Source organism: Rahnella sp. BIGb0236 (assembly GCF_004364755.1).
In the GTDB taxonomy this organism is placed as follows: domain Bacteria; phylum Pseudomonadota; class Gammaproteobacteria; order Enterobacterales; family Enterobacteriaceae; genus Rahnella; species Rahnella victoriana.
The window spans coordinates 1-57,671 of sequence record NZ_SOAO01000016.1; the positions used below are offsets into that span (position 1 = coordinate 1).

Consider the following 57,671-nt stretch of genomic DNA (forward strand, 5'->3'; position numbering starts at 1 on the left):
GCCACACCCTGAGCTGGGGCGACGGCCACAGCACCCGCCACGGCCATTACCTGTATGACCCCCTGGGCAGGCGCGTCGGCAAGCGCACCCTGCGCATCAGCCCGCACGGCCAGGAACTGGAGCCGGAATGCCTGACGTGGTACGGCTGGGAGGGCGACAACCTGGTGGTGTCAGAGCGCGACGGCCAGCGCATCCACACGCTGTATCAGCCGGGCAGCTTCGTGCCGCTGCTGCGCATGGCGGGCGGCATCCGCCAGCCGGTGCCGACGCTGGTGGCGCGGCTTGAGCAGGACGCGGACATCGTCTTCCCGCCGGAGGTCGCCGTGCGGATACACCGTCTGGAGCAGGACCTGCGCGCGGGCGAGCTGTGCGAACAAAGCCGGCAGTTGCTGGCGGCCTCGCAGCTGACGCCGGCGCGCCTGCTGCCGTTGCTGCAACCGGTGCCTGAAACCGCGCCGCCGGTGGTGCATCTGTACTGCTGCGACCACCTGGGCACGCCGCTGGCCCTGATAAACCCGCAGGGCCACGTCGACTGGCGGGCAGAGTTCGACCCGTGGGGCAATCAGGTGGACGGCAGCAACCCGCTGCGCATGTACCAGCCCATCCGCATGCAGGGTCAGCATTATGATGAGGAGTCGGGGCTGCACTACAACCGCCACCGGTATTACGATCCGACGCTGGGCAGGTATATCACGCAGGACCCGATTGGGTTATTGGGGGGATGGAATTTGTATCGTTACACCTCAAATCCGGCACAAGAAGTAGATCCATTAGGATTAGCGGGATTAGGACTTGGCAGCGTGGGTGGTGATAAGTATTGCCAAGGTATTGGCTCCGCAGAGAATTACCTATCACCTGAAGATGCTAAAAAAGTGATAAAAAACAATGAAAAAATGCATAACGTATATAACCCATTGGGGCAATATGTCCATGGAATTGCAGTCGGTTCAGCAGTTATTGGTATGGCCGGTATCAGTGCTGCGACCACCTTTAAAGCGGTAGCTGCAAAAGGTGCTGCGTGTATTGAGGATGTCGCTAAAGATATGATTGTTGAAGATGAAAGGGATACTAAGAAGTTAGCTCTCACTTGTAGTAAAAGTTTTATAAATCATGGTTCCTCGGACTTACAAGGCCAATGGTCTGATTATCTGATAGACAGTTTGGTTTCTTATAGTCAACGAGAATGATATTTATAAATTAATAGGATTAAATAATGAGTAATAAAATTATTCGTGGTGTCGTTGCTGTGGTTTTAGCGTCAGGATTATTGCTTTCGGCCTGTTTGTTGGAGTGGATCCCAAACAAAACTATGAAAGAATTTTTTATCACGCACATAAAAGAGAGAAATGCTAGCGATAATAATATAAATGAATTGATTCTTAAAGCTAAGCAAGGTGATATGAAATCGCAGTCTGAACTTGGTTTTCTTTACGAAAATGGCAAAGGTGTGGAAAAAAATTACTCACAAGCAGTTTATTGGTATAAGAAAGCTTCAGACCAAGGATATGCAATAGCTCAATATAATCTTGGAGCTTCATATGAAAATGGTAGAGGAGTTGACAAAAATGATCAACAAGCCAGGGAATGGTATAGGCAAGCTGCGGAGAATGGGGTGATTGAAGCACAGGTTAATCTAGGAATGATGTATTTGAATGGTGCAGGAGGAGTTCAAGATTATACCAAGTCGCTTTATTGGTTGATGAAAGCAGCAAAAAAAAATAACACAATTGCAATGAACAACTTAGGTTATATTTACAGCTCTGGCATAGGTACACAACCAAACCACGATGAAGCGATAAAATGGTATGCAAAATCAGCACAAATTGGATCGATGAAAGCACGGAACATGCTGGCATTATATTATTTACAGGAAATAGGGAATTTACCCCTTGATAAAAACAAAGCCATTAAGCTGTTAAATGAATCAGCTTGTCAGGGGTATCCTGTGGCACAAAATAACTTAGGTATTCTGTATTCAAATGCCAACTCCGGCCTGCCATTAAATTACTTATATGCTTACGCATGGTTTTCAGTAGCATTTTATAATGGGAGCAAAGATGCAAATAATTCGAAAAAGGAAATAGAAAAGAACCTAACATCTAAAGAACTTGAACAGGGCGAGTTGTTAGCCAGGGAATATATTAAGAAGTATCCAACGCCTGCTGATGAAAATGACACTTCAAAAGGGGGGACGGAGTGTACGAATATGATGCCTGAGTGGAAATAGGACATCATGTTAGCCAATCATTTTATATGTATCAGGGGATTAGGTCGAGTTAGTAAACCAGCGTAACGCCGGTAGGAATGTTCAGTACCAGGGTTTCTCCTTTGCTCAAGTTATCGAGATATTTCACCGGTGCCGACGCTGGTGGCGCGGCTTGAGCAGGACGCGGACATCGTCTTCCCGCCGGAGGTCGCCGTGCGGATACACCGTCTGGAGCAGGACCTGCGCGCGGGCGAGCTGTGCGAACAAAGCCGGCAGCTGCTGGCGGCCTCGCAGCTGACGCCGGCGCGCCTGCTGCCGTTGCTGCAACCGGTGCCTGAAACCGCGCCGCCGGTGGTGCATCTGTACTGCTGCGACCACCTGGGCACACCGCTGGCCCTGATAAATCAGCAGGGCCAGCATTATGATGAGGAGTCAGGGCTGTACTACAACCGCCACCGGTATTACGATCCGACGCTGGGAAGCGTATGTTCCTGATAAAAACAATTAAGAAATCTCTCAGCTTGTATAAGCATTCTATGATTTTGTGTTCTGCATTACTGAACGCCCATCCAGCGCATCAGCGCCGTGACAGCCGCCGCCGCGATAATAATCGTAATCAGCGGGGCTTTGCGCCACGCTAAAAACAACGCCACACCGACGCCAGTTATCCGCGCATAACCGGCGAAATGCTGGCCTTCAAACAGCGCCGACGTGGCCGCGACCGCCAGCAATAAGGTGGTTGCCGAATCCGACAGCATCGTCTGCATGGCGGGTGAAAAGTTGAGCCGCGAACCGAGCCGGTAACCAGCCACGCGCATCAGAAACGTTCCCGCTGCGAGAACGGCGATACCGGCAATAATCAGGCTGTGTGAGGTCATTTTCGGTTCCTCCAGGCCAGCAATCCGAGCAGTGAAAACAGCACCGGCATTCCGGCGGGCACAAAGGGCACCGTGGCGACAGAAATCAGCGCGCCGCAGGAGGCCGGGATCCGCGTCCGGCGGTTTCGCAGCGCCGGGAAAATCAACCCGAGCAGGATCGCCGGAAATACCGCGTCGAGGCCAATTGCTTTGATATCGGGAATGAACTGCCCGATGTATGCCCCGATAATCACGCTGACCGGCCAGAATAATGCGATACCCGCGCCGCACAGCCAGTAGGCGGTTTTGCGTTTTTCATACGTCGGTTGTGAAATCCCGAACACCACACTTTCGTCATTCATGATGTGACAACCGAGCCAGCTCATGGCCTTGCTGCCCACCAGATCCTTGACAGCAATCCCGAAGGGTAAATGGCGCGCATTGACGAGTAATCCCGCCGCTGCCGCAGCAAAGGGACTGCCGCCCCCGCCGACAATGGCAATAAATAAAAACTCCGACGCGCCGGCCAGCACCAGCAACGATAACGCCAGCGGCACCCAAAGTGGAAAGCCGCCTGCCACCGCCAGCGAGCCATACGAAATCCCGACCAGACCGTCGGCCAGACACACCAGAAAAATGGCTTTCACCACATCATTTCCCAGCGGTGAAAAGAAACGCGCACGCATAATTTCATCCCATATCGAACAAGTCTCCATTATAATGAACGCTTCCGAATCGTTCTTCAAGTCGAACGATCGTTCGTTATATTGATCAGGGCACGATTATGTCTCAACCTATCAGCGTGATTTCAAAGGGTCTGGTGCGCGAACGCCAGCGGGCTGGCCTGTCACTGGCGGAAGTGGCGCGCCGAGCGGGCATTGCGAAATCCACGCTTTCCCAGCTGGAAGCAGGTAATGGCAATCCGAGTCTGGAAACCTTATGGGCGCTGTGTGTGGCGCTGAATATTCCTTTCGCGCGACTGATGGAGCCGGAAGTGAACAAAATGCAGGTGATCCGCCGGGGCGAAGGCCCGACAGTCGTGGCGGAACTGGCAGATTATAAAGCGGTGCTGCTCGCCACCTGTCCGCCTGCCGCCCGCCGGGATATTTACCTGCTGACCACCCAGCCGGGTGCCGACCGCATCTCCAGCCCGCATCCGCAGGGGTCAGTGGAACACATCATCATCACGCAGGGGCGCGCCCTCGTCGGGCTGGTGGATTCACCGGTGGAACTGAATGCCGGTGATTACATCTCCTATCCCGCCGACGTGGAACACATCTTCCGGGCGCTGGAACCGGACACCATGGCGGTGCTGGTATCGGAGCAGAGTTAAAACGTAATCAGCTTCTTCGTTATTTTATTCTTCAGCAGCAACATGGAAGACAGCACTGAAAGCAGGAAGGTCAGCAGGATGACGAACAGTTTGGCGGTCAGGGAATTGATCGGGATCCACTGGATCAATAAATTGAACACGGTGTAGTGCAGGATATACACACCGGTCATGGTTTTACCCAGTGAGCTGACCATCTCGCCGACCGGCAAACGCGTGGCATCCTGTTTGACGCCGTTGGCCGCGATAATGATCAATACCACCAGAATATAAACCTGCGAGCCGGTCAGGATAAAGCTGTTGCGCTCGACGTTGAAGATGGAAAAGAAGAAATACTTTTCATAATACCAGGTGAAAACATACACAAAGGGGATGGCGATGGCGGCGATTTTTGCCACCCGCGGGCGGCCATACAGCGCGGAAACCACCGGGTCATACAGCAACTGACCGGTCAGGTAAAACAGGATCCATGTCCAGATACGGAACTGCGCGGGGGTCGAAAAGCTTTTATTCTCCGTGTAATAGATCGCCAGCAGATCGTAGGCATACGAGAAAATCAGCAGCCCGGCGATCAGCACCGCCAGAACAATGCGCCTTTTGGCCAGCCAGTCGACCACCGGATGAAAGGTGTAAATGATCACCAGTGAAAACATAAACCACGGCTGGATCAGATAGCCTTTCTGATAGGGACTCCATAAGTAATAAATGGAGAACCAGAAAATGAAGATGGTCAGGATGCCGCGTATTTTCTTCAGTTGCCATTCTGATGTGTGCTGCGAACCGGCATCCATATAGCCGGTCACCACGAAAAACAGCGGCGTGGCGATGGTGGAAATAAAGGTCAGAAACGCCAGAATACTGTCGTGATTGTAATTGTAATTATCGTAGGTGTTATAAACGGTAAAAAAGGTCACGGCGGTCAGGCAGCCGAGCGTTTTAATAATGTTCAGTCCCGTGGTGTTCATTGTGTGCGTCGTTGTCCTTCACGATGGAAACAGTTGTAAATCACAGGCAGAACCAGAAGCGTCAGCACTGTGGCAAATCCCAGCCCGAACATAATAACCACGGCCATGCTCTGGAAAAAGACATCCAGCAACAATGGCGCAAGTCCCAGCACCGTGGTGAAGGCGGTCAGCAGGATCGGCCGCAGGCGCGAGGTGGCGGCGTAGATAATGGCTTCGGTCTGGTTTTTCTCTTTTTTCTGCTGGCCGATCTCCTCGACCAGCACGATGCCGTTGCGGATTAACATCCCGCTCAGACTGAGCAGACCAATCAGCGCCATAAATCCAAACGGGATCCCGGTCAGCAGGAAACCAAAAGTGACGCCGATCAGTGCCAGCGGCACGGTCAGCCAGATGGCGATGGCATTTTTCACCGAACTGAACATCAGGACGGTGATGATAAACATCATCAGGAAGCCGATCGGCAGCGTGGTGAACAAGCCCTGCTGCGCCTCGGCGGAATTCTCCGCGTCGCCGCCCCATTCAATGCTGTAGCCGTGCGGCAGGGTCAGCGCCTCAATCTGCGGCCGGATACGCGCCAGCATATCGCCGGACGTCTCGCCGCTGGCCGGATCCGGATCGGTCTGCACGGTGAGCATCCGCATGCGGTCACGGCGCATGATCAGCGGATCTTCCCATTCGACTTTAAAATCACTGACCACGTTACTCAGCGGGATAAACTGCTGGCGCGTCTGGCTCCACACCATGATGTTCGCCATGTGATCGACATCCAGCCGTTCCGCCGCCGGAGGACGCAGGACCACCGGCATCAGCGTCGAGCCGTCACGGAAAATCCCGACGGTGCTGCCGCTGAAATTCATCTGTAAGGCGCTGTCGACATCACCCCGGTCAACGCCCAGTTCGCGTCCGAGGTAAGGCGAGAACACCGGACGCACCATTTTGCTGCGATCCTGCCAGTCGTTGCGCACGCCGTCTGCCGACTCGTCATCAAGAATAATTTTATCCACCTGACTGGCGATCCGGCGCAGAGTATCCGGATCCGATCCTTTGATGCGCACTTCAATCGCGCTGTCGCCGGACGGGCCAAACATGATGCGTTTAAGCCGCGCATTCACTTCGGGATAATGCTGCGCAATATCCTGTTCGGTGCGTTCAATCAGGCCGGCGATTTTCCGCTGATCGTCCATACGCACCATGATCTGCGCGTAGTTGGAATACTGGCGCTGGCCGTTATAAGTGAGGATAAAGCGCATTCCGCCCTGACCGACGGTGGTGACGGTGTTTTCCACGCCGTCCTGATGGTTGATCTTTTTCTCGATTTCCCCGGCAATGCGCGCGGTGTAATTGATGTCGGTGCCGTAGGGCATCCACAAATCGACGAAGAAAATCGGTGTATTGGACGAAGGGAAAAAGTTCTGACGCACGAAGCCGAATCCCCAGACGGAGGCCACCAGCAACGCCGCCAGCACGGTCAGTGTCACAGTCTGTCGCACCAGCAACGCGGACAGAACACGCCGGTAGACGCGAAATATCCAGCCGCCGTAAGGGTCGGCCTGTTCGTCGGGTTTTTTCTCCGCCACTTTCATATTGGCGAACGCCCATTTTACCAGCACCGGCGTCAGCGTCAGTGCGGTCACCCAGCTGAGCATCAGCGAAATCAGCAGCACCTGGAACAGCGATTTACAGTATTCGCCGGTGGAATCCTGCGAAAGACCAATCGGCGCAAACGCCAGAATGGCGATCACCGTCGCGCCCAGTAACGGCAGGGCGGAACGTTTAATGATGTGCGAGATGGCGTTCATCAGCGGGTTACCCTGCTGGCGGGAAATCAGCACGCCTTCCACCACCACGATCGCGTTATCCACCAGCATACTGAGCGCAATGATCAGCGCACCGAGGGAGATCCGCTGAAGTTCGATACCGAACAAAGACATGATCAGCAAGGTGCCGAGCACGTTCAGCGCCAGCGACACGGCAATGATAATGCCGCTGCGCAGCCCCATGAAGATCAGCAATACGCCGACCACAATCGCCAGCGCCATCAGGAAGTTAATGATAAAGCCGTCGACGGATTTCTTCACTTCAGCGGCCTGATCATAGAAGACTTTCAGCTGGATCCCCGCCGGTTTATCGGCTGAAAGTTGCTGCATCCGCGCTTCGATCGCGTGGCCGATATTCATGACATTGACGCCGGGAATATACGAGACGCCGAGGGTCAGCGCGTCGCGGCCATTGGCGTGGTAAATATTGCCCGGATGATCGCTCACGCCCTGCGATACGGTGGCGATATCGCGCAGATAAATGCTGTGGGTGGATCCGGCGGGACTGATCAGCACATTATTCAGCTCATCAATGTTTTGAAATCCGCCGCTCGGATGCAGACGGATCGACTCGCTGCCGACCGTCATGCTGCCCGCGTCGGACACCAGATTCTGCCGGTTCAGGACGTCGGCAAGGCGCGGCAGGGTGACGCCGTAGGCCGCCATTTTGGCGCGGGAAATCTCGATATTCACCTGTTCAGGAATGATGCCGCCGATGGCGACTTTCCCCACGCCGGGCACCAGCACCAGTTCCCTGCGCAACTGTTCGGCGTATTTACGCAGTTCCGGGTTGGTAAAATTGTCGCCGTAGATCGAGAAAAAATAACCGTACACATCCCCGAAATCGTCATTCACAAACGGCGGGCTGACACCGGGCGGAAACTGCAAGGTGGCGTCGTTGACGCGGCGGCGCAGTTCATCCCAGATTTGTGGCAGTTCAGACGAGTGATAGCGGGAATCAATATTGACGGTGATTTGCGATAAGCCGACAGCGGAAATAGACGAAATATTATCGACGTAGGGCAGGCGTTGCAGGGCATTTTCCAGCGGCAGCGTGACTTCTTCCTCGACCTGCTGGGAAGAGGCACCGGGATATTGCACCGACACTACGGCAGTTTTGATGGTAAATGCCGGATCTTCCAGCCTGCCGATATTGAATAACGCAATCAGCCCGCCCACCCCGAGCAGCAGGATCACCAGCCAGACGCGCGTCGGGTTATTGATAAAACTGTCATTAATGCTCATTACAGTCCCCGTTCCCTGACCCAGATGCGAACCGGCTGCTGAGCGTGCAGTTCGCCCACGCCTGCGGCAACCACTCTGTCGCCTTTTTGCAGTCCGGCGGTGATTTCAATGCCTTGCGAGGTCAGCTCGCCGACGGTGACTTTGCGGTCTTCGACGTGCAGGGTGTCGCCCTCACCGGCGACCAGCCAGACGTGCGCGTTGTTGCGCTGACTGCTGTCCGGGTTAAACACCGCTTCAACCGGGATCACCAGCGTCTCTGCCGGTGTTGCCGTGGCGAGATTGGCCGGATTGACCGTCACGGTGCCGCTTAACCCGGCCACGGCCGGGAAGTTTTCCGGACGCGGCATGGTCAGCGTCACCTGCCAGGTCAGCGAATTGGCTTCACTGCTGGCGGTGTGTTCTTTATAGGTGGCGGTGAATTCGCGGTCGGGCAGGTTATTGATGCGCACCCGTGGCTGATAACCGGCATTACGCATATCAAGGCTGGTAAACAGGTTTTCCGGCACGCTGAATATTACATCCAGCACATCGGCACGGCTGATAGTCGCCACCGGCTGACCGGCGGCCACCACCTGATGATTGCGCACGGAAAGCCGGGCAATCACTCCGCTGAACGGCGCGGTCAGGTTCAGGTCATTGAGTTCTTCCTGCGCGATTTTCAGCGCGGCGGCGGCGGAATCCCGGCTGGCTTTGTGCACTTCCAGTTCCGCCTGCGACACCACGTTGCGCCGTGCCAGCGTCTGATAACGTTCGAACTGGCGCTGCGCCAGCGTGGCGGCGCTCTGGCGATCGTTAAGTCGCTGACGGGCATCATTATTGGTCAGGCGGGCGAGGATTTGCCCTTGTTTTACCGCTTCGCCTTCACGCACATCCAGCGTCTGTAACTGGCCTGCGCGCTTGAAAGCGATGTCGGTATTATCCCCCGCCAGAATACGGGCCGGAAAAACGCGGGTGCTGAGCGGACTGGCCGCTTCGGCGGTGGCGATTTTAACCTGACGTGGCGGAACAGGGGCGTCTGCGGTTTTCTGATCGCAGGCACTTAACAGGAACAGAAGGAACAAAAGTAACAGAGCGGGAGAAAAACGGATGTTCAACATACTTCCCTCATGCAAACCACGCGCGAAATAATAAATACCGGCAGAATACTCAGGGGCTTTAGTGTCAGGCACCGCTATATTCTGCTTTGACGTATTTTCAGTGAGACTATTAAGCGACTTCTTGTTTTTGTTTATCTAATTGTTTTTTTAAAGCAGGGAATTAACACTATTTAACACGGTATATTATAGTTTATACAGCTTTAAGCATCTTGCCAGAAAACATCATGACAATTCATTCATTACCCGCTTCATTTATGAACCATTTCAGGGGTCAAGGAGTCAGGCATCATGAATAACCCAGCGCCACATTCTGTGAATAAATTAACAACAGAAAAACTGTGGTATCAGCAAAGTGTAGAAGAAAGTCTGGCAGGGTTGCAGTCCGGGCCAGACGGGCTATCTCCCGAAGACGCACAAAACAAATTAAAACATTACGGTCCGAATGTCCTGCCGCAAAAAGAAGGTAAATCTCTATTTATTAAGTTTATTTCCCACTTTAAAGATATCCTGATTTATATATTGCTTGCCGCTGCCGTGATCACCGCGATTATGGGGCACTGGGTTGATACGCTGGTGATATTAGGCGTGGCGGTAATCAATGCCCTGATTGGCTTCATTCAGGAGAATAATGCTGAAAAATCATTGAAGAGCATCCAGAATATGCTTTCCAGTGAGGCGCTGGTATTACGCGGCGGCCAGCAGGTTACCGTGGCTACCGACGAGATCGTACCGGGGGATATTGTGCTGTTGCGCCCCGGCGATAAAATCCCTGCCGATTTACGGCTGATCGATGTGCATAACCTGCGGGTCGAAGAGGCCATTCTCACCGGTGAATCCACCGTCGTATCGAAAAAAACCGACTCGCTGGAAGGCGAAAAATCCATCGGTGATCGCAAAAATCTGGCGTTTTCAGGTACCACCGTCAGTTCCGGTACGGCCAGCGGCGTGGTGTTTGCGACCGGCGGTCAGACGGAACTCGGTCACATCAATGAAATGCTTTCTTCTATAGAAGACAACAAAACGCCGCTGCTGGTGCAGATCGACAAACTCGGCAAATCCATTTTCATCATTATTCTGTTCATGATGGTGGCGTTGCTGATTTTCGGCTATCTGCTGCGCGATATTCCGTTTGGCGAACTGTTGCTGTCGGTTATCAGTCTGGCGGTGGCGGCGGTGCCGGAAGGGTTACCGGCGATCATTTCTATTATTCTCTCCCTCGGCGTGCAGGCCATGGCGCGCTCGAAAGCCATTATCCGCAAACTGCCGACTGTGGAAACGCTGGGCGCGATGTCAGTGATTTGTTCGGATAAGACCGGTACGCTGACCATGAATGAGATGACCGTGAAAGCGGTCATTCTGGCGGATAATGTCTGGACGGTGGAAGGCAACAGCTACGAACCGATGGGCAGCTTTACCCCCGCCGGTGCGGCGACACCGCAGCCTGCGGATTCGTCACCGCTGCTGACTCAGTTTCTGCGTACCGTGGATATCTGTAACGACAGTACGCTGAAGCAGGATGCGCAGGGGCACTGGGGCATTACCGGCGGTCCGACCGAAGGGGCGCTGAAAGTGCTGGCCGCCAAGGCGCATCTGCCGGAACTGGCATTCAGCCTCAGCAGTAAAATCCCGTTCGATTCGCTCTACAAATATATGGCGGTGGCCGGCGAGAAAAACGGCGAGTCGCAGATCATGCTGACCGGCGCGCCGGATGTGCTGCTCAAACTCTGTCAGTTCCAGCAGACACCGGAAGGCGCGGTGCCACTGGATCATGCCTACTGGGAATCGGCGATCACACAATATGCCAGCGAAGGGCTGCGCATGGTGGCGGCGGCCTGGAAGCCGGTCGGTCAGCCAGTTACCGCGCTGGACCATCCGGAACTCAGTCACGGCATGGTGCTGATTGGTATTGCGGGCATGATGGATCCGCCGCGTCCCGAAGCGATTGTGGCGATTGGCGAATGCCAGCAGGCCGGGATCCGCGTCAAGATGATCACCGGTGACCATCAGGAAACCGCGATGGCCATCGGTAAAATGCTTGGCATCGGCAACAGCGGGAACTCCATCACCGGCTATGAGCTGGAACATATGGATGACGCGCAACTGAGAACGGCGGCTACACAGTTCGATATTTTCGCCCGTACCAGTCCGGAACATAAATTGCGTCTGGTGAAAGCGTTGCAGGATACCGGAGAGATTGTCGGGATGACCGGCGACGGGGTGAACGATGCACCGGCGCTGAAACAGGCTAACGTCGGCATTGCGATGGGTATCAAAGGGACGGAAGTGACCAAAGAATCCGCCGACATGATCCTGGTAGACGACAACTTTGCCACCATAGCCAATGCGGTCAGGGAAGGACGACGGGTTTACGATAACCTGAAAAAAACCATCCTCTTTATTATGCCGACCAACCTGGCGCAGGGGCTGCTGATTATTATCGCCATTCTGATGGGTAATTTTCTGCCGCTTACGCCGGTGCAAATCCTCTGGATGAACATGGCGACGTCCGCAACGCTCTCCTTCGGTCTGGCATTTGAAAAGGCCGAAAGCCGTGTGATGCGTCGTCCGCCGCGTAACGTCAGCGCGCACGTGATGGATAGATACGCTATCTGGCGCGTGGCGTTTGTCGGGTTGCTGATTTCCATCAGCGCCTTCATGCTCGAAGCCTGGCTACAGCCACGCGGCTATGAGCCGGAATTCATCCGCACCGTGCTGCTGCAGACACTGGTTACCGCGCAATGGGTATACATGATCAACTGCCGTGACTCGGATAACTTCTCACTCAGTCGCGGTCTGCTGCAAAACAAAGGTATCTGGATTGTCACCGTGGTGCTGTTTGCGCTGCAGGCGATCATTATCTACGTTCCGCTGATGAACACGCTGTTCGGCACGCGTCCGCTGCCGTTCATCTACTGGATTATCGGTTTGCTGATCGGTGTTGCGCTGTTTGTGATTGTCGAGATAGAGAAAGTACTGACCCGCAGCTGGCGTAAAGCGAGCTAAGGCTAACCCCTGAGCAAGTAGCATGCTGCCTGCTCAGGGGGATGTAAGGCTACAACGTAAACACGGTCACCGTCTGTCGTAACTGGTTCGCCTGCTGATCCAGTGAAGCCGCGGCAGCGGCGGCCTGTTCCACCAACGCGGCGTTTTGCTGCGTCACGCCATCCATCTGTGTGACCGCCAGGTTTACCTGCCCGATACCGATACTTTGCTCTGACGAGGCGGAGGCGATCTCATCCATAATGTCATTCACCTGACGGATTGACTGCACAATTTCATTCATGCGCTCACCGACCAGCGTCACCTGACTGGAACCGTCAGTGATCCGCGTGACTGATTCACCAATCAGATTCTTGATGTCTTTCGCCGCCGTCGCACTGCGCTGAGCGAGCGTCCGTACCTCACTGGCGACCACCGCGAAACCGCGCCCGGCTTCTCCTGCCCGTGCCGCTTCCACCGCCGCGTTCAGCGCCAGAATGTTGGTCTGGAACGCGATGCCTTCAATCACACTGACGATCTGCACGATGTCCTGAGACTCTGAAGAAATCCGCTGCATGGTCTGCGTTAGCTGGCTCATGGCTTCTCCGCCGTGCTGCGTGGCGGAAGAGGCTTTCACCGCCAACTGGCTGGCCTGCCGGGCGTTATCGGCATTCAGGGTGACGGTGGCGGTGATCTCTTCCATGCTGGCTGCGGTTTCCTGCAGCGATGACGCCTGTTCTTCCGTGCGCTGTGACAAATCCGTATTCCCCATGGAAATCTCGCTCGCACCGGTGGCGATAGCATCGCTCGACAACTGGATTTCCTGCACCAGTTCGCGCAGCTTTTGCTTCATTTCATTGAGTGTGTACATCAGACTTGAGCGGTCATTTGGCGCCAGCTTCACGGTAACGCCTAAATTGCCGGAAGCAATCTGCGCGGCGATATTGGCAGCAATATCCGGTTCGCCGCCCAATGTCCGGCGGATACTGCGAGTCATGACACCTGCAATCACGCTCACTATCACGAAAATCCCCAGTGAGATGGCCAACAATTCCCATGCCATTTTCCAGAAGCTGGCATTAATGTCGTCATAGAAGAACCCGGTGCCGAGCATCCAGTTCCATTCAGGAATTAGCACCACGCCCTGCAACTTCGGCTGCAACGGCTCGTCTTTGCTGCGTTTAACCAGTACATCAACCAGCCCGAAGTGATCCTGCTTCACCGCTTGCTTATAGGCTTCATTATCGACGATGCCTGATGGAGTATGGTTGCCACCGGAGCGTTTGCCGATCAGATCAGGATTGGGGTGCACGACCGTCAAATCTTTGTCATCGTTAGCCCAGTAATAACTTTTGGATCCGCTGTTCAGTTCGGAAAGCATTTTCTTTGCGCCTTCCTGTGCGGCGGCCTGGCTCAATTTTCCGGCTGTCTGCTGTTGCACGTAATACCGCGAGATATGCTCGGCTTTGGTCAGCAAATTAACGATTTCAGCCTTTCTGCCTTCAATCAGAGAGTCATTCAATGAATACAATGCGGAACCCACGACACAGGCCACGCCGAGCAGGGCAGAACCAACAAGGACGAATAATCTTGTGGAGATTTTCATAGCTTACCTTTTATTTTATGAGCCATAACATAAGGAAAGCATCGGCCATGATTTGTTATTACTTTAATAATGATTTGTAAACTGAAGGTTGTGTTGTGGGGTTGAGTGGAACGAGCACTCACATTTGCAGCGGGTAAAGGGAGTGCCCCCTCAAATCAGTTATGCCATATAGAGCCGGAAAGACGACTTCGCTTAGCCAGATGTCAGCCAATGTTCATGACGTCCCTCCACGAGCCTGACTTACCGGTAAACACAAGAAATGCGACCGGGATAATTCTAAGCGGCATGGTGGGATAAGAGTAAACAGGCTCTGCTGCAATCACCTGTCAGCCGTTAAAACATGCAATCAGCCGCCAGGCTGGTCTTTTACTGGCCAGTTAACGCGTTTATTTTCTGCAACTTTCCTAAATTGTAAAACTTGCTTTTTTTTATATTTCCACGAGTTATCTGATAGCTAAAGACTCATCAAAGGGAATGTCTCACTTTTTATACAGAGATTTAACGAGAAATGGGAATTAATTTAAGAATACTCTTGATATTTGCTGTGAGTAAAAATCAGATAATTACCCATATTTGTCTGAAATAGCAGCCATTAGGCGGCTTTTCTTACTTATTAGGAATCCTCTTGGTGAGCTTATGGTTAAATAACAAGGTTAATGGCTATGCATAACTATGTATATAAAAGCAATAGATTAGATTTTTTAAGCAGTTTTTCGGAAAAGCACTCAGGAATGAAATATAAATGTTTAATTTTCGTAAAAAGCTAAAACTAAAATAATACTTAAAAAAGAGAGATATCCTGTTTTAATGTAAAAATTAAGATGAATGTATGCATTGATGGAATTGTCTAAATGAGAGTTATTCCACCTGAGAAAATTCTTAGATCTAAGGTGTTAAAAACATCAAAAGCGTCGAATACGTCACATTTTGGTTAGTTATTAGGAATAAGTGTAAGAATCGGCCTAGAAAGAAGTCATTCGTTTAACGATAGGAAAGTGTAAATCGATCGGTGAAACCTATTGTTGGGTGTAATTATGAGCGAGAAAAACGATTTGAAGAGTTTCGGCTGCGTATTACTCTACATACAGTTACTTGAAAGTTTTAAATATGATGGAGAGCGAATTTAACATTCGTTTTTCTTATATCATGCTGAGAGTGCTTTATTCTTCCCCGGATTGACGAGGCAGAATTTGAGCGTTTTTAAAACCACACAATTTAGGCGGCCCAATGCCCCGGGTAATAATCTGGAGTGAGTGCCAATTCACCAGGTTGGCGTTGAATGAAATAATCTCCAAGAAGCTGCCTTACGTTAACAATGTCATCCCGTTTGACCAGAATGTTGGGATGGATTTGTATGCGAAAGATTACTTGATTATTGACCCATCAGGCGGTGGCTTCCACAGGTGTTATGAGTTTTTGAGAGAAAATCTGAATATATTGGATCCGGAGAGAATTCTGGTTGTTTCTTCAGCGGTTGATATGTTAATGCTCGAGCTTTTGCTGAAAAAGGAGTTTAAGTTTCTTAAGAAGAGGAACGCACTGCCAGATGTCGAGAGGTTGGTCGAACAATTCATCCTGCTTCAGGGAAGTGCGATTAACAAAGAAGCCTTCAATTATAATATCACCAAGATGGAGGAGAAAGTGTTGGTAATGATGATGTCTGGACTGTCCGTCACCAGCATTTCAAATATTCTTAAGCTCAGTGTTAAAACGATAAGTGTTCATAAATGCAACTCATTAAGAAAAATAGGCGTTGATGCCAGCAGCAGTTCAGCTTTGTTTTTTTTGCACAAACATGCCGTGGGAAACAGAGTTGCCAAATAAGTAGAAAATTTATAGCCGGCCTTGCTCATGCAGGTAAGTGCGTCAGGCGTTGCTATTTTTTCAGGGGTATGAAATGCGATCAGTTAAAAGAAGTCATCCTGGCTTCATCTATGAACCTATCGTGTCCGTCTCCGGAGTGATACTTGGTTTTGAGCTGGTTAAGAAAACAGACCAAAGAGAAAGCAGCGAAAATTCATTGGATTACACTTCACCGTTTTCTGCTGAAGAAAAGGTGAGGGGATTCTTTGAGCAGGTGACGACAGCCTGTATGAATGAAAATATATTTATCGCCAATGGTTTTTTACTGTCGATCAATATTGACTATGAGATTGCTGCGCATATTGCTAACAATCTGGCGATACAAAAAGTTCTACAACAACACAAATATATAAGACTAGAAGTGAAAGAGGATTTTAGCGAGTTCAATGCCGGGCAGGAATGCCCGGTGCTTCAGTCTTTAGCAGCGTGCTGCCCTTTATGGCTGGATAACTTTGGGGCAGGACACACCAGCCTTACACTGGTGATGAGTGAAAAATTTGAATATATAAAAATCAGTAAGGTCTTTTTTTGGCAACACCAGGGAACTCAGTCTTTAAGAAAAGTGATCGACCATCTCCGGCCCTATTGTCGTGGCGTTATTGTCAATGGTGTCGAGAATTCGCAACATATTGAGTATTTAAGCGGCAGTGATATCCGGGCGATGCAAGGAACATTATGGCAGCCTTATAGTCAGGATGAGTTAGTACAGTCATTTTTTTGAAAGATGTAAATTTTATAATAGCCTGGTAATTAGCACGCAGAGCTAATTATCGTGGTTTTTATATGCGTCTGAGTCGTTATCGCCTGCAATATTTTGGCGAGGGAAAACTGCGCAAATTATTACCGGATTTATATTTTGGCAAATTGGTAGCCGTAAACCAGGGGCGGTAGCATAGCTAAAATATACCAGAGGTAAATTTTGAAGAATTATTATTTTCTGTTGATATACTCAAAGAGCCCATTGGTTATTGGGTGAACAATATGACTGTCAATTGAAGAGGAGTAATTATGAGAAAATTTATACTTTCTATTATTGCCCTGATGATGCTGCCGCTATATTCGCAGTCAACATCTGCTGCTGCACTGAGCACAGGGGCAACCGTTGCGGTAGTGGTTGGTACCGCAGGTACGATATTGGCAGTGGGTCTGATTGCTGTCGGTGACGATGATGGTGATGGTAATAGCAACACCAATACTTCAACGACCACCACAACCTCACGCTAATAGTGTTAATTAATTATAACCACACATCCGTGTGGTTATTTTCCCGAATTAAAATAAAGATACAGGGAATCACTTGTGCGCTATTCCTTATTGTTTCTTTGCCTCTTATTACAAGCCTGCTCCCCCTCGCAAAACAGTCTGGTTGATACTTTTAAGGTTGCCGTTAAAGGTCCGCAGGACGTTGTGGTATCACCACAGAGAATTGCCGATATTCCTTACGGCAGCATTTATTTAACGCTGCCTACGTCTGCACAAATTTTTGTGGTCGGTTATCGCCAGGACGGTTTTGAAAAATGGAGTACCGGCGATCAGGTGGTATTTATTACCCAAAATGGCCGCCTGATACGATCCGCTGGTTATTCGGCGGGTGATTTGCTGGAAGTCACCAATCTGCAACAAGACCCGTTACTGCACGCAGCCAGTTTGCATGAAGGAGCGAGCTGGACACGGCTGATGCGCTGGACGGAGAACAAGCAGCCGTTGTCTTCCGTTGTTGAATCCCGCTTCAGCCGTCAGCAGGATGAAACCCTGACATTGGCCGGAAGTGTTGTCGTCTGTCAGGTGTGGCATGAGGATGTGACGCTGCAGACTACCGGCGACCACTGGCAAAACACTTTCTGGGTTGACCCGCAAAGCGGACGGGTGGTTAAAAGCGAACAGAGATTGGGAGCAGATATGCCGGTGAGTATTACGTTGCTCAAGCCTGCCAACGCGGAGATCCCACCAGCATGAAAATAAAAACGCTTGTCTTCATGCTTTGCACTTTGCCGGGGATGGCATTTTCTGATGCCAGCGTGACCGTTTATACCGGCGTGGCTGATCCTTCTCAGGGACAGCCCGCGCAGGTTCTCAGCCATATTAAAGATATGCGTCAGATGATGGCGGAGTCTGCCCTGATTCGCCATTCCTGGGCGCCTGGCACCCTGATTACCGTACCTGCAGCCACGCCTCAGGCGCAGCAACAGTATGTGCACCTGCAGAACCAGCTTAAAGCCTGGGCAGCCACGGAAAGCGGAGATACCGGGCAAACCATTAACAACGTCATCCGTCAGTTACAGGGGGTGCGGGTTATCGGCCGTCAGTTTACGTCGATGGATGCGGACCTGATCCTCAATAACAATGCCGCTAATCGCAGGTTACAGGGGGAGTACAGCGTTTTCGTCACAACGCGCCCCGACAAGGTGTTGCTGCTGGGCGCGATAAGCGGTGCAGGAAAACAGCCGTGGGTCGCGGGACGGTCGGTTAGCGAATATCTCGCGGATCATCAGTTTCTTTCTGGTGCCAACCGGAATAACGCCGTGGTGATTGATGCCGATGGAACTGTCCGGATTGCGCCGGTCGCTTACTGGAATCAGCACCACGTGGAGGCCCAGCCAGGCAGTGTCATTTGGGTCGGTTTTTCTCACTGGACGCTGCCGCGCCAGTATAAAAACCTTAATCAAGACATTATCTCTGTTTTGACGCACCGGGTGCCTGAATGATGAAACCAAAATATATTCTCAGCCTGCTCGCTGTGTCCGTGGTTTGTGCGCATTCTGCCGGGGCGCAGACCTATAATGAACCTCTTGGTCCTTCACAGTCTGATTTCGGCGGCGCAGGGCTTTTACAGACACCGACCGCGCGTATTCCCAAAGAAGGGGAGTTCAGCGCCAACTACCGTGATAACGATGCTTACCGTTTTTACTCGCTCTCGATGGCGTTGTTTCCCTGGCTGGAAACTACCCTGCGTTACACCGATGTGCGCGACCGGCTTTACAGCAATGATCCGAACTTCAGCGGCAGTCAGACCTATAAAGACAAGTCTTTCGATGTGAAATTAAGACTGTGGGAAGAGGGGTATTATCTGCCGCAAGTTGCCTTCGGTAAGCGTGATATCGGTGGGACTGGCCTGTTTGACAGTGAGTATTTTGCCGCCAGTAAAGCCGCCGGACCCTTCGATTTCACGCTGGGTATCGGCTGGGGTTATATCGGCAACAGCGGCAATATCACCAATCCATTCTGTAAAGCCAGCGACAAATATTGTACCCGTGCTCAGAGTCACTCCACCGGCGATATCTCACTTGATGATATGTTCCGTGGGCCGGCGGGAATATTCGGCGGTGTCGAATACCAGACTCCCTGGCAGCCACTGCGCCTGAAAGTGGAATATGACGGCAATAATTATCAGGATGATTTTGCCGGTGCGCTGAAACAGAACAGTAAAATTAACGTCGGCGCGGTGTATCGCCTGACCAGCTGGATGGATGTCAACGCCAGCTATGAGCGCGGCAACACCTTTATGTTCGGTTTCACCCTGCGCAATAACCTGAACGACTGGGTGCCTCATCAGATTGATGAACCGGTACCGGCGTATGCGCCGCAGCAACAAAGTGCCGGTATCGTCAATTACAGTGTGGCGGCCGGTCAGCTGGCAGACCTGAAAGGCAATGCCGGGTTCAGCGAACCGCGTATCGACATGCGCGATAACACCCTGAACGTGACGGGGCAGCAGGATAAATACCGCGACACCACCCGGGGCGTAGACCGCGCGAATGTCATTATGCTCAATAACCTGCCTGCCAATGTCGATACGCTGGAAGTCACCCAGAACCGCTTTGGTATGCCGATGGTGACGACCAAAACGCCGGTGGCGGCTTTGCGTCAGCAGCAACAGGGTTATCCGCTGGGGCATGAGCAACCACTGGCGCAGCAACGGGTTGAACCTGTCACCGACGTCGGGCAGGGATTCTTCATCGGCAGGGAGCGTTTCAATTACAGCCTGTCACCGGTGCTGAGACAGTCCGTCGGCGGCCCGGAAAGCTTCTATATGTACCAGGTCGGTGCGCTGGCGGATGCCAACTACTGGCTGACGGATCATCTGCTGATCGACGGCGGTGTGTTCGCGAATATCGCCAATAACTACGATAAGTTCAGGTATAACGGCGTCAGCAACGATTCTTCGCTGCCGCGCGTGCGGACTCATATCCGCGAATACGTTGAGAACGATGTGTATGTGAATAACCTGCAGGCGAACTACTTCCGGTATTTGGGTAACGGTTTCTACGGACAACTCTACGGCGGCTATCTGGAAATGATGTACGGCGGCGCAGGGGGAGAAGTGCTTTACCGGCCACTGGATTCTGACTGGGCATTCGGTATTGATGCCAATTATGTCAAACAGCGCGACTGGGATGACATGATGCGTTTCACGAATTATAAAGCGGCGACCGGCAACCTGACCGCCTACTGGCGACCGGAGTTTATGGATAACGTGCTGGTCAAAATGAGCGTGGGTCAGTATCTGGCAAAAGATAAAGGCGGCACGCTGGATCTTTCCAAACGCTTTGACAGCGGCGTGACGGTGGGCGCGTATGCCACGCTGACCAACGTTTCTAAAGACGAGTATGGCGAAGGTTCCTTTACCAAGGGCTTCTATATCTCGGTTCCGCTGGATTTGTTAACCGTCAGACCAACACGCAGCACGCCAACTATCAGCTGGACACCACTGACGCGTGACGGTGGACAGATGCTGGGCAGGCAGTACGGCTTATACGGAATTACATCAGACAGAGATACACCGCAGTTGCCTTAATCCCCTTTGAGCCCGTCACCGGTTGACGGGCTTACGGAAATTCTTATTTCACTTTTTGCTTCTGACCGTCACGACGGTCAGAGGGTGCTTTCTGTAGTCCATTATTATAAACCTGTTGTCCTGATGTCTTTTCAGGTAATAACTATTTTCGATACTTGTTGTGAGGGAAATATGACATTTCTCACCAGAAATTTTTACTCAAGCCTGTTCCTTGCTCTTTCGGACTTTATCAGTTTTACCCTTTCCATTTATCTCGCCAAACTCTTTCTTAGTTTGACGTCCAGAGGGTTTGAAGAATATATCCCTGCTGAACATATTACTGCGCTTATTTTGTTGCACTGGACATTGGCATTTTGCTGTGTGGCCTGGTTCTCCATGCGTTTGCGGCATTATTATTATCGCAAAACATTCTGGTTTGAACTGAAAGAAATATTACGCACGCTGGTGATATTTGCCGTGATCGAGATCGCGGTGATGGCATTCGCCGAATGGAATTTTTCCCGTTATATGTGGATCCTTACCTGGGTGCTGGTACTTATTCTTGTACCTTGTGCGCGAATGATGACCAAGAGAATATTAACGCTGCTCGGAATATGGCAACGCGACGCCATTATTATCGGCACCGGTAAAAATGCCCATGAAGCCTTTAAAGCCATTAAAAGTGAGAAGAACCTCGGTCTGAATGTCACCGGATTTGTCTCCAGCGAACCGACGGATAAACCGGGCGATCATATTGACGGTATTCCGGTGATCTTCTGTGAAGATCTGTGGCTGTTAAGCCCGTGCGACAGGAAAACGCAGTTTATCGTCGCCGTGGAATCACACCAGAGTGATATCCGTAACTACTGGCTGCGGGTCTTTATGATCAATGGCTACCGTTACGTTTCGGTGATCCCGACGCTGCGGGGTATGCCGCTCGACAGCACGGACATGTCGTTTATTTTCAGCCACGAAGTGATGATCTTGCGCGTTCATCAGAACCTGGCGAAATGGTCCTCCCGCGTGCTTAAACGGGTCTTTGATGTGGTCGCCTCGGTGGCGATTATTACGCTGCTGTCGCCACTGTTGCTGTATATCAGCTACAAGGTGAAAAAAGACGGCGGTCCGGCGATTTATGGTCATGAACGTATTGGTAAAGGGGGGCGTCCTTTTAAATGCCTGAAGTTTCGTTCGATGGTGATCAATTCGAAAGAAGTGCTGGAGGCATTGCTGTTGAATAATCCCGAAGCACGTGCCGAATGGGATGAGACATTTAAACTGAAAAATGATCCGCGTATTACCCGCATCGGACATTTACTGCGTAAAACCAGTATGGATGAGTTACCGCAATTATTTAACGTATTAAAAGGAGAAATGAGTCTGGTCGGGCCGAGACCCATTATTAACGCTGAACTCGAGCGCTACAGTGATGAGGTGGATTATTACTTGCTGAGCAAACCCGGAATGACGGGATTATGGCAGGTGAGTGGTCGCAGCGATGTGGATTACGAGACCCGCGTTTATCTTGACGCCTGGTATGTGAAAAACTGGTCAATGTGGAATGACATTGCCATTTTATTCAAAACAATAAGCGTAGTGCTTAGAAAAGACGGTGCTTATTAACAGACATTTCAATAATGCATCACTCTCATGTATTGGCTGCTAACCGTTAGCGTCATGGCCAACATCAATTTCTGTTGAACCACATGATATGGATTTTATGAAAAATAATACGTTTAAGATTTCTGCATTATTCGGGGCTTTGTTACTAAGCGGGTGTACGATTATTCCAGGACAATCGTTAAGTACAATGAGTAAAGACGTTGTTCAACCTACGGATAGCAATTATGACATTGATAAATTAGTCAACGTTTACCCGATGACGCCGAGTTTAATCGACCAGTTGCGCCCGCTCACTGTTCAGGCACGGCCAAACCCTCAGTTGGATATGCAACTGCAAAATTACCAATACCGCATTGGTGTTGGTGATGTCCTGATGGTCACCGTGTGGGACCACCCTGAACTGACCACGCCAGCCGGGCAATACCGCAGTGCCAGTGATACGGGGAACTGGGTAAATGCCGATGGGACAATTTTCTATCCTTATATCGGGAAACTGAAGGTCTCCGGAAAAACTGTGACGGAAGTACGTCAGGAGATCAGCAGTCGTCTTGCGACGTATATTGAAAGTCCGCAGGTTGACGTCAGTATTGCGGCGTTCCGTTCGCAGAAAATTTATACCACCGGTGAAGTCATCAAGTCCGGACAACAGCCTATTACCAATATTCCGCTTACCGTGATTGATGCCATTAATGCCGCAGGGGGCTTAGCGCCTGACGCAGACTGGCGTAACGTCGTGCTCAACCATAACGGTCAGGATACCCAAATTTCTCTTCAGGCTCTTATGCAGAAAGGGGACCTCACACAGAACCGCTTGCTTTACCCCGGCGATATTCTGTTTGTGCCACGAAATGATGACCTGAAAGTGTTTGTGATGGGCGAAGTCACTAAGCAGAGCACGTTGAAAATGGACCGTAGCGGGATGACGCTCGCCGAGGCATTAGGCAATTCAGAAGGGATTAGCCAAAGTATGGCGGATGCTTCCGGGATATTTGTTATCCGGCCACTGAAGGGAAGCCAGAAAGGCAAGATAGCTAATATCTATCAGCTGAATGCCAAAGATGCTTCTTCCATGGTGATGAGTACGGAATTCCAGCTTCAGCCTTATGATATTGTTTATGTCACCACTGCGCCGATTGTTCGCTGGAATCGTGTCATTTCGCAGATTGTCCCGACCATTACGGGAGTGCATGACATGATCGAGGCCGGACGGTTTGTACGGCAATGGAATCCATAATGTTTGACTCAATATTAATTGTCTGCACGGGAAATATATGTCGCTCTCCGATTGCGGAAAGATTATTAAGACAATTATTACCCGACAAGAAAATAGACTCGGCTGGAACAGTTGCATTGGTCGACAAACCAGCAGACCCCTCTGCGGTTGAGGTGGCTCAAAAGCATCAATTACAGCTTGATGGTCACCATGCAACTCAGTTCACATCTGCGTTAGGCAGGCAATACGACCTCATTTTAGTCATGGAGAAATCCCATCAGGAACAGATAAGCCGCGTTGCACCAGAAGCGCGTGGCAAAATCATGCTGCTTGGACACTGGAATGGTGGTAGGGAAATTTCAGATCCTTATCGTAAGAGTCAGGAAGCCTTTGAATCTGTTTATCGACTAATTGACCAAGCCTGCCAGGCTTGGCTAAAAAAGTTGAATGGATAATTGATCAGGTAAATAAAATATGCCTCAAGATATTTTGAACAAAAAGAATCTAACTGAATCAGATGAAATTACAATGCGCCGTATCTTAGGTGAAGTAATTGATCATCGAAAATTAATCATTGTAATCACCGCTTTTATTACTCTTCTTACTGTGATCTATGCATTATTTGCGACTCCTGTATTTCAGGCTGACTCGCTCGTACAAGTAGAACAAAAAGCTGGTAATGCCATACTTGAAAGTTTGAATCAAGTATTACCAGATGCAGTTCCGCAGTCTGCACCTGAAATAACGCTATTACAGTCAAGAATGATATTGGGTAAAACAATAAGTGATTTAAACTTACAGATAGTTATTAAGCAGGAATATTTCCCCATTTTTGGCAGAGGATGGGCAAGATTAACAGGACAGAAGTCAGGACGTCTTGAGGTAAGTCGACTTTATTTGCCGCGAGATGGAGACAAAGATCCTAAAGTAACATTGACAGTAGTCGATGCAAATAATTATGTTATAACAGGAGATGATTTTGAATTAAAAGGCGAAGTAGGTAAACTCTTAGATGGTCACGGAATATCGATTAAAGTTGATAGCATTGATGCGAAGGTAGATGATAAGTTCGAGATAAAATCTATCACGAAGCTTGAGGCCATCAATAGTTTACAAGATAACTATAGCGTTTCTGAGCAAGGAAAAGATAGTGGGATGCTTGCACTAACTGTCATGGGTACAGATCCTATTTTGATCAAAAAAATATTAAATAGCATTACCCAAAATTATCTGACCCAAAATATTGACAGGCAGGCAGCACAAGATGAAAAGAGTTTAGACTTCCTGAAATTACAATTGCCAAAAGTTAGAAGTGAATTGGATGTGGCTGAGGATAGACTCAATAATTATAGGCAAAAGAAGAACACAATCGATTTGCCAATGGAAGCAAAGGCTGTACTAGATCAAATTGTCAATGTGGATAATCAGTTAAATGAGCTAACATTCCGGGAAGCTGAAATATCCCAGCTATATACTAAAGACCACCCTATCTATAAATCTTTACTTGAAAAGAGAGAAACACTTAAACAAGAGAAAAATCGTCTAAGTGATGAAGTTTCGAGTATGCCAACAACACAGCAAGAAGTTCTTCGCCTCAGTCGTGATGTTGAGTCAGGAAGAGCAGTCTATATGCAACTACTGAACAGGCAGCAAGAATTAAATATTGCGAAATCAAGTGCAATTGGTAATGTGAGGATAATTGATGATGCAGTTACAGAACCTAAACCAGTAAAACCAAGAAAAGTCTTAGTGATTTTAATGGGTCTGGTTTTAGGTGGTTTATTATCATTTGGCGTCGTTTTCACAATATTTATGCTGCGTAGAGGTTTATATTCTCCAGAACAGCTTGAAGAGCTAGGCATTACCGTATATGCAAGCGTGCCAGTTTCGGAATGGTCGCTTAAGAGAAATAATATAAAAGATAAAAATAGAGCTATTAATAATCCGAAATTGTTAGCGTGTGAGAATCCAGCTGACCTAGCAATTGAGGCTATCAGAAGTCTCCGAACTAGTCTCCATTTCGCTATGCTGGATGCCAAAAATAACCTTCTTATGATATCTGGGGCCAGTCCTGAGGCTGGGAAAACATTTATCAGTAGTAACTTAGCTGAGGTAATATCAAAAGTTGGTAAGAAGGTAATTCTTATCGATGCCGATATGAGACGGGGAGACTCACATAGGGATTTGGGTGTTGATAATGATATTGGACTATCGGATATATTGTCTGGTTCATCATCAATTGATCAGGTGGTCAAGAAAATATCTGGAATAAGTTTTGATTATATTTCCAGAGGAAAAGTCCCACCAAACCCAGCGGAATTACTAACAAATTCAAGATTTGAAAACCTTTTGAACTGGGCTTCTGATAATTACGACTTGGTTATCATTGATACACCTCCGATTTTAGCTGTTACAGAGGCAGCCATCATTGGGCGCTATGCAGGAACTACATTATTAGTGGTCGGCTTTGAGATTAATACAGCTAAAGAGGTAGAAGTTAGTATAAGTCGATTAGCGCAAAGTGGAATAATAGTAAAAGGTTGTATCCTGAACCGTGTTGTAAAGAAAGCCGCGAACTACCATGAATATGGGTATAACAATTATGGCTATACATATTCATCGGACAATAGTAAATAATATTAAATAAATGAATAAACAAGGCATCATTTAATTCGTTATGAATATGAATTAAGTGATGTCCCTTGCTTGAGCTTAAATTTAAGTGGCTAATTAACATCTCGATGTGTAAATTAATATGGCCTATATTAAATAGGGAAATGAGATAGATGATTGTCATGATCGGTGAGAGAACTAATAATGCCTGAAATATCATATTTCATTTTAATTTCACTGAATTTAACGCTGTTTATATTATTGCTTTTAAGGAATAAAGTAGGTCTCTTTATCTCTCAGTGGGTTATTTTTTTAGTTTGGTTTTTTGTCTTTCCTTCTTACTTACAATATGTGAATAATGTTTTTCCGTGGAATAATTATCCGTTACATAAAGAAATATCTTTTGTTAATTACATCACTTGCTTGTTTAGCATTTTCTTGTTTTTAGGTTATTCTATAGCCTACAAAAAAAATAGCCTGAGTGATTATAATGAAAATAGCCAATCTGATCTAAGAATTGACGTAAAAACTAATATTATTGCTTTTTTATTAATGATCCCATCTATGTTATTCATAAGTATCGTCGGCATTTCTTCATTTTTCATGGGAAGGTCTGTCATTAGCGATCTGGTTTACTCAGATGGTTTTTTACCCATGCTATATGCTCTTTCTAAGTTTTGCGCATTTGGAATACTGGTAGTGTATTTATGTTTTTGGGTGAATAGGATAAAAAATGTAGATAAGAGTTTTGGTAAGTTTACATATTGTATTTTTTTCTTGTGTATTGTTATCAATCTCATAATAAATAGTCCGCTTTCGAGTCCACGCTTTCACTTTTTAAGTATGGCTATAGCAGTAGCTGTAATATTTAACAAAATGAAAAGCAGATTATCGTTAGCAATTCTATTTGTGGCATCGCCTATATTTTTATTCATACTATTCCCTCTGGTTAAGCATTTAGGCGAAAGTTCCAATAATTACAATACCTATGATCTATCTGATTATGTTGTAAAAGGATTAGATTTCGATTCATTTCAACAATTAGTGAATATCGTCAGATTTGTTAGCGATACTGGATATTCATGGGGTATTAATTTTATTGCTGGTATTAGTTTTTTTATACCACGAAGTCTATGGGAATCTAAACCAACGAATTTAGGTATGCTTGCGGCGGAGCATCAAGGGTATTTTTATACTAATTTAAGTGCTCCTCTTGTTGGTGAACTATATTATGCTGGAGATATGATATTTGTTATATTAGGCGCTTTGATTTTAGGCATTATTACAGGCCGTGCGGATTCTTTCCTCAGGAAGGCTAAAGTTTCATATTATTACTTCATCGGTTTATGGTTGTCATCATTTTCATTTATAATTTTCAGAGGATCATTTGGCGCTATTGCTCCTCCTATTATGCTTGGTTTATGTTCATCACTATTATTGCTATTTATAAACAAGCTCAGTAGAAAATCCTAATCCCGATAGGGTGTTTGTCAATTTATCATAATTGAGATGTAAATATGAATAATGTTGTAATGTTCACAAGATCATTGCCTATGCACGGACTTGGTGGTATGGAGGTTGTGGCCTGGGATATTGCTAAAGGTTTACATCATCTAGGAAGTAACGTAAGAATTATTACCACTAAAACGAAAGAGCATATTGGACTACATCACATCGATGGAATTGAAGTATTATTCATTGATAATGTTAAAAGCGGAAAATACTCCTACGGATGGTGGAAGTCTTCTAGAGAAGTTTTCGAGGAAAAATACCTTAAAGACTGTGATACAGTTTTTAGTGTCAGTACGGGTGCCTATGGTGTGATTGAACTTAAGCGCAAGAATCCACATATAAAATTTTTGATTCAGGTGCATGGCACAGCCTGGGGAGAGTTTATCTCAAAATTGAAAACAAGAACATTGAAAGGTTTTTTGACATCACCCAAAAATATTTTTTGGTTGTGTCGGGATTTCACTAATTACAATAAATTTGATTACATTGTTGGTATCGGTGAGCAAGTATATGGAGACTTTAATCGATGGCCTTACGAAAGTTTTATTGATAAGAGTAAAATATCTTTAATTAGCAATGGTATTGATTCCGAGTTATTCAGAAGTGATTATCACCATGAAAAAGAAATAAAGGATTTATACAATATTCCTCATGGAAAAAAAATAATATTAACAGCTTGCAGATTACATTCGCAAAAAGGTGTATATAATTGCATTAAAACAATTGAATTACTAAGTAACAAAAGTGAGTTTATTTACATCATTGTGGGGAGTGGACCGGAAGAAGATAAGCTGAAGAGCTTAGTTAATACTCTTGGAATAAATAACTATGTTAAGTTTCTCGGGTCTTTAAAAAGAGAAGAGTTGGCAAAAGTTGAATCAATAAGTGATGTTTTCCTTTTTTTAACTAATCGAATAGAAGGACTTCCTTTAAATATTTTAGAAGCCTCGGCAACAGGTGTGCCAATAGTATTATCAAGCCAAGTTAAACTATTTAAATCAGAAAATATCCATCTAGTCGATCCTCTGAATTATCGAACTGCAGCGAACAAGATAGAACTTTTGCTCGCTAATGACTTGCAAAATAAAAAATGTTATTTACCCGATGAATACACTTTAAAATATGCGGCCGCTAAATACAAAAATCTCATTGAAAAAGATTTTTAGACGAAGGACTAACTCGTGAGGAAGGCAATAGTTTCATTAATTAGCGGTAATTTACTTTCCAAAGCTTTAGGGCTTATCAGAGAAGTTATTGTTGCCGCACTATTTGGCACTGGGTATATTAACGGAGCTTACCGGGTAGCACAAACTGGAACACTGGTACCGGTAAATTTCTTGGTGAGTGATAGCCTGACGGCTTTTATTCCGCTCTATAAAAAATTTTATTCGGAAAGCGTAAATAAAGGACAGCTTTTCTTTTGGTCTATGCAGGCAATATTCCTTATATTTTCTGTAGTTTTAACTTCTTGTGCAATTTTATTTGTAGACTTTTGGCTTACTATCATTGCTCCTGGGCTAGACGAAAGGACAAGAGAGTTATCCAGATCGATGCTAATCATAATGAGTTTGGGAATTACACTTTATCTTAGTTCAGCATTAATAAATTATGTAGAAATGGCTCATGATGACTTCCTTCCTATGTCCATGCGGCCTTCAATACAAAATTTTGGTATGCTATTAGGGGCTCTATTCGCTTATATAATTGGTAACCCAGTCTACCTTGCATGGGGATTTACATTCAGCTATTTAGTTTTCTTTATTTGGGTTTTAATTAGAGGGCTAAGTAAAGGTATTTTGAATTTTCCACAAAAAGTTGATAAAAATATTCTAAAAGATGTGATTTTTAATTTTTGGACGACACTAAAACCTCTTATTTTGTTGCCTTTTTTATACCAAGGGAATATTGCTGTTGAACGCGCAGTGGCAACTTTAATTAGTATTACGGCAGTATCCGCGTTGGATTATGCAAAATTTATCACTGAAACCCTTCTGTTAGTTGTGTCTACACCAGTTGCTTTGGCAGGACTGGCTAGTTGGGGGGGGTTGCAACCTGAAAATATAAAATCAAAGCTCATTGACACCTTTAGTTTATTAATAATTTTTGCCGTACCTGTCTCATTATTTTTGGGGATCCATGCAAATCTAGTTGTAACGATATTATTTGCGAGGGGGAAATTCGACTCGACTTCAATAGTGGTGACTACACATATTTTGCAAGGGATGTCACTCGGGCTATGGGCAAATGTCATAAGTTACGTTTTAATAAAGGCTTTGAATGCTCAATTCAAGAATAAAATAGTAATGTTAATAATGACGTTAGGTCTAATTGTAAACGCTTCTTTTAATATGCTTTTTTATCAACATTTTAATGAAATGACCCTTGGGTTAGGATATTCCTTATATGGATTAATTACACTTATTGGATGCGTTTATTCACTTGGGATATGGAAAGAGATTAGTAAGAAATTTTACATTATCCTCATGAGTTCAGTTACTTATATCTTTATTTGTTTTTATGAAATTCCCGTTTCGAATATATATTTAAATATTTTAATTAATGGATTGGTTTTTTCCATTTTCTGGTCTGGTGTAGTTATTATGACACCTTCTTTGCGGCGAAATTTCGCTGAAATAATAAGGCATAAAAGGGGGTGATTGTGCTCAGGAAAATTAGATTTAGATTCCTTATATCTTTCATTAAATGTCTCTTGGTAAAAATCAAGTACGGAAATAGTTTGATGATAAATCCAATGAGACTATATATTTCATCAGGCGCAAAAATAAAAATAACAAATGGCGGACGTATTCATATAAAAGGTGACAGCGACAGAGTATTTTTATCAAAAAATACAGTTTTACATTGTTCTGGGGGAGAGTTAACTATCGGTAACGGTGTTTTTTTTAATGAAAATAATCACGTCATTTGTCATAAGAAGCTGACTATTGGTGATGATTGCCTTTTTGGACAAAACGTTTGTTTTTATGATTCGGATCATCAGTTCAGAGATGGTAATAAAAAAATTCGAGATCAAGGATATACAAAAGAAGATATTATCATTTCTGAAGATGTATGGATTGGCGCTGGCACTATAGTGACGAAGGGGACGTTTATTGGTACTCATACAGTTATAGGGGCTAATTCTGTTGTTAGAGGTAATTTAGACTCATATAGTATTTATGCAGGTAATCCAGTAAAATATTTAAGGAAAATTGATGAAAAATGATAATAAAGAAATAGTATTGCTTTCAACTGCAGACTGGGATAATCCATTTTGGACTAATAAACAGCATGTTGCCGTTGAGTTTTCTCGTAGAGGATACAAAGTCCTTTATATAGACTCTCTGGGTCTACGAAAGCCTAGTTTAAATAAAAAAGATTTTAGTCGGATTTTAAGGAAATTGTTTAAAGCAGTAAAACCACCGAAGAAAGTACAAGAAAATATATGGGTATGGTCTCCAATAACTTTACCATGGAATGAATACCGTGCTGTCAGGAGTTTCAATAAATTCTACCTAAGTTTTTTTGTAAAAATGTGGAGTAAATTACTTGGCTTCAAAAAACCTTGGTTATGGACATATAATCCATTAACCACTGAGTTTTTAAATCCTAGTGATTTTTCAAAAACAATTTATCATTGCGTTGATGAGATTAAAGCTCAACCTGGAATGCCTATTGATGTTTTAGAGCGTGAGGAGAAAACATTAATACAACAAGCAAATATAATATTTGTAACAGCGTTGCAGTTAAAAGAAAATAGAGTAAAATGGAATGATAATATACATTATTTTTCAAATGTTGCAGACTATGTACATTTCAATACTGCTGTAACAAAGGATTATGTTATTCCGGAGGATTTAAAAAAAATCAATACTCCTATCCTAGGTTTTATTGGTGCGGTAAGTTCATATAAAATAAATTTGGATCTTATAAGTTACCTTGCAACCCAAAGGCCACAATACAGTATTGTAATTATAGGTGAGGTTGGGGAAGGTGATCCATCAACAAAAATCGATATTCTTAAAGCACACAAAAATATCCACCTTCTTGGACCTAAGCCTTATAATGTTCTTCCTCAATATCTCAAGTATTTTGACGTTGCATTATTGCCGAATAATCTAAACGAGTATACAGACAATATGTTCCCTATGAAATTCTTTGAGTATTTAGCAGCTGGAAAACCTATCGTAAGTGTGGCTCTTTCTTCAATTCAGGAATTTCATAATGTTGTTAAGATTGGTAAAGATGAATTGGAGTTTGTTATGGCCGTTGATGCTGTCATTTCTGGTGATATTGTCCCTTTGGATGAACGTCTCGCTTTGGCAAAAGAATATACTTACGAAACAAGAACCGATAAGATGCTTAAAATGCTAGTTTAGACGTTCTTTTTGATATGTTAACTAGTTGCTTTCCTTGCATTGCCTTATTAAGTAGTGGGGAGGTAGAATGGCTGTTACTAAAAGGAATCTTATAAAATATGGAGTATCCGTTTTTTTTTATTATTACCTAACAAAAGGTATTACTTCAACTGCGATAGCCTCCGAACCTCCTGAAAATTTTAGTGAAAAAATAAGATCTAACAAAGAAATCTTGAAGCTAAAATTGAAAAATATTCTCACTGAGCAGGAGCTAAAAAATAAATCACCATCTTCAAATTTCGATTATTTTTTTGTTTCATCAGCTAACTCTCATCAGGATAAGGTGGTTGTTTTTATATATGAGGGGCTACGCTCCGTTGGACAAGGTCTGATAACTTCATTGGATGGCAGCGTTTGGAAACCTTACGATATAGAGCTTGAATTAACCGATTTTGGAGCTGTTGGTGATGGTAAAACTGATAGTTCAGATTCCATTGAATTAGCATTAAATTCTGGTATCCCAATCAAAGAGAGTCGACCTAATAATTATCTTTTAACAAGAACTTTGACCCTTAGGGATGGTTTTCTAAGCTTTTCAGGTTTTGGTAAGGGGAAGACAGTTTTTCTTTTAAATCATTTTTTAAATGGAATTGTCTACAGTAAACCATTGTTTCAATCAACCAAGTCTAAAGTCTTACTTTCCGGTTATACCTTGAAAAGACTTAATTCTTCTCTGTATACGGGCAGGGCTGGACCCAAGGGACTGTATGTAAGTAACGCTGATCCATTACTGATCGATGATGTTGAAGAATGCTATGGTCTCGGATATGGGATACATGTTGACTTTTCGAATAATGTAATAGTCAAAAATTGCTATGTACATGATCATAAGGGGCTAATAGCAGGCCTTTCTGGAACAGATGGAATACATTTTTATCGTTCTAAAAATGTAACTGCAGAACGTAATTTCGTTCATGATGTTGGTGATGACGCTTTGTCCGCGGGCTCGTTTGACAAGGGAAATAAAGCGCAAAATATAACTTTCAATGATAATCGTATAGTCTCTTGTAAAGGCGGAATAAAAGTTTACTCTTATGCTAATGATATTTTCATAAATAGAAATGTCATAGTAGGTTCTAGAGAAGGTGGAGTTTACCTTACTGACGATAAAAATTCCCCTGAAGATTCATATATAGCGAATGTGGTTATTAAAAATAATAAATTTTCCTTCATCGGCGTATTAGGTGAATCAAATGAATCGGGTGCTTTAAGAATTCGCTTTTGGCCAAAACCGAACAAATCTTCAAGAATAGATAATGTTGTCTTTGAAAATAACACTATAGTCAATTGTCTTCTTGGGGTCTCAACACTGGCTTATGATAGTTCTAAACGATTATCCAATTTATTTATTGTTGGGAATAATTTCTCCGTAGACAAAAACCATGTTGGTAAGATTAAAGGATATTATATTAGAGTTATTCAGTGTGATGAAAAATTAATTATTGAACGTAATAATTTCCAATCTTCAAAAGAAATACTTCCTGTAGCCAAAGATTATCAATCGGATAATCTTAAATGGTCATCAACTGCCGAAATGAAATTTAAAGATAATAGTATAAATAATCACTAATAACTTTTATTTTTCATAAAGTGGTTTTTTATTTCCACTGCAGCTTGCCATCTCATTATTCTGTAGTTGAATTAATATAGAGGGTAATCATGATCCTTCCAGTAATCATGGCTGGCGGCACCGGTAGCCGTTTGTGGCCAATGTCTCGTGAGCTTTATCCAAAACAATTTCTTCGTCTTTATGGCGATAATTCTATGCTGCAGGAAACGGTCATCCGTTTAAAAGGACTGGATGTTTCCGAACCGCTGGTGATTTGTAATGAGCAGCATCGTTTTCTGGTGGCTGAACAGTTACGTCATATCGGACAATTATCACAAAATATTATTCTGGAACCTGTGGGGCGTAATACCGCACCGGCAATTACTCTGGCGGCCCTGAGCGCCATTGCGCAGGGCGGCGACCCGCTGCTGCTGATACTGGCGGCAGACCACGTGATTGGCGATTGCGCGGCGTTTCACCGTGCGGTGCAACATGCGATTCCTTTCGCCGATCAGGGCAAGCTGGTGACCTTTGGGATTGTCGCTGCTGAGCCTGAAACCGGATATGGCTATATTCAGCGTGGCGGTGAGATGGGCGATCCACAGGCGCCTGCGTATCGCGTGCAGCGCTTTGTTGAGAAGCCGGATTTAGCCACGGCTATGCAGTATCTGGAAAGCGGTGAATATTACTGGAACAGCGGCATGTTCCTGTTTCGGGCGCGTCGTTTTCTGGAAGAACTGGGTCAGTTTCGCCCCGATATTCTGGAAGCCTGCCAGAAGTCTGTCGCCACCTCACAGACGGATCCGCAGCAGGATTTTATTCGCGTGGATAAGCAGGCCTTTGTCGCCTGTCCGGACGAATCTGTTGATTATGCCGTCATGGAAAAAACCACTGATGCGGTTGTTGTACCACTGGATGCGGGCTGGAATGACGTCGGTTCGTGGTCGGCATTGTGGGATGTCAACGGCAAAGACGCGCAGGGCAATGTCATGTCCGGTGATGTGTTTACGCACCATGCCAGTAACTGCTACATCAACACGGATGAAAAACTGGTCGCGGCCGTCGGCGTTGAGAATCTGGTGATCGTCAATACCAAAGATGCCGTACTGGTTATTGATAAGTCGCAGGTGCAGGACGTCAAAAAAGTGGTCGAGTTTCTGAAGAAAAGCGAACGCGGCGAGCATCGCGTACATCGTGAATCTTATCGCCCGTGGGGGAAAAACGACAAAGTGGTCAGCAGGCCACGCTACCACGTCAACCGTCTCACCGTTAAGCCCGGCGGTCAGTTCTCCTTACAAATGCATCACCACCGCGCGGAGCACTGGGTTGTGCTCTCCGGTACGGCAAAAGTGACGGTCGACGATAACGTCTATTTACTCACCGAAAACCAATCCACGTTTATTCCCATTGGTGCCCAACATATGTTGGAAAACCCCGGGAAGATTGCGCTCGAACTGTTAGAAATCCAGTCAGGCTCCTATCTGGAAGATGACGATATTATCCGTATAAAAGATCACTATGGTCGCTGTTAATTTGGGGATGAAATATGTCACGTACATTAACGTGTTTTAAAGCTTACGATATTCGCGGTGAATTAGACGTCGAATTAAATGAAGAAATTGCTTACCGGATCGGCCGCGCGTATGGCGAATATCTGAAGCCGAAAAAAATGGTATTAGGCGGCGATGTTCGTCTGACCAGTGAGGCATTAAAACTCGCACTGGCAAGGGGATTGCAGGATGCCGGCACCGATGTTGTTGATATTGGTGTGACAGGCACAGAAGAAATCTATTTTGCCACCTCGTATTTGTGCCTGGATGGCGGTATTGAAGTCACGGCCAGTCATAATCCGATGAATTATAACGGCATGAAGCTGGTACGTGAGGATTCTAAACCGATCAGCGGTGACACAGGGTTGAGGGATATACAGGCACTGGCGGAAGCCAATACCTTCGCACCGGTTGACCAGGCGCAGCGCGGAAGTTATGAGAAAGCCACGGTGCTGGATGCTTACGTTGATAAGCTTTTGAGTTACGTCGATTTAAACAATTTTACCCGTCCGCTCAAACTGGTGGTTAATTCAGGCAACGGTGCCGCAGGCCATGTCATCGATGCAATAGAGCAACGCTTTAAACAAGCCGGTGCGCCGGTTGAATTTATCAAAGTGCATCATCAGCCTGATGGCACTTTCCCGAACGGTATTCCTAATCCGTTGCTGCCTGAATGCCGCCAGGATACAACGGACGCGATCATTAAACATAACGCGGATATGGGAATCGCCTTTGACGGTGATTTTGACCGGTGTTTTCTCTTTGATGATGCCGGTAACTTTATCGAAGGTTATTACATCGTTGGCCTGCTGGCGGATGCTTTCCTGGAAAAATATCCCAGCTCACGCATTATCCACGACCCACGTCTGAGCTGGAATACCATTGATATTGTCACCGGTGCGGGCGGTGTGCCAGTCATGTCGAAAACCGGGCATGCTTTTATCAAAGAGCGTATGCGTCAGGAAGATGCGGTCTATGGCGGTGAGATGAGCGCCCATCACTACTTCCGTGATTTCTATTACTGCGACAGCGGGATGATCCCCTGGTTGCTGGTCGCCGAGTTATTGCATGTTAAAGGCAAATCCCTGCGCCAACTGATTAACGATCGTATCACCGCTTATCCTGCTTCCGGCGAAATAAACAGTTATCTGCAGCAGCCAAAAGAATCCATTGCCCGTGTATTGGCCATGTATGAAGAAGAGGCGGTTCACGTCGATCATACAGACGGTATCAGCCTTGAATTTGATGAGTGGCGTTTTAATCTTCGTAGTTCGAATACTGAACCGGTAGTCCGGTTAAACGTTGAGTCCCGCGCAAATACAAAATTAATGCAGGAACAAACCAGAAGAATTCTTTCCATCCTTCGTAGTATGTAACCCTTAAAACATCTTATTAAAGTGAGTGATAATAACTCGCTGTGGGTTTGTGTTGCTCACTTTTTATTTTATAAGGTTTAAATTATGTCACATGATGTGAGTGTTGGGATTGTTGCTGACTGGTTGGTGACATTTGCCGGGGCTGAAAAAGTTATTGCGGAGTTTATTAAATTATATCCCCATGCCGATATTTATTCTGTTGTCGATTTTCTTTCTGATGAATCCCGCAAGAAATTCTATGGTAAAGAAGCGACGACCTCTTTTATTCAGCGGTTACCTTTTGCTAAAAAGAAGTATCAGCAGTATCTGCCACTGATGCCGCTGGCCATCGAACAACTCGATGTGACGGGGCATGACATTGTGCTTTCCAGCAGTCACGCGGTTGCCAAAGGTGTGCTTACCGGCCCCGACCAGCTACACATCAGCTATGTACATTCTCCGATCCGCTACGCATGGGATTTTCAGCACCAATATTTGCGTGAAGCAGGGCTGAATAAAGGCTTGAAAGGCAAACTGGCCCGCTGGTTTTTACATAAAATCAGGATCTGGGATTACCGGACAGCCAATGGTGTTGATCACTTTATTGCCAATTCCCAGTTTATTGCCCGCCGGATTAAGAAGGTCTATGGCCGCGATGCTGATGTTATATATCCGCCTGTTGATGTTGATCGCTTTACCTTGCAGGAGAACAAAGAAGATTTCTATTTTACCGCTTCACGCATGGTGCCTTATAAGCGTATCGATCTGATTGTTGAGGCATTCAGCCAGATGCCGGATAAGAAGCTGGTTGTGATCGGTGACGGCTCCGAAATGGCTAAAATAAAAGCCAAAGCGGGCAGTAATATCGAAATACTGGGCTATCAGCCTGATGACGTGATGCAAGATTACATGAGGCGTACGCGGGCATTTGTTTTTGCTGCAGAAGAAGACTTCGGCATTACGCCGGTTGAAGCACAGGCCAGCGGCACGCCTGTGATTGCCTTTGGCAAGGGCGGTGCCCTGGAGACCATCAGACCTTACGGTGAACAGAAGGCTACCGGGGTATTTTTCTCCGAGCAGACGGTGGAATCACTGATCAAGGCCGTACATCACTTCGATATCATTAAAGACTCTATTCTTCCGTTGGACTGTCGAGAAAATGCCTTAAAGTTCTCTGCACAACGATTTCATGATGAACTGGACGAATATATCAAAGCTAAATGGCAAGACTTTAATGAACGAAAACGCATCGTTTATTAAAATTTTATTATTGGTTATTTTCCTGTCGTTGACTTTTTATTCTGCGATTCATCTTACTCAACATAACCTTGCAATTATAATCGTACATCCCGCCGGATGCGTTTTTAAATTGTAATCTAAGGGTTTACTATGTCTAAGGTCGCTCTTATTACCAATATCACCGGACAGGACGGCTCCTATCTGGCTGAGCTTTTACTTAAAAAGGGCTACAGGGTCCACGGTATTATTCTGCACAGCCCGTTGCCTGATGCTGAGTTTTCCTGTGAGAACTTACAGGCAAATTATCCTGATTTTCATATTCATCATTATGGCTGGGGTGAACTTCAGGATCTTGGGAGATTCCTGGCGTTAATCCGGGCTGATGAAATTTATAATCTGGATATCACCAGTGAGACGACGGCTTACTCGCCGTTACCCGGTGCCGCGCTCAGCGCACTGAGAATGCTTGAGGCCATCCGCTCTCAGGGGCTCGAACGTACAACACGTTATTATCATGCCTCATCTTCCGCGCTCTGCGGGCTGGTTAACGACCTGGCCATCAATGAAATGGTGACATTTACGCTTCCACCTTCGGAGACGGTCGCCAGAATCAGTGATTTCTGGACGGCGGTGAATTACCGCGAAACCTTCGGGATGTATGCCTGCAACGGCATTCTGTTTAATCATGAGTCGCCGCGTCGCAGCGAAAACTTTGTGACGCGCAAAATTACCCGTGGCTTAGCCAATATCACGCAGGGGCTGGAGGGATGTCTGTATCTGGGCAATCTCAATGCGCTGCGCGACTGGGGGCATGCGAGGGATTACGTCAAAATGCAGTGGCTGATGTTGCAGCAGGATAAACCTGAGGACTTCGTGATCGCGACGGGCGTGCAGTTTACGGTCCGTCAGTTCGTGACCTTTGCGGCGCTCGAGCTTGGGATCAAGCTGCGGTTTGTCGGTAAGGGAGTGGAGGAAAAAGGGGTGATTGCCGCGATTATCAGCCCGGTCGCAGCGGCGTTAAAAGTCGGAGACGTGATTGTCGCGGTGGATCCCCGTTATATGCGTCCGGCCGAAGTCGGGCAGGTGCCGGTCAATCCGGCCAAGGCGCGTCGCAAGCTTGGCTGGTTGCCAGAAACCTCATTACAGGATCTGGTGATCGAGATGGTTCAGGCCGATCTGGCTTCTGCCAGACAGACTGCCAGATTGAAACTGTACGGATAAATTCAGACCACTGCTCGCTGACGGATGCAAAAAGGCCGAAGAATGTTTAACGTTCTTCGGCCTTTTTTATGCTCGCAGCTTGAGGCAGAAAGCAAAAAAACCAGCCGTTAAGCTGGTTTCTTTAAATCGCGTACCCGGACCCGGACTAACGCAGAAAGCAAAAAACCCGCCATAGGCGGGTTTCTTTAAATATGGTGCCCGGACTCGGAATCGAACCAAGGACACAGGGATTTTCAATCCCTTGCTCTACCGACTGAGCTATCCGGGCAACGGGGCGCATTAAACCGTATTGGGCCTGTGCCGTCAACGGCTTTTTGTGACAACAGCGGGGTTCGTCACCCGACTGATGCTTTTTGCGACGATTTGTTGATTTAACTTACGTAAGCGCCAGCGCAGCGCCGGATTATGTCGCCAAAGGCAGGAAATTCCGGCGCTGGCGGATGTCGCATTATGTAAGAAATTCCCGTCCTGTGCAGGGTTGAACAGGGGGGTAAAAGATGCCATTATTGCGCCGATTTATTACACAACTCTGATCCCGTTTTCACGCGACAGCTCAAGAGGGTTGCGGCATGGCTGGTTTATCACATCGCGCTGTTGTTCAGTGCAAAAACAATCTGATGATGATCTCCGGGTGCTGTAAACACCACGATTTCAGTTTTCCTCCTTTTGCAGTTCCTTTCATGCGGTAAGGCTATCGTTTGCCCGCTGACAGGCATTATTAAAAACAGAGAGGCATAAACAGAGCGGTTCTCTGATTTTACTGTTGTCTGCCAGACGTGGCTGAGCCGCGTCGTTATTGTCGATCGCGCGCTCAGCCAACGTCATTTGCCGGGCTGGACTCTGCGCACTCTGCCTTTCATGACGTAAGAACCAGCTCATTGCCGTGCCTCCTGGCACACCCTCTTACTTAACCGTTTGAGAGTCTGAATGAAACACTTAAAACTAGCAGCTAGCATCTCTGTCGCGCCTTATCTCCAGACCTCGCGTCTGGTCGTTGACCTGCGCCGTGCGGATTACGCCGACGTGGCGGCCATCATTATTTCTGTCGGCGATCTGAATCACGGCAGACTGGCGGAGATCGAAACGCTGGGATTTGGCATTCCTGCGTTTGTCGCGGTGCAGGGAACCGAGCAGGTTTCGCCTGAGTTTTTACCGTCGCTGAAAGGCGTGATCACCTTGTCGGATGCCAATCAGGCATTCTATGCCGCGCAGATTGAGTCTGCCGCGCAGGGTTATGAGGAAGCGTTGTTCCCGCCGTTTTTCGATACGCTGAAAAAGTATGTCGAGATGGAAAACGCCACATTTGCCTGCCCGGGGCATCAGGGCGGTGAGTTTTTCCGCCGCCATCCGGCCGGACGCCAGTTTTATGATTTCTACGGCCCGAACATTTTCCGTTCCGACATGTGTAATGCCGACGTCAAACTGGGCGATTTACTGATCCACGAAGGCTCGGCGAAAGATGCGCAAAAATATGCCGCCAAAGTCTTCAGTGCCGACAAAACCTATTTCGTGCTCAACGGCACCTCTGCGGCCAATAAAGTCGTGACCAATGCGCTGCTGACCCGCGACGATCTGGTGTTGTTCGACCGCAACAATCATAAATCTAACCACCACGGTGCGTTATTGCAGGCGGGCGCCACGCCGGTGTATCTCGAAACGGCACGCAACCCGTTTGGTTTTATCGGCGGCATAGACGCGGCCTGCTTTGATGAAGCGTATCTGCGTCAGCAAATCCGGGAAGTGGCACCACAGCGTGCAGAGGAGAAACGCCCGTTCCGTCTGGCCATTATTCAGCTCGGCACTTATGACGGCACCGTGTACAACGCCCGTCAGGTGGTCGATAAAATCGGTCATTTGTGCGATTACATCCTGTTTGACTCCGCATGGGTCGGCTATGAGCAATTCATCCCAATGATGAAAGAATGCTCACCGTTGCTGCTGGAGCTGAATGAAAACGATCCGGGCATTATTGTCACTCAGTCGGTACACAAGCAGCAGGCCGGGTTCTCCCAGACTTCGCAAATCCACAAAAAAGACAATCATATCAAGGGACAAAAGCGCCATTGCAGCCATAAAAAGCTCAACAACGCCTTTATGATGCACGCCTCTACCAGCCCGTTTTACCCGCTGTTTGCCGCGCTGGACGTCAATGCGCGTATCCATGCCGGCGGCAGCGGAAAACATATGTGGATGGAATGCGTGAAGCTGGGTATCGAGACCCGCAAAATGCTGCTCGATCAATGCTCGATGATTTTGCCGTTCGTGCCGCCGGTGGTGGCCGGTAAACGCTGGCAGGATCATGAGACGAATGAGATGGCCAACGATGTCCGTTTCTTCGACTTTGTGCCGGGTGAACGCTGGCATGCCTTTGAGGGATATGCGGAAAAACAGTATTTCGTCGATCCGTGCAAACTGTTGCTGACCACGCCGGGTATTGATGCTTCCAGCGGTCAATACACGCAGTTCGGCATTCCTGCGACTATTCTGGCGAACTATCTGCGTGAAAACGGCATCGTGCCGGAGAAATGCGATCTCAATTCTATCCTGTTCCTGCTGACCCCGGCCGAAACGCCTGCCAAGATGCAACTCCTGGTGGAAGAACTGGTGCGCTTTGAGCAATACATCGAAGAAGATGCGCCGCTCAGTGAAGTGCTGCCGACGGTGTATCGCAAAAACGAAGATCGTTACCGCAACTACACCATCCGTCAGTTATGTCAGGAAATGCATAATCTGTACGTCAGTTTTGACGTCAAAGAACTGCAAAAAGAGATGTTCCGCGAAAAGAGCTTCCCGCAGGTGGTGATGAATGCCCAGGATGCGCACAACGAATTTATCCGCGATAACATCGAACTGATCGCCATTGCAGATGCGGAGGGCAGGATCGCCGCAGAAGGCGCGCTGCCGTATCCTCCGGGCGTGTTGTGTGTCGTGCCGGGAGAATTATGGGGCGGGGCAGTACAGCGTTACTTTATGGCGCTGGAGGAAGGGATCAACCTGCTGCCGGGCTTCTCGCCTGAATTGCAGGGTGTGTATATTGAGAAAAAACCGGTCGGCTGGAAGCGCGTGATGGGGTATGTCGTGGCGCAGTAGTTTTTTGGCGTAAGTAAATACGAATAATTAAATAAGGCGGGGCTATAAACCCTGCCTTATTTATTTAGAGGAATATATATGAATTTTAAATCTGTTGCAGGAATGAGGTGTTAATAAATTGGGTCTGGAATGATGCTATTAATCTGAATGGTATTTTAAGCTGAATTAATCAATTCGTTTTTTATATGCTTCGCGCGCTATTTGTTATATCCATCACAGTGTTTTATTTTTCCGTGAAACTTAGCGTTCTGTTTTGTTTCCTTATGTTGCTTTTTACTTTCTGTTCCTATAAATTGCCAAACTAACCACTTCGAATAAAACAATGGAAATCCATGCATAAGGATGTCTCAGTTAAGATCGCAATGATCTTATTAACTGCTACCGTAGCGTTGAGCGGTTGCACCCTTTCTCCGGGAATAAGTTTAAAAACATCAAATAAAAATACCATTAAAGAAAAAGGTATTCCTTTTGATATTAACTCTGCTGTTGATATATATCCTATAACACCGAAACTTGTCGAAACGCTGGCTTACCGGCCGGTTGTTGCAACAGTAAATAATGAACTGGATCAACATATCAGAAATTACCAATACCAGATCGGTGTTGGAGATATATTGACCATTACGGTCTGGGACCATCCCGAACTGACTACACCCGCTGGCCAGTATCGAAGCGCCGGAGAATCAGGGAGTTGGGTGAATGCGGATGGTTCAATATTCTATCCCTACATTGGCATGGTAAAAGTGGCAGGCAAGACGACAGCGCAAATTCGTAGCGACATTGCCGGCAGGCTTGCACAGTTCATTCAGTCGCCTCAGGTTGATGTCAATGTTGCTGCGTTCCGCTCGCAGAAGGTCTATGTCACCGGCGAAGTCGTTAAATCCGGCCAATTGCCTGTGACAAATGTCCCGATGACCGTGATGGATGCCGTCAATCTGGCAGGGGGATTAGCCGAAAAAGCAGACTGGAATAATGTTGTCCTGTCCCATGCTGGTGGGAAAGAGCAGATTTCCTTGCAGGCATTAATGAAAAACGGTGACATGCGCCAGAACCGTCTGCTTAATGACGGCGATATTTTGTATATCCCGCGAAATGACGAGCTGAAAATTTTTGTCATGGGCGAAGTGAAGAAACCCACCACGTTGCGTATGGATCGCAGTGGCATGACCCTGACCGAAGCGCTGTCTAACGCCGAAGGTGTCGATCAGCTCACATCGGATGCGACGGGTATCTTTGTCATACGGACATTGAAAAACAGCGATAAAAATAAGATCGCCAATATCTACCAGTTAAATGCCAGCGATGCGACAGCCCTGGTATTGGGCACCGAATTCCAGCTTCGGCCTTACGATATTGTTTATGTGACGACAGCACCCCTCACAAAATGGAACCGCGTGATAGGCCAGTTATTGCCGACTATTACAGGTGTCCATGATATGACGGAAACTGCTCATTATTTTCGTAACTGGTAATAAAGGTGACTATGTTTAATTCCGTATTAATTGTCTGTATCGGAAATGTATGTCGCTCGCCTATTGCCGAGGCCATGCTTCAGCAATTACTTCCTGCCAAAGCAATACACTCCGCAGGTATTTCCGCGCTGGCCGGTGACGGTGCTGATGCGATGGCGAGCCGCATTTCTGAACAACATGGTTTTTCGTTGCAAAACCATAAAGCACGGCAATTAACCCGTGAGATGTGCCATGATTCTGATCTGATTCTTATTATGGAAAAGGCACATATCTCATCGGTCAGTTATTTTTTGCCAGAAGTCAGAGGCAAAACCATGTTATTAGGCTACTGGAACCAGAAAATAGACATTCCCGATCCTTATGGTAAAAGCGCTGTCGCATTTGAATATGCGTTCTCTCTTATAAAAGAATCTGTTATCGGCTGGAAGTCTGTTTTAGAACGTCAGGTGAAACATGATTGGTAAATCCGAAAGTAAATCTGGAAAACAAAACGCGTGCGATGAACTTGATTTACGAAAGATAGTGGGCTTTCTTATCGACAGGATCCGCACCATTGTGATGGTGACAGCTGCGTTTTCTTTCACTGGCCTGCTTTATGCTTTTCTCTCTACCCCCGTATATCATGCGGATGCTTTGGTTCAGGTCGAACCGGCGAACGGCAACAGCGTGATGCGCACGCTTTCTGAGTTGTTGCCCGCTGAAACGCCTGTGTCCGCGAGAGAAATCCAGTTAATCACATCGAGAACGTTGATTGGAAAAACTGTCGCCCAGCTGAATTTAGACACCCAAATTGGATTCAACGGTTTCCCCTTTCTGGGGAATAAGTTACATCGTTTAATGTCAGCCGAAGTGCCGAAATTGCAGGTAGAAAGATTCGAGACAACGGACCGCGTGACCGGGGAAATCTACACGCTTGAAAACTTAGGGCGTAATCAATACCGCCTGACCACCCCTTCGGGCGCCGTTGCGCAAGGCAATGTCGGGGAACGTCTTAAGACACCGGAATTGACTCTGCAAGTGACTCAGTTGCGATCATCGGCAGGGGATACATTCTCATTACAAAAACGGGATGTCAGTGAAGTTATCGGTGAATTGCAGAAACGCATTCAGATCCGGGATCAGGGAAAAGATACCGGCCTGCTGACCATCAATATTACCGGTTCTGACCCCGAGCAAATCAAAAATATTGTTCAAAAAGTTAGCGAAAACTATGCTGAACAGAGCATTCAAAGAAAATCAGAACAAGCAGAGAAAAGTTTAGGTTTTTTAAAAACTCAACTTCCCGTGGTCAGAGAGAAACTTGATAAGGCGGAAACAAAACTCAATTTATACCGAAGCATGAATAATTCTGTTGACCTGACGCTGGAAGCCAAGTCAATGCTTGAGAATATGGTGCAACTTGACGGACAAATTAATCAGCTCATATTAAAAGAAACTGAAGTCTCTAAACTGTATACAAAACAACATCCGGCCTATTCTGCGTTGCGGGAGAAAATACAGGTTCTGGAAAATGATAAAAATGCGCTGGCAAAAAAAGTGGATAAATTACCGCTGACGCAACAGGAAATACTCCGGCTCACCCGCGATGTCCAGTCAGGACAAATTGTCTATATGCAACTTATGGACAAAGAGCAGGAACTTAATATCAGTAAGGCAAGCACCATCGGCACCGTACATATCATTGATCCTGCCACTACCGCCCGTAAGCCGGTCAATCCTGGTAAATTTCTCATTATTCTCGTTTTCACATTTTTGGGTGCTGTTTCATCAGTGATATTTATACTGGCTAAAACTGCGCTGATACGCGGGGTAAATTCAGCAGAAATGCTTGAGGATATCGGATTAAATGTTTTTTCCAGCGTGCCTGTTTCGTTATGGCAACATAAAAAGCATCATACAGGGACAAAATCATCGCCGACAGGAGGATTACTTGCGCTGGAAAATCCGGCGGATTGCGCGATAGAAGCATTAAGGAACCTGCGGACATCGTTACATTTTACGATGCTCGAAGCCGGCTCCAAGGTATTGATGATTTCCGGTGCCAGCCCCGATGTGGGTAAAACATTTATCAGCTCCAATCTGGCGGCAGTGATAACCCAGGTTGGCAAAAAGGTATTATATATTGATGCGGATATGCGAAGAGGTTATTCACATATCTTATTCAATAAAATGAATGAGTTCGGATTGTCCGATATTCTCGCCGGAACCGTGGAGTTTTCCTCCGCAATACACAATACGGCCGTCGAAGGTCTCGATATTATCACGCGTGGGAAAATCCCACGGAATCCTTCTGAGCTTTTACTCCGAGAAGAATGCGCCGGACTTTTAGAATGGGCATCCAAAAAATATGATGTCATTATTCTGGATGTGCCGCCTATCCTTGCGGTGACGGATGCCGCCATTATAGGGAAATATGCCGGTGTCTCACTGCTTGTGGCTAAGTTTGAGATGAGCACGGTCAGGGAAATGGAGTCCAGTATTCAGATATTCGCACGGCATAATATCAGTGTCAGCGGCGTGATTTTAAACTCCGTCATCAACAGGACATCAAATTATTATAATTATGGCAAGTACGCGTATTATAAGTATGAGTCAGCAAGTAACTAACTGATTATGCAATAAAAACGGAGGCCCGAAAGCCTCCGTTTTTTATGCTGCTGACCTCGCCAAAGGCTAGTCCACGCGGCGATAGCTACGCTGCGTGTTATTCACCTTATACAGGTAGCGACGCGATTCTGCGGACGGGTGTTTGGTTGTCAGCGTGGTATACACATCGCCCGGCGCCATGTTGTTGATGATGTTAAACGCCTGCGTTTTATTGCCGGAGAATACGCGCAACACGCTGCCCGCGCCGCCGTTATAGGCGGTAATGACGGCATAACGACGCGATGTCGGGTTGCTGATATTTCCCAGATAGACGTTTTGCAGCATCGCCAGATAGGCGGTACCGGTATTGATATTATTCTGCGGATCAAACAGATAGCTGCGGCTTGGCTTGCCCCATTTCCCTTCAGATTTGAAGACGTCTGCCCCGGCGGAATGCTGCACGACCTGCATCAGTCCCAGGGCATCGGCGTTACTCACCGCATACGGGTTAAAGGCCGATTCCGTTTGCATGATCGCCAGGATCAGCGACTGATCGACGCCATATTTAGCAGACGCTTCACGGATCATCGGCAGGTATTTATGCGCACGCTGATTCAGGTGGTTTGGCACCATCTGAATGGTGACGGAATAAATCACATGCAGACCGGACTGGCGGCGCATCAGCTTATTCTGGATCAGATAATCCGCAAAGCTGGCGGCGCGGCCTTCCCAGCGGATCGGCTGTCCGGTGTTATCAAGAACCTGACCATATAACATCGGCTCGCGGCTGATCTGAATATCATTGGCGTCCGAATAGAGGTCAACGTTGCCCGGATCATCGCCGACCAGCAAGGTACTGATGATCGCCTGACGCAGGCTGGCGGCCGGATCGGTACCGGAAATCGTTTCAAGGGTGATGGTACCCGCATCAAAGTTGATGTGGCTGCGGGTGTAATATTGATCGCTGTATTTCACATAGTCTTTCGGACCGGCGATCAGCACTTCATTCATGCCCCAGATGTTTTCGATGTTATGGGCGAACTGCCCCATCAAAATATCGAACCCATTGGTGTCTTTAACATAAGCTTCGTTGAACTGGTCTTTCTTGCTGCCGGAGCAGGAGATCAACATCGGTGCGATAACCAGCAAAGCTAAAATTTTCTTCATCTTGAAACCATTTCTGGTGAAAGAAGCAGATCCCCGAAAAAATCTGCCTAAGCTATTAATGATAAAGCTTTATTGAGTCAGCGTTATTGGGATGGCGGGGTATAGCCTTCGATATGCACATCCTGGCCTTCAAACAGAAAATTCACCATTTCCTGCTCCAGCAATTTGCGGTCATCCGGGTTCATCATGCTGAGTTTCTTTTCGTTGATCAGCATGGTTTGTTTAGCCATCCACTGTGACCAGGCTTCTTTCGAGATTTCGTTGAAAATGCGTTTACCAATCTCGCCAGGGTAAAGCTGGAAATCCTGCCCTTCGGCGTCGCGCTTAAGAAAAGTGCAAAAAATCGTTCTGCTCATACTGATTCCTTATCGATCATTCTTTTGGGGCGGTTTTATTTGCCCGGTGCCTGTTTTGCTAACTGCATCAGCAGGCGTTCTACCGGCGCGGCCAGCCCGACGGATTGTGGTTGCGCTAAGTTATACCAGAGACCCGCACCTTCATCCATGCAACCCGCCGTTGTTCGCAGATTTAACCACATCGGGACGATATCCAGATGGAAATGGCTGAAAGTGTGACGAAAAGCGGTCTGCTGCTGCAACGCATTTTGCGTAACACCGTATTTTTGCAGCCCGAGGGACAGCTCTTCCTCGGTGGTGTATTGCGGGAAGCAGAACAATCCGCCCCACAAACCCACCGGCGGACGCTGCTCCAGCCAGACTTTATCTTCCTGCTGGATCATCAGCATAAAGGCGGTTTTTTCCGGCAGGGTTTTCTTCGGTTTTTTGCCGGGGTATTTTGCCCAGCTATGCTGTGCGTAAGCTTCACAGCCGGATTTTACCGGGCACAGTTCGCATTTGGGTTTGCTGCGCGTACAGACCATCGCGCCCAGATCCATCATCGCCTGATTAAACTGTGCCACGCCTTCTGCGGGCGTCACCTCTTCGCTGATGGCCCACAGCCTGTTTTCAGTTTTCTTCTCACCCGGCCAGCCATCAACGGCATAACAGCGGGCCAGCACGCGTTTCACATTGCCGTCTAAAATAGGGTAGTGCTGATTGAGTGCCAGCGACAAAACCGCACCCGCCGTCGAACGGCCAATGCCGGGCAGGGCGAGGATCTGATCAAAGGTGGTCGGAAACACGCCGCCGTGCTCGCTGGCAATCACCTGCGCCGCTTTATGCAGATTACGCGCGCGGGCGTAATAGCCGAGGCCGGTCCACAGATGCAGCACTTCATCGAGCGGAGCCGCCGCGAGGTCGGACACCGTCGGGAAGCGTTGCATAAAGCGTTCAAAATAGGGGATGACAGTCGCTACCTGCGTTTGCTGCAACATCACTTCCGAAAGCCAGACTTTATAAGGTGTTTTCGCGATTTGCCACGGCAGTGTTTTACGGCCATAGCGTTGATACCAGTCGAGTACCAGCGGTGAAAAACGTTTTGCTTCCATAAAACCAGGGGCTTCCAACATGGGTAAATGACAGTCCGGCAGGGTTAAGAGACGGGGCTGATCACATCACAGTTGCCGTCTGGCTGTAAACCGGAACTTTCCGCACTGTATTGACCGATTTCCTGCCCGCAAGCCTTGCTAATCGGGAGTAAGTTTGGATAATGCGCCTTTCCTTATATTTAGTGACCAAAGCACAGGCATCCGCGCGCGGGTACCGCGTCTTGCCAATCGGAGTGGAAACACCATGAAAAACGACGTCATTTCACCGGAGTTCGACGAGAACGGTCGCGCGATGCGCCGTATTCGCAGTTTTGTCCGCCGTCAGGGCCGTCTGACGAAAGGTCAGCAATTTGCGCTGGACAACTTCTGGCCGGTGATGGGCGTGGAGTTTCAGGCTGAAACCCTGAACATTGATGCCTTGTTTGGTCGCTCAGCGCCTGTGGTGCTGGAAATCGGTTTCGGGATGGGCACATCGCTGGTCACCATGGCGAAGCAGAACCCGGAGCAAAACTTTATCGGGATTGAAGTCCACTCGCCGGGCGTCGGTGCCTGTCTGGCGACGGCGCACGAAGAGGGCGTCAGCAACCTGCGCGTGATGTGTCACGATGCGGTCGAAGTGCTGGAAAAAATGATCCCGGATGGCTCGCTCGATATGGTGCAGCTATTCTTTCCTGACCCGTGGCACAAAGCGCGTCATAATAAGCGCCGTATCGTGCAGCCTGAATTCGTAGAGAAGCTGCGCAAAAAACTGAAAGTGGGCGGTGTTTTCCACATGGCGACCGACTGGGAGCCGTATGCAGAGCACATGCTGGAAGTGATGACCTGTTTAGAAAGCTGGGCGAATCTGTCGCAGGAAGGCAATTATGTTCCGCGTCCTGAATCCCGCCCGGTGACCAAGTTCGAAATGCGTGGCCAGCGTTTAGGCCACGGCGTATGGGATCTGATGTTTGAGAGGAAGCAATAATGGCTACAAATCGCAGTCGTCGTTTACGTAAGAAGTTACACATTGCCGAGTTCCAGGAACTGGGCTTCTCTGTAAAATGGCGTTTCCCGGAAGGTACCGCGGTCGAAACCATTGACGAATCACTGGATAAATTCATTGACGGTGTGATCGAGCCAAACAAACTGGCCTTCGACGGCAGTGGCTATCTGCAATGGGAAGGTCTGGTTTGCCGTCAGGACATCGGTCACTGCACTGATGAACAGCGCGCGCAGGTCAAAAAATGGTTGGAAGACCAGAAAATGGAAGACGTGGAAGTTTCAGAGTTGTTCGATATCTGGTGGGATTGATTTCACCGGTCAGATAAATTCTGAATCTTTTAAAGGTGCCTTTCCGGCACCTTTGTTACATCTGGAGGCAGGACGTTGGGCACCGAACTTGATAACAGTTTGCTGGAAGATATTCTGGCGCAGGTCAGGCCGCTGATTGGCCGCGGCAAGGTTGCCGATTACATTCCTGCGCTGGCGGAAGTCAGCCCCGATCATTTAGGGATTGCCGTGTGTACCACGAAAGGGGAGATCTTTCGTGCCGGTGATGCCGACATGCGTTTCTCGATCCAGTCGATCTCCAAAGTGCTCAGCCTGACGCTGGCACTGACCCGTTATCAGGAAAGCGAAATCTGGCAGCGCGTCGGCAAAGAGCCGTCCGGCCAGCCGTTCAATTCACTGGTTCAGCTTGAGCTTGAGCAGGGAAAACCGCGTAACCCGTTCATCAATCCGGGCGCGCTGGTGGTCTGCGATATGCTGCAAACCCGGCTCTCGGCACCGAAACAGAGAATGCTGGAAGTGGTGCGTCAGCTGGCCGGATCGGCAGATCTCAACTACGATCGGCACGTTGCCCGTTCAGAGTTCGACCATTCTGACCGCAATGCGGCGATTGCCTATCTGATGAAGTCTTTCGGAAATTTCGACAACGACGTCATCACCGTTTTGCATACTTATTTCCACTACTGTGCACTGCGGATGAGTTGTGAAGAACTGGCGCGGACGTTTGTTTATCTTGCCAACAAAGGCCATCCGCTCGGCAGCGAGACACCGCTCATCGATGCCCGTCAGGCACGACAGATTAATGCGATGATGGTGACCAGCGGCATGTACGACGGCGCCGGTGAATTCGCTTACCGCGTCGGGATGCCGGGTAAATCTGGCGTCGGTGGCGGTATCATTGCCGTGGTACCGGGCGAGATGTGTATCGCGGTATGGTCGCCGGAACTCGATGCGGCAGGGAACTCTTTGGCAGGTATTGCTGCCTTAGAATTGCTGGCGCAACGTATTGGCCGTTCAATTTTTTAAGTTTGCTGTCTTAAGGGAGAGTACATGTTAGTGAAAACTGGAGTGGTAAAAACCGGACTGGCCGCGCTGCTGGCGCTGACCGCATGGAGTGCGCAGGCTGATTACCAGTGCGGCGTAAACCCGAAGGATGACGTGATCATCAAACCGCAGACCGTGCAGGTGGTGGGGAACAGCGGTGATTTACTGATTACGCCCAACGGCAACGTCACCCTCAACGGTAAAGACATGACCCTGAGCGCCAAACAGCGTCAGGAAGCGATCGATTATCAGGCCGGTTTGCGCCGCGACCTGCCGTGGATCGATCAGGGCGCGACGGCGCATCTCGAAAAAGGCCGCGTGGCGGTGGACCGTGTCATTGTCGAAAAACTCGGCAGCGACAGCAACGTGCGTAACCGCCTGGTCACGCTCGACAAGCAACTGAAGCAACAGATGAACCTGATCATTGAGCACCGCGCCGACGGTCTGACCTTCCACCATAAAGCGGTGGATCAGGTTAAACAGAACGGTCAGAAGCTGATGGAACAAACCATGGGCGGCGTGATGCAGGACAGCATCAACGAGATGGGCCTCAAACAAGCTGCCAGCGGCGGTAACCCGTTACAGGCGATGATGGGCAATCTGGGCGGTCTGCAACAGGCGGTTCAGGAAGAGTGGAACAGGCAGGAAAAAGAGTTCAAAGCCTTTGGCGATGACGTCTGCAAGCGCGTGACCGCGCTGGATACCCAACACAAAGCGTTACTGGCGGATTTGAAACAGTAACCGCTAAATGACAGAAACAAAAAAACCGCGATTACGCGGTTTTTTTTTTGCCCCTAAACCTTACTCTGCCAAAAAAAGCTCCAGCAGCGAATTCAGGAACAGTTTACCTTTACCGGTGATCTGCCAGTGCGTCCCGGTTTCCAGCAGATATTCTTTGGCGATGGCTTCGTCAAGCTGCGCACGGATCACGCTTTCATCCAGTCCGGTATACAAACCAAACTCTTCGCGCGGGGCGGCTTCCAGCAGGCGGAAACGGTTCATGAAGAACTCAAACGGCAAATCTTCGGTTTCGACCGGATGCTGTTTATCCATGTAGCGCCCCTGCATATAACCGCGCGGATGTTTGGTTTTGACGGTGCGCAGGATTTGCCCGTCGGGCTGCGTCAGTTTGCCGTGCGCGCCACAACCGATGCCCAGATAATCGCCGAAGCGCCAGTAGTTCAGATTGTGCTGACACTGATAACCCGGTTTGGCATACGCCGAGGTCTCGTATTGCTGATAACCGGCGGCGGTCAGCAACTGATCGCCTTGCTCGAAAATATCCCATAACGCGTCGTCGTCCGGCAGTGTTGGCGGACGTGAGGCGTACAGGGTATTTGGCTCGATGGTCAGCTGATACCACGACAAATGCGGCGGATTCAGCGCAATGGCCTGACGCAAGTCGTCCAGTGCTTCTTCCAGTGTCTGGTCTGGCAAACCATGCATCAGATCCAGATTGAAGCTGCGCAGGTTGAGGCCGGTGGCCAGATGCGCCGCGCGCTTTGCTTCTTCCGGGCCGTGAATGCGTCCCAGACGCTCCAGTTTCTGTGCATCGAAACTTTGCACGCCAATGGAGATACGGTTCACACCGGCACGCTGATAGCCGCTGAAGCGGTCTGCTTCGACGGTACCGGGGTTGGCTTCCATGGTGATTTCAGCGTCAGCATCAAGCGGCAAACGTGCACGGACCCCGTCGAGCAGGGTTTGCATCGCTTCACTGCTCAGCAGGCTGGGGGTTCCGCCGCCGATAAAAATCGTCCCCACGCTGCGTCCGCCCGCCAGATGCAAATCGGCATCCAGATCGGCCAGCAGATGCGCGACATAATCGTCATGCGGCACTTCACCCTTTAACGCGTGCGAGTTGAAATCGCAGTAGGGGCATTTTTGCACGCACCACGGAATATGAATGTAGAGACTCAGCGGCGGCAACTTACGCATTGTTCTGTGCAGCCTCTTTCATCGCGGCCAGCAACAATTTCAGCGCCAGTCCACGGTGAGATACCGCGCTTTTTTCTTCGCGGGTCAGTTCTGCGGCGGTTTTGCCCAGTTGCGGGACGTAGAAAATCGGGTCATAACCGAAGCCGCCTTCACCTGCTTCGGCAAAGGTGATTTCGCCTGCCCAAGTGCCGTGGCACACCAGTGGCGTCGGATCTTCCGCATGGCGCATATACACCAGCACACAATGAAATTGCGCGCCGCGTTGGCCCAGAGGCACGTCTTTCAGTGCGACCAGCAGCTTATCAAGATTTTCCTGATCAGAGGCGTCAGCACCGGCGTAGCGTGCAGAATAAATCCCCGGTGCACCCCCGAGAAAATCGACGGCCAGACCGGAATCATCGGCAATGGCGGGCAAACCAGTCACGGCTGCCGCATGGCGGGCTTTCAGGATGGCGTTCTCAATGAACGTCAGCCCGGTTTCTTCGGCGGATTCTACGCCGAGTTCAGTTTGTGCGACCACATCCAGCCCGAAACCGGCCAGAAGATGTGCGAGCTCACGCACTTTACCGGCATTGCCGGTAGCTAATACGACTTTCTGCATGGGAGAGTCCTGACTTAAACGTTATTCAGCGAGCAGTACCGCGACCTCAGTCGGGATATTTTGCGGATGGGTAATGCGGACTTGTTTATGGCGGCCCAGCTCGCCCTTTTCAATGCTGACCTGACTTTTGGCGACTTTAAACTGTTTTGCGAGAAATTTCACCAGATGCGTGTTCGCCTGACCGTCCACCGGCGGGGCAGTGATGGCGACTTTCAGTTCGTCGCCATGCAAACCCACCAGGCTGTCGCGGCTGGCTTTGGGCTGGATCACCAGCCGCAAAACCAGCGTATCGCCGTGCCAGAACGCCGGGGTTAAAGCTGATACCACAACGCACCCAGCAGATCCATGCCGAGATAATTCAGCATATACAGGATAAGAATGACCACCATCGCCGAGAAATCAATACCGCCCATGGCCGGAAGAATGCGGCGGATTGGCGCCATCAGTGGCTCGGTCAGTTGCATCAGCAGGTAATCCATCGGGCCGCGGCCCTGGCTCACCCAGCTCATCAGGGAACGGATAATCACCAGCCAGAACACCAGATAACCGGCGGCTTTCACCAGCCCGATCAGGCCAATCAGCAGACTGCTCAGGCCGATAAACAGTGCGCCGCTCTGGATAAGCAACAGCAGCGGGAATTTAATCGTGCAGAGGATAAACGCCAGCAACAAACTCGCGCTGTCAATGGGCCCCAGTGGCGGAATAATCCGGCGCAGCGGTCCGATCACCGGCTGCGTGATTTTCACCACAAATTGTGAGAACGGGTTATAAAAATCTGTACGTGCCCACTGCATCCAGATGCGCAGCAGCAGAACCATCACGTAGAGATCAATGAGGGTTTTAACCAGAAAAGTCAGCGTTAACATTTGTTACCTTTAATATTTTTAATTAGAACAGTTTTTCCATTTCCTGCGCGCGGGTAATGGCGGCCTGCATGGCGCCGGAGACCATCTCCGGTAATTTATGGTCGGTGAAAAACTTCAGTGCTTCAAAGGTTGTGCCGCCTTTGGACGTCACATTCTCACGAAGTTGTGACAATGGCGTGTCCGGGCTGGCGGCAACCAGGGCACTGGCCCCGCTGGCGGCTTGTTCAACCAGCATCCGTGCGGTTTCTGCGCTGAAACCCAGACGTTGCGCTTCAGCCTGCATCGCTTCCATAAACAGGAAGAAATACGCCGGTGCGCTGCCTGCGGCGGCGATCACATGGTTAATGCCTTCTTCACTCTCAACCCAGCAGATTTTACCCACCGCGCTCATCAGTTCACCGCTGTAATCGCGATCTGCCTGCGATACCTGAGCAGGCGCAAACAACCCGCTCATGCCTTGTCCGACAAGGGAAGGCGTGTTCGGCATAATGCGGACGATGTTCAGATTCTCGCCCAGCAGTTCGCAGAAGCGGGCGACGCTGACGCCTGCGGCAATCGACAGTACCAGCTTGCGGCCAAAATCCACGTCTTTTTGCAGTGCTTTACATACATCCGCCATCATCTGCGGTTTTACGGATAAAACCACCACATCGGCGTCTTTCGCACAGCCGCTGTTATCGCTGCTGCTGTGTACACCGTATTTTTCAGCCAGCGCATCACGATGCGTGGTGGAAGGGGCACAAACGCTGATCAGATTTGCCGGATAGCCGCTTTCGACCAGACCGGAAACGATAGCGCCCGCCATGTTACCGGCGCCGATAAAACAAATTTTGCGGTGTTGCATGGATGCTCCTTGCTTAAATGGGGGCTGAACTGAGCCACTCAAGAGTAAAGCAGTAAACCGGATAAAAAGGGTTACTGTTTTGCGCTGTAATCACGGGCGCCGAAAATGGCGGTGCCGATACGAACCAGGGTACTGCCTGCGGCAATGGCGGCGGGCATATCGTCGGTCATGCCCATCGACAGCGTATCCGCCTGCGGACAAATACCTTGCAATGCTTTCAGCGCATCACGCATCTGACTGAATACGTCGAGCTGGCGCGGGTAATCTGTCTCCACGGCCGGGATCGCCATCAGACCACGCAGCGTCAGGTTTGGCATCGCCATAATGTGCGTAGCCAGTTCGGCGACCTCGCCCACGGCAATACCGGATTTGCTGGCTTCATCGCTGATATTGACCTGAATCAGCACCTGCAACGGCGCTAAACCGGCCGGGCGCTGCTCATTCAGTCGCTGGGCGATTTTCAGGCGGTCGAGGGTATGGCACCAGTCGAAATTTTCCGCCACCAGACGGCTTTTATTCGATTGCAGCGGCCCGATGAAATGCCAGGTCAGCGCAGGCTGATGCCCGGCAAAGTGAGCAATCTTATCGACGCCTTCCTGAACATAGTTTTCGCCAAACGCCCGTTGCCCGGCAGCGATAGCTTCTTCGATCGCGCTCGCAGGTTTTGTTTTGCTGACTGCAAGCAACGTAATTTCTTCTGAAGGCCTGCCGCAACGCTGTGCAGCGGCTGCGATTTTCTCGCGGACATTCTGTAAGTTCTGTGCAATAGCGTTTTGCTGACTAAGGCTCATAAGGACTCAGGAGGATTTCAACATGGATATTGATGGATTCGTGGGGCGTAGTGTAAAGCAAAATGCCTCTGATCTGCACCTTTGTACCGGCTATCCGCCAATGTTACGCATTGACGGCGAACTTTGCCGCTGCGATGACCTGCCGGTGGTGAAAGCTTCGCAGATGCAAACACTGAGTTGTTTGTGGCTGGATGCTGCCCAGCGGGAGGTATTACAGCAGTCCGGGCAGGTCGATAAAGCCCTGACGTTCGGCGACGGCGTGCGGATGCGGCTGAACGTCTTTCAGCAACTGCACGGGTTGTCGGCGGCGCTCAGGCCGGTCCCCGCCAGCTGTCCGGCGCTGGAGAGTCTGCTGGCACCGGATTGCCTGCAGCAAATCATCATGCAGGACGACGGGCTGATTCTGGTCACCGGCGCGACAGGCAGCGGAAAATCCACCACGCTGGCGGCGCTGATCGATCATCTCAACCGGCATACGGCGCGGCATATTATTACGCTGGAAGATCCGATTGAGCTGATTCATCTCAGCCGCAAGTGCCTGATCCAGCAGCGGGAGCTCGGTCTGCATACCCGTTCGTTTGGCGAGGCAGTACGCGGTGCCTTGCGCGAGGATCCGGATGTCTTATTGCTGGGGGAATTACGCGATACCGAAAGCATCCGGCTGGCGCTGACGGCGGCGGAAACCGGCCATCTGGTGCTGGCGACGCTGCATACCCGCAATGCGACGCAGGCGATTGACCGGCTGGTGGATGTGTTTCCGGCAGAAGAGAAGGCGTTTGTCCGCGCGCAACTGGCGGGCAGCCTGCGCGCGGTGGTGGCGCAAAAACTGGCCGTGACGCAAACAAAGGAGGGCAAAAAAGCGGGCAGGGTGGCGCTGTTTGAAGTGCTGACGTCCACGCCTGCGGTGTGCAATTTGATTCGCGAAGGCAAGACACATCAGCTGGCGGATATCCTGCAAACCGGCACGCAGGCCGGAATGCAGACGTTTGCCCAAAGCCGCCAGCAGCGGCAAAACGCCGGATTACTGGCCGCCGATCAGGACTGACTCCATTGTTTCTCGAACCAGCTTTCCAGAATAATGACGGCGGAGGCGGCATCGACGCTGCCTTTGTCCAGAGCACGGAAACCGCCGCGATCGAACAAATCCGCACGCGCTTCAACAGTGCTCAGGCGCTCGTCGTGCAGTTCAACCTGCACGCCGAACCGGCCATGCAGGCGGTTGGCAAACTTGCGGGCGCGGGCGGTCAGTGGTTGTTCGGTGCCGTCCATGTTCAGCGGCAGGCCGACGACCACCAGATCCGGTTGCCACTCTTTCAGCAATTTTTCGATCTTCTGCCAGTCCGGCGTGCCGTCCTGCGCTTTGAACGAGGTCAGCGGGCGGGCGGTGCCGGTCACTTCCTGACCGATGGCAAGACCGATACTTTTAGTGCCGAAATCAAAAGCGAAAACCGTGCGGTTAGCCATTATGCGTGCCCTGCGTGGGTGGCGAGCTGTCCGACGTCAATGCCGATCATTTTCGCCGCTTCG

51 protein-coding genes, 1 tRNA gene and 1 pseudogene (1 of these 53 running past the window's edge) are annotated in these 57,671 nt (G+C 48.5%); 34 read left to right on the forward strand and 19 right to left on the reverse strand.

From position 1 onward, the window contains the following. A partial coding sequence (locus EDF78_RS22490; protein WP_208294494.1) for an RHS repeat-associated core domain-containing protein occupies positions 1-1,187 on the forward strand: 1,187 nt, incomplete at its 5' end. A 26-nt stretch (positions 1,188-1,213) separates the two neighbouring features. Beyond that, the gene (locus tag EDF78_RS22495) at positions 1,214-2,227 is read left to right on the forward strand and encodes a tetratricopeptide repeat protein (protein ID WP_119826981.1); all 1,014 of its coding nucleotides are present in this window, start codon (positions 1,214-1,216) and stop codon (positions 2,225-2,227) included. A 52-nt stretch (positions 2,228-2,279) separates the two neighbouring features. On the opposite strand, the pseudogene gpmA reads toward EDF78_RS22495, so the two are convergent. Continuing rightward, positions 2,280-2,360, reverse strand: a pseudogene (gene gpmA / locus EDF78_RS25865) (2,3-diphosphoglycerate-dependent phosphoglycerate mutase); the annotation flags it as partial. A 59-nt stretch (positions 2,361-2,419) separates the two neighbouring features. Here gpmA and EDF78_RS22500 point away from each other — a divergent pair. After that, positions 2,420-2,701 carry an RHS repeat-associated core domain-containing protein gene (locus tag EDF78_RS22500; protein WP_133823928.1) on the forward strand — a complete coding sequence of 94 codons (282 nt, stop codon included), beginning with the start codon at positions 2,420-2,422 and terminating at the stop codon, positions 2,699-2,701. 59 nt (positions 2,702-2,760) lie between these two features. Here the strand turns inward: EDF78_RS22500 and EDF78_RS22505 are convergent, their stop codons facing one another. Further along, entirely contained in the window at positions 2,761-3,084 is a 324-nt protein-coding gene (locus EDF78_RS22505) for an AzlD domain-containing protein (protein ID WP_119826975.1), read from the reverse strand. After that, positions 3,081-3,749, reverse strand: a complete 669-nt coding sequence (locus EDF78_RS22510) for an AzlC family ABC transporter permease (protein ID WP_119826973.1) — start codon at positions 3,747-3,749, stop codon at positions 3,081-3,083. The genes EDF78_RS22505 and EDF78_RS22510 overlap by 4 nt, the downstream gene beginning before the upstream one ends. Positions 3,750-3,847: 98 nt before the next feature. Here EDF78_RS22510 and EDF78_RS22515 point away from each other — a divergent pair, with 98 nt between their 5' ends. Then, positions 3,848-4,396, forward strand: coding sequence for an XRE family transcriptional regulator (locus tag EDF78_RS22515; RefSeq protein WP_119826971.1), 549 nt, complete (start codon positions 3,848-3,850; stop codon positions 4,394-4,396). On the opposite strand, the gene EDF78_RS22520 is transcribed toward EDF78_RS22515, so the two are convergent. The 3 genes from EDF78_RS22520 to EDF78_RS22530 are packed head-to-tail and all read right to left on the reverse strand — an operon-like array spanning position 4,393 to position 9,517. Then, positions 4,393-5,358, reverse strand: coding sequence for an acyltransferase family protein (locus EDF78_RS22520; RefSeq protein ID WP_133823929.1), 966 nt, complete (start codon positions 5,356-5,358; stop codon positions 4,393-4,395). The two genes, EDF78_RS22515 and EDF78_RS22520, sit on opposite strands and share 4 nt — an antisense overlap. Continuing rightward, on the reverse strand, positions 5,355-8,420 hold the full coding sequence (locus EDF78_RS22525) for an efflux RND transporter permease subunit (RefSeq protein ID WP_133823930.1): 3,066 nt from the start codon (positions 8,418-8,420) through the stop codon (positions 5,355-5,357). Before EDF78_RS22525 ends, EDF78_RS22520 begins: the two co-directional genes overlap by 4 nt. Then, positions 8,420-9,517 (reverse strand): efflux RND transporter periplasmic adaptor subunit, encoded by a 1,098-nt coding sequence (locus EDF78_RS22530; protein WP_208294495.1) that lies wholly within the window; start codon positions 9,515-9,517, stop codon positions 8,420-8,422. The genes EDF78_RS22525 and EDF78_RS22530 overlap by 1 nt, the downstream gene beginning before the upstream one ends. 288 nt (positions 9,518-9,805) lie before the next feature. Here EDF78_RS22530 and EDF78_RS22535 point away from each other — a divergent pair, with 288 nt between their 5' ends. After that, positions 9,806-12,520, forward strand: a complete 2,715-nt coding sequence (locus tag EDF78_RS22535) for a cation-transporting P-type ATPase (RefSeq protein ID WP_133823931.1) — start codon at positions 9,806-9,808, stop codon at positions 12,518-12,520. 49 nt (positions 12,521-12,569) lie between these two features. Here the strand turns inward: EDF78_RS22535 and EDF78_RS22540 are convergent, their stop codons facing one another. Further along, positions 12,570-14,102 (reverse strand): methyl-accepting chemotaxis protein, encoded by a 1,533-nt coding sequence (locus tag EDF78_RS22540; RefSeq protein WP_133823932.1) that lies wholly within the window; start codon positions 14,100-14,102, stop codon positions 12,570-12,572. Positions 14,103-15,329: 1,227 nt separating this feature from the next. Between EDF78_RS22540 and EDF78_RS22545 the strand changes: the two genes are divergently transcribed. From EDF78_RS22545 to EDF78_RS22640, 20 genes are all read left to right on the forward strand, one after another. Continuing rightward, a complete protein-coding gene (locus EDF78_RS22545) occupies positions 15,330-15,926 on the forward strand; it encodes a helix-turn-helix transcriptional regulator (RefSeq protein ID WP_133823933.1) in 597 nt (198 codons plus the stop codon). 73 nt (positions 15,927-15,999) lie between these two features. Further along, the gene (locus EDF78_RS22550) at positions 16,000-16,686 is read left to right on the forward strand and encodes an EAL domain-containing protein (protein ID WP_133823934.1); all 687 of its coding nucleotides are present in this window, start codon (positions 16,000-16,002) and stop codon (positions 16,684-16,686) included. 287 nt (positions 16,687-16,973) lie between these two features. Then, on the forward strand, positions 16,974-17,189 hold the full coding sequence (locus EDF78_RS22555) for a hypothetical protein (protein WP_133823935.1): 216 nt from the start codon (positions 16,974-16,976) through the stop codon (positions 17,187-17,189). A gap of 75 nt (positions 17,190-17,264) precedes the next feature. Then, the gene (locus tag EDF78_RS22560; RefSeq protein WP_133823936.1) at positions 17,265-17,921 is read left to right on the forward strand and encodes a YjbF family lipoprotein; all 657 of its coding nucleotides are present in this window, start codon (positions 17,265-17,267) and stop codon (positions 17,919-17,921) included. Next, entirely contained in the window at positions 17,918-18,670 is a 753-nt protein-coding gene (locus EDF78_RS22565; RefSeq protein ID WP_133823937.1) for a capsule biosynthesis GfcC family protein, read from the forward strand. The genes EDF78_RS22560 and EDF78_RS22565 overlap by 4 nt, the downstream gene beginning before the upstream one ends. After that, positions 18,670-20,760 (forward strand): YjbH domain-containing protein, encoded by a 2,091-nt coding sequence (locus EDF78_RS22570; protein ID WP_166654488.1) that lies wholly within the window; start codon positions 18,670-18,672, stop codon positions 20,758-20,760. The genes EDF78_RS22565 and EDF78_RS22570 overlap by 1 nt, the downstream gene beginning before the upstream one ends. A gap of 171 nt (positions 20,761-20,931) precedes the next feature. Beyond that, positions 20,932-22,362: an undecaprenyl-phosphate galactose phosphotransferase WbaP gene (gene wbaP / locus EDF78_RS22575; protein ID WP_133823939.1), complete on the forward strand. Its 1,431-nt coding sequence runs from the start codon at positions 20,932-20,934 to the stop codon at positions 22,360-22,362. 97 nt (positions 22,363-22,459) lie between these two features. Then, entirely contained in the window at positions 22,460-23,596 is a 1,137-nt protein-coding gene (locus tag EDF78_RS22580) for a polysaccharide export protein (RefSeq protein ID WP_133823940.1), read from the forward strand. Beyond that, complete coding sequence (locus EDF78_RS22585; RefSeq protein WP_279586844.1) at positions 23,596-24,030, forward strand: low molecular weight phosphotyrosine protein phosphatase; 435 nt, start codon at positions 23,596-23,598, stop codon at positions 24,028-24,030. Before EDF78_RS22580 ends, EDF78_RS22585 begins: the two co-directional genes overlap by 1 nt. Positions 24,031-24,049: 19 nt before the next feature. After that, positions 24,050-26,212 (forward strand): polysaccharide biosynthesis tyrosine autokinase, encoded by a 2,163-nt coding sequence (locus EDF78_RS22590; protein WP_133823941.1) that lies wholly within the window; start codon positions 24,050-24,052, stop codon positions 26,210-26,212. Between the two features lie 180 nt (positions 26,213-26,392). Continuing rightward, the gene (locus tag EDF78_RS22595; protein ID WP_133823942.1) at positions 26,393-27,661 is read left to right on the forward strand and encodes an O-antigen polymerase; all 1,269 of its coding nucleotides are present in this window, start codon (positions 26,393-26,395) and stop codon (positions 27,659-27,661) included. Between the two features lie 44 nt (positions 27,662-27,705). Next, positions 27,706-28,866 carry a glycosyltransferase family 4 protein gene (locus EDF78_RS22600; RefSeq protein WP_243839475.1) on the forward strand — a complete coding sequence of 387 codons (1,161 nt, stop codon included), beginning with the start codon at positions 27,706-27,708 and terminating at the stop codon, positions 28,864-28,866. Positions 28,867-28,881: 15 nt separating this feature from the next. Then, complete coding sequence (locus EDF78_RS22605; RefSeq protein ID WP_133823943.1) at positions 28,882-30,357, forward strand: lipid II flippase MurJ; 1,476 nt, start codon at positions 28,882-28,884, stop codon at positions 30,355-30,357. Positions 30,358-30,440: 83 nt separating this feature from the next. Beyond that, positions 30,441-30,926, forward strand: coding sequence for an acyltransferase (locus EDF78_RS22610; protein ID WP_133823944.1), 486 nt, complete (start codon positions 30,441-30,443; stop codon positions 30,924-30,926). After that, positions 30,916-32,079, forward strand: a complete 1,164-nt coding sequence (locus tag EDF78_RS22615) for a glycosyltransferase (RefSeq protein WP_133823945.1) — start codon at positions 30,916-30,918, stop codon at positions 32,077-32,079. The genes EDF78_RS22610 and EDF78_RS22615 overlap by 11 nt, the downstream gene beginning before the upstream one ends. Before the next feature lie 67 nt (positions 32,080-32,146). Beyond that, the gene (locus EDF78_RS22620; RefSeq protein WP_133823946.1) at positions 32,147-33,688 is read left to right on the forward strand and encodes a right-handed parallel beta-helix repeat-containing protein; all 1,542 of its coding nucleotides are present in this window, start codon (positions 32,147-32,149) and stop codon (positions 33,686-33,688) included. An 89-nt stretch (positions 33,689-33,777) separates the two neighbouring features. Beyond that, on the forward strand, positions 33,778-35,199 hold the full coding sequence (locus tag EDF78_RS22625; protein WP_133823947.1) for a mannose-1-phosphate guanylyltransferase/mannose-6-phosphate isomerase: 1,422 nt from the start codon (positions 33,778-33,780) through the stop codon (positions 35,197-35,199). A gap of 14 nt (positions 35,200-35,213) precedes the next feature. Then, positions 35,214-36,593 (forward strand): phosphomannomutase CpsG, encoded by a 1,380-nt coding sequence (cpsG, locus tag EDF78_RS22630; protein ID WP_133823948.1) that lies wholly within the window; start codon positions 35,214-35,216, stop codon positions 36,591-36,593. A gap of 84 nt (positions 36,594-36,677) precedes the next feature. Continuing rightward, positions 36,678-37,832 carry a glycosyltransferase family 4 protein gene (locus EDF78_RS22635; protein ID WP_133823949.1) on the forward strand — a complete coding sequence of 385 codons (1,155 nt, stop codon included), beginning with the start codon at positions 36,678-36,680 and terminating at the stop codon, positions 37,830-37,832. A gap of 129 nt (positions 37,833-37,961) precedes the next feature. Further along, a complete protein-coding gene (locus EDF78_RS22640; protein WP_133823950.1) occupies positions 37,962-39,032 on the forward strand; it encodes a GDP-mannose 4,6-dehydratase in 1,071 nt (356 codons plus the stop codon). A 192-nt stretch (positions 39,033-39,224) separates the two neighbouring features. Here the strand turns inward: EDF78_RS22640 and EDF78_RS22645 are convergent. Continuing rightward, positions 39,225-39,300, reverse strand: a tRNA-Phe gene (locus EDF78_RS22645). Between the two features lie 659 nt (positions 39,301-39,959). Here EDF78_RS22645 and speF point away from each other — a divergent pair. The 4 genes from speF to EDF78_RS22665 all read left to right on the forward strand — a co-directional run bounded on the left by speF (position 39,960) and on the right by EDF78_RS22665 (position 46,201). Then, a complete protein-coding gene (speF, locus tag EDF78_RS22650; RefSeq protein WP_095924774.1) occupies positions 39,960-42,122 on the forward strand; it encodes an ornithine decarboxylase SpeF in 2,163 nt (720 codons plus the stop codon). Positions 42,123-42,454: 332 nt separating this feature from the next. After that, positions 42,455-43,594 (forward strand): polysaccharide export protein, encoded by a 1,140-nt coding sequence (locus tag EDF78_RS22655; protein ID WP_131694121.1) that lies wholly within the window; start codon positions 42,455-42,457, stop codon positions 43,592-43,594. Between the two features lie 11 nt (positions 43,595-43,605). Continuing rightward, complete coding sequence (locus tag EDF78_RS22660) at positions 43,606-44,058, forward strand: protein tyrosine phosphatase (RefSeq protein WP_119826920.1); 453 nt, start codon at positions 43,606-43,608, stop codon at positions 44,056-44,058. Next, complete coding sequence (locus tag EDF78_RS22665; RefSeq protein ID WP_133823951.1) at positions 44,048-46,201, forward strand: polysaccharide biosynthesis tyrosine autokinase; 2,154 nt, start codon at positions 44,048-44,050, stop codon at positions 46,199-46,201. Before EDF78_RS22660 ends, EDF78_RS22665 begins: the two co-directional genes overlap by 11 nt. 66 nt (positions 46,202-46,267) lie before the next feature. Here the strand turns inward: EDF78_RS22665 and mltC are convergent, their stop codons facing one another. The 3 genes from mltC to mutY all read right to left on the reverse strand — a co-directional run bounded on the left by mltC (position 46,268) and on the right by mutY (position 48,815). After that, entirely contained in the window at positions 46,268-47,347 is a 1,080-nt protein-coding gene (gene mltC / locus EDF78_RS22670) for a membrane-bound lytic murein transglycosylase MltC (RefSeq protein WP_095924784.1), read from the reverse strand. 83 nt (positions 47,348-47,430) lie between these two features. Beyond that, entirely contained in the window at positions 47,431-47,703 is a 273-nt protein-coding gene (locus EDF78_RS22675; RefSeq protein WP_095924785.1) for an oxidative damage protection protein, read from the reverse strand. Between the two features lie 35 nt (positions 47,704-47,738). Next, on the reverse strand, positions 47,739-48,815 hold the full coding sequence (gene mutY, locus EDF78_RS22680; protein WP_131694119.1) for an A/G-specific adenine glycosylase: 1,077 nt from the start codon (positions 48,813-48,815) through the stop codon (positions 47,739-47,741). Positions 48,816-49,038: 223 nt separating this feature from the next. On the opposite strand from mutY, the gene trmB reads away from it, so the two are divergent. The 4 genes from trmB (at position 49,039) to EDF78_RS22700 (ending at position 51,845) form a co-directional block, all read left to right on the forward strand. Continuing rightward, positions 49,039-49,758, forward strand: a complete 720-nt coding sequence (trmB, locus tag EDF78_RS22685; protein ID WP_095924787.1) for a tRNA (guanosine(46)-N7)-methyltransferase TrmB — start codon at positions 49,039-49,041, stop codon at positions 49,756-49,758. Further along, positions 49,758-50,084 carry a YggL family protein gene (locus tag EDF78_RS22690; RefSeq protein WP_095924788.1) on the forward strand — a complete coding sequence of 109 codons (327 nt, stop codon included), beginning with the start codon at positions 49,758-49,760 and terminating at the stop codon, positions 50,082-50,084. The genes trmB and EDF78_RS22690 overlap by 1 nt, the downstream gene beginning before the upstream one ends. A gap of 75 nt (positions 50,085-50,159) precedes the next feature. Beyond that, the gene (glsB, locus tag EDF78_RS22695; RefSeq protein WP_095924789.1) at positions 50,160-51,086 is read left to right on the forward strand and encodes a glutaminase B; all 927 of its coding nucleotides are present in this window, start codon (positions 50,160-50,162) and stop codon (positions 51,084-51,086) included. 24 nt (positions 51,087-51,110) lie between these two features. Further along, positions 51,111-51,845: a DUF2884 domain-containing protein gene (locus EDF78_RS22700; protein WP_095924790.1), complete on the forward strand. Its 735-nt coding sequence runs from the start codon at positions 51,111-51,113 to the stop codon at positions 51,843-51,845. A 60-nt stretch (positions 51,846-51,905) separates the two neighbouring features. On the opposite strand, the gene hemW is transcribed toward EDF78_RS22700, so the two are convergent. The 6 genes from hemW to EDF78_RS22730 all read right to left on the reverse strand — a co-directional run bounded on the left by hemW (position 51,906) and on the right by EDF78_RS22730 (position 56,144). Then, positions 51,906-53,042, reverse strand: coding sequence for a radical SAM family heme chaperone HemW (hemW, locus tag EDF78_RS22705; RefSeq protein WP_095924791.1), 1,137 nt, complete (start codon positions 53,040-53,042; stop codon positions 51,906-51,908). Next, complete coding sequence (locus EDF78_RS22710) at positions 53,035-53,643, reverse strand: XTP/dITP diphosphatase (RefSeq protein ID WP_133823952.1); 609 nt, start codon at positions 53,641-53,643, stop codon at positions 53,035-53,037. Before EDF78_RS22710 ends, hemW begins: the two co-directional genes overlap by 8 nt. A 21-nt stretch (positions 53,644-53,664) precedes the next feature. Further along, the gene (yggU, locus tag EDF78_RS22715; protein ID WP_095924793.1) at positions 53,665-53,970 is read right to left on the reverse strand and encodes a DUF167 family protein YggU; all 306 of its coding nucleotides are present in this window, start codon (positions 53,968-53,970) and stop codon (positions 53,665-53,667) included. Then, complete coding sequence (locus EDF78_RS22720; protein ID WP_095924794.1) at positions 53,955-54,509, reverse strand: YggT family protein; 555 nt, start codon at positions 54,507-54,509, stop codon at positions 53,955-53,957. Before EDF78_RS22720 ends, yggU begins: the two co-directional genes overlap by 16 nt. Before the next feature lie 22 nt (positions 54,510-54,531). Next, on the reverse strand, positions 54,532-55,353 hold the full coding sequence (proC, locus tag EDF78_RS22725; protein ID WP_133823953.1) for a pyrroline-5-carboxylate reductase: 822 nt from the start codon (positions 55,351-55,353) through the stop codon (positions 54,532-54,534). A gap of 71 nt (positions 55,354-55,424) precedes the next feature. Then, positions 55,425-56,144 (reverse strand): YggS family pyridoxal phosphate-dependent enzyme, encoded by a 720-nt coding sequence (locus EDF78_RS22730; RefSeq protein WP_119826910.1) that lies wholly within the window; start codon positions 56,142-56,144, stop codon positions 55,425-55,427. A 22-nt stretch (positions 56,145-56,166) separates the two neighbouring features. On the opposite strand from EDF78_RS22730, the gene EDF78_RS22735 reads away from it, so the two are divergent. Beyond that, positions 56,167-57,189: a type IV pilus twitching motility protein PilT gene (locus tag EDF78_RS22735; protein ID WP_095924797.1), complete on the forward strand. Its 1,023-nt coding sequence runs from the start codon at positions 56,167-56,169 to the stop codon at positions 57,187-57,189. On the opposite strand, the gene ruvX is transcribed toward EDF78_RS22735, so the two are convergent. Together ruvX and EDF78_RS22745 are read right to left on the reverse strand one after the other, a co-directional pair. Then, positions 57,180-57,608 carry a Holliday junction resolvase RuvX gene (ruvX, locus tag EDF78_RS22740; RefSeq protein WP_095924798.1) on the reverse strand — a complete coding sequence of 143 codons (429 nt, stop codon included), beginning with the start codon at positions 57,606-57,608 and terminating at the stop codon, positions 57,180-57,182. The two genes, EDF78_RS22735 and ruvX, sit on opposite strands and share 10 nt — an antisense overlap. Beyond that, positions 57,608-57,671 carry the 3' portion of a YqgE/AlgH family protein gene (locus EDF78_RS22745; RefSeq protein WP_095924799.1) on the reverse strand. It continues 500 nt past the right edge of the window, so 64 of the gene's 564 nt are visible here — the last part of the coding sequence; the start codon falls outside the window, past its right edge; its stop codon occupies positions 57,608-57,610. Before EDF78_RS22745 ends, ruvX begins: the two co-directional genes overlap by 1 nt.

Excerpts from the sequence above, each read along its gene's own strand:
- EDF78_RS22495 (WP_119826981.1), top strand. The coding sequence starts at position 1,214 with ATGAGTAATAAAATTATTCGTGGTGTCGTTGCTGTGGTTTTAGCGTCA.
- EDF78_RS22505 (WP_119826975.1), bottom strand. The coding sequence starts at position 3,084 with ATGACCTCACACAGCCTGATTATTGCCGGTATCGCCGTTCTCGCAGCG.
- EDF78_RS22510 (WP_119826973.1), bottom strand. The coding sequence starts at position 3,749 with ATGCGTGCGCGTTTCTTTTCACCGCTGGGAAATGATGTGGTGAAAGCC.
- EDF78_RS22515 (WP_119826971.1), top strand. The coding sequence starts at position 3,848 with ATGTCTCAACCTATCAGCGTGATTTCAAAGGGTCTGGTGCGCGAACGC.
- EDF78_RS22520 (WP_133823929.1), bottom strand. The coding sequence starts at position 5,358 with ATGAACACCACGGGACTGAACATTATTAAAACGCTCGGCTGCCTGACC.
- EDF78_RS22525 (WP_133823930.1), bottom strand. The coding sequence starts at position 8,420 with ATGAGCATTAATGACAGTTTTATCAATAACCCGACGCGCGTCTGGCTG.
- EDF78_RS22530 (WP_208294495.1), bottom strand. The coding sequence starts at position 9,517 with ATGTTGAACATCCGTTTTTCTCCCGCTCTGTTACTTTTGTTCCTTCTG.
- EDF78_RS22535 (WP_133823931.1), top strand. The coding sequence starts at position 9,806 with ATGAATAACCCAGCGCCACATTCTGTGAATAAATTAACAACAGAAAAA.
- EDF78_RS22540 (WP_133823932.1), bottom strand. The coding sequence starts at position 14,102 with ATGAAAATCTCCACAAGATTATTCGTCCTTGTTGGTTCTGCCCTGCTC.
- EDF78_RS22545 (WP_133823933.1), top strand. The coding sequence starts at position 15,330 with ATGCCCCGGGTAATAATCTGGAGTGAGTGCCAATTCACCAGGTTGGCG.
- EDF78_RS22550 (WP_133823934.1), top strand. The coding sequence starts at position 16,000 with ATGCGATCAGTTAAAAGAAGTCATCCTGGCTTCATCTATGAACCTATC.
- EDF78_RS22555 (WP_133823935.1), top strand. The coding sequence starts at position 16,974 with ATGAGAAAATTTATACTTTCTATTATTGCCCTGATGATGCTGCCGCTA.
- EDF78_RS22565 (WP_133823937.1), top strand. The coding sequence starts at position 17,918 with ATGAAAATAAAAACGCTTGTCTTCATGCTTTGCACTTTGCCGGGGATG.
- EDF78_RS22570 (WP_166654488.1), top strand. The coding sequence starts at position 18,670 with ATGAAACCAAAATATATTCTCAGCCTGCTCGCTGTGTCCGTGGTTTGT.
- wbaP (WP_133823939.1), top strand. The coding sequence starts at position 20,932 with ATGACATTTCTCACCAGAAATTTTTACTCAAGCCTGTTCCTTGCTCTT.
- EDF78_RS22580 (WP_133823940.1), top strand. The coding sequence starts at position 22,460 with ATGAAAAATAATACGTTTAAGATTTCTGCATTATTCGGGGCTTTGTTA.
- EDF78_RS22585 (WP_279586844.1), top strand. The coding sequence starts at position 23,596 with ATGTTTGACTCAATATTAATTGTCTGCACGGGAAATATATGTCGCTCT.
- EDF78_RS22590 (WP_133823941.1), top strand. The coding sequence starts at position 24,050 with ATGCCTCAAGATATTTTGAACAAAAAGAATCTAACTGAATCAGATGAA.
- EDF78_RS22595 (WP_133823942.1), top strand. The coding sequence starts at position 26,393 with ATGCCTGAAATATCATATTTCATTTTAATTTCACTGAATTTAACGCTG.
- EDF78_RS22600 (WP_243839475.1), top strand. The coding sequence starts at position 27,706 with ATGAATAATGTTGTAATGTTCACAAGATCATTGCCTATGCACGGACTT.
- EDF78_RS22610 (WP_133823944.1), top strand. The coding sequence starts at position 30,441 with ATGATAAATCCAATGAGACTATATATTTCATCAGGCGCAAAAATAAAA.
- EDF78_RS22615 (WP_133823945.1), top strand. The coding sequence starts at position 30,916 with ATGAAAAATGATAATAAAGAAATAGTATTGCTTTCAACTGCAGACTGG.
- EDF78_RS22620 (WP_133823946.1), top strand. The coding sequence starts at position 32,147 with ATGGCTGTTACTAAAAGGAATCTTATAAAATATGGAGTATCCGTTTTT.
- EDF78_RS22625 (WP_133823947.1), top strand. The coding sequence starts at position 33,778 with ATGATCCTTCCAGTAATCATGGCTGGCGGCACCGGTAGCCGTTTGTGG.
- cpsG (WP_133823948.1), top strand. The coding sequence starts at position 35,214 with ATGTCACGTACATTAACGTGTTTTAAAGCTTACGATATTCGCGGTGAA.
- EDF78_RS22635 (WP_133823949.1), top strand. The coding sequence starts at position 36,678 with ATGTCACATGATGTGAGTGTTGGGATTGTTGCTGACTGGTTGGTGACA.
- EDF78_RS22640 (WP_133823950.1), top strand. The coding sequence starts at position 37,962 with ATGTCTAAGGTCGCTCTTATTACCAATATCACCGGACAGGACGGCTCC.
- speF (WP_095924774.1), top strand. The coding sequence starts at position 39,960 with ATGAAACACTTAAAACTAGCAGCTAGCATCTCTGTCGCGCCTTATCTC.
- EDF78_RS22655 (WP_131694121.1), top strand. The coding sequence starts at position 42,455 with ATGCATAAGGATGTCTCAGTTAAGATCGCAATGATCTTATTAACTGCT.
- EDF78_RS22660 (WP_119826920.1), top strand. The coding sequence starts at position 43,606 with ATGTTTAATTCCGTATTAATTGTCTGTATCGGAAATGTATGTCGCTCG.
- EDF78_RS22665 (WP_133823951.1), top strand. The coding sequence starts at position 44,048 with ATGATTGGTAAATCCGAAAGTAAATCTGGAAAACAAAACGCGTGCGAT.
- mltC (WP_095924784.1), bottom strand. The coding sequence starts at position 47,347 with ATGAAGAAAATTTTAGCTTTGCTGGTTATCGCACCGATGTTGATCTCC.
- EDF78_RS22675 (WP_095924785.1), bottom strand. The coding sequence starts at position 47,703 with ATGAGCAGAACGATTTTTTGCACTTTTCTTAAGCGCGACGCCGAAGGG.
- mutY (WP_131694119.1), bottom strand. The coding sequence starts at position 48,815 with ATGTTGGAAGCCCCTGGTTTTATGGAAGCAAAACGTTTTTCACCGCTG.
- trmB (WP_095924787.1), top strand. The coding sequence starts at position 49,039 with ATGAAAAACGACGTCATTTCACCGGAGTTCGACGAGAACGGTCGCGCG.
- EDF78_RS22690 (WP_095924788.1), top strand. The coding sequence starts at position 49,758 with ATGGCTACAAATCGCAGTCGTCGTTTACGTAAGAAGTTACACATTGCC.
- EDF78_RS22700 (WP_095924790.1), top strand. The coding sequence starts at position 51,111 with ATGTTAGTGAAAACTGGAGTGGTAAAAACCGGACTGGCCGCGCTGCTG.
- hemW (WP_095924791.1), bottom strand. The coding sequence starts at position 53,042 with ATGCGTAAGTTGCCGCCGCTGAGTCTCTACATTCATATTCCGTGGTGC.
- EDF78_RS22710 (WP_133823952.1), bottom strand. The coding sequence starts at position 53,643 with ATGCAGAAAGTCGTATTAGCTACCGGCAATGCCGGTAAAGTGCGTGAG.
- EDF78_RS22720 (WP_095924794.1), bottom strand. The coding sequence starts at position 54,509 with ATGTTAACGCTGACTTTTCTGGTTAAAACCCTCATTGATCTCTACGTG.
- proC (WP_133823953.1), bottom strand. The coding sequence starts at position 55,353 with ATGCAACACCGCAAAATTTGTTTTATCGGCGCCGGTAACATGGCGGGC.
- EDF78_RS22730 (WP_119826910.1), bottom strand. The coding sequence starts at position 56,144 with ATGAGCCTTAGTCAGCAAAACGCTATTGCACAGAACTTACAGAATGTC.
- EDF78_RS22735 (WP_095924797.1), top strand. The coding sequence starts at position 56,167 with ATGGATATTGATGGATTCGTGGGGCGTAGTGTAAAGCAAAATGCCTCT.
- ruvX (WP_095924798.1), bottom strand. The coding sequence starts at position 57,608 with ATGGCTAACCGCACGGTTTTCGCTTTTGATTTCGGCACTAAAAGTATC.